We start from the raw sequence: 53013 nt of genomic DNA on the forward strand, positions 1-53013 counted from the left end.
AGGGCGGCGAGCGCGCGTCGGAGCGCGACCGCAGCGCCGGTTGACCCCCGCCCTCGGCCGAGGGATCTTTCGACCGGCACCGGACATAAATGACGGGTGTGCCGGGCACGGCGTTCGTGCCCGGCACACCCGTTGCGTCATGCCGCTGCCGGTCGAAAGATCCCTCGGCCGAGGGCGGGGGTCAACCGGCGCTGCGGTCGCGCTCCGACGCGCGCTCGCCGCCCTTGCCGGCGAGCGGCCAGCTCATGCGGACCACCGTGCCGTCGCCGTGCGGCTCGATGCTGACCTCGTCGGCCAGGCCGACGATCACGGCCAGGCCCACGTCCGGCGAGAGCCCCGACACCCCGCCGGGAGGCGTGGGGATGCCGAGGTACGCGCTGACGCCGCCCGGTACGTAGGGGTCCAGCATGGGGTCGGGCACGGACTCCTTGGCCGGCGCCCGGTCGGTGACGACGACCTCGAACCGGCCGCTGCCGCTGCCGTTGACCTGGGTCGGCACCGTGCCCTCGGGCCGGTCGGCCGAGCGCGCCCGGGGCCCGGCGTCGTCGATCAGTTCGAGCTGGATCGGCTGGTCAGGGCAGTGCGCGCGGTGGGCCTCCACCGCGCGCGAGCACGCCTCACCAACGGCCAGACGAACCTCGTCGAGGGCCTGTTCCGAGATGCCCGCCCGCCGGGCCACGGCCGTGGCCATGAGCCGCGCGGTGCGCACGTGCGCGGGCAGCGCGCTGATCGTCAGCTGGACGATTGCCATCGCTCGCTCGTTACGTAACTACTTCGACTTACGCTTGTCGATGGCGTCCTGCACCGACTCGTAGATCCCGAACACCTTGGTCAGGCCGGTGATCCGGAAGATCTTCAGGATCCGCTCCTGGGTGCAGACGAGGTCGAGCGTGCCGTCATGGGCGCGCACGCGCTTGAGGCCGCCGACGAGCACGCCGAGCCCCGTCGAGTCGAGGAACTCCACCTTCTCCATGTTGACGACAAGGTGGAAGTTCCCCTTGTTGACCAGGTCGATCAACAGTTCACGCAGCCGAGGCGCGGTATAGACATCGATCTCACCCTCAACGACGACGATCTCGGTGTCGTCTTCGCTGTAGTGATCAAGCTTCAGGTCCACTAGTCCTCCAGCGCCGAACCGCGATTGGAAACCGCGAGTGATCTCTGCCGGGCGTTACCCCACAGGGCGGCATTCAACCACGCCTGGTCGTTGCATCTGTCCGCTACACACAAGAAAACCACGACACCGCGCGTGTGTTCCCCGAGATGCCACACTGAAACCGGTGTCCGCGCAGCCGCCGGTCCGGAGTGGTCCGGCCGGGGAACCGCCGAGGGGGTGTCGGGATGAGCCGGTGGGAGACGACGCTCCAGCGGTTGTGGCGTGACGACACCCGCCCCTCCCGGCTGACACACGTGCACCGCGTGCCGGGCGGCCGCGGAGTGACCGAAGACTGGCCAGGCTGGACACCACCCTCCCTGGTGGAACGGCTCGCCGAAGCGGGAGTCACCGCGCCGTGGGCCCATCAGGTGGCCGCGGCCGATCTGGCCCACGCCGGCAGCAATGTGATCATAGCCACCGGTACCGCGTCCGGAAAGTCGCTGGCCTTCCTGCTGCCGGCGGCCGCCGCGGTCGAGGCCGGCGGCACCGTGCTCTACGTCTCCCCCACCAAGGCGCTCGCCGCCGACCAGCTGCGTTCGCTGGAGGAGCTGGCGCTCCCCGGCCTGCGCGCCGCCGGGTACGACGGCGACACCCCCGGAGAGGTGCGCGCGTGGGTGCGCGCGCACGCCGACTACGTGCTCACCAACCCCGACATGCTGCACCGGGCGATCCTCGGCCGGCACGCCGCCTGGGCGGGCTTCCTGCGGCGGCTGCGCTACGTCGTCGTCGACGAGGCGCACCGGTACCGCGGCGTGTTCGGCTCGCACGTCGCGCAGATCCTCCGCCGGCTGCGCAGGGTCTGCGCGCGCTACCGGAGCGAGCCCACGTTCATCCTGGCCTCCGCCACGGCCGCGGCGCCGGAGGAGAGCGCGCGGCGGCTCATCGGGCTCCCGGTGCGCGCGGTCGTCGAGGACGCCGCCCCGCGGGCGGCCCTCAGCTTCGCGCTGGTGGAGCCCGAACTCACGGGGCAGACGGGGGAGAACGGCGCGCCGGTCCGGCGGACCGCCACCGCCGAGGCGGCCGAGCTCATGGCGGACCTGGCGCGCGAGGGCGTGCGCACCCTGGCGTTCGTCCGCTCGCGGCAGGGGGCGGAGATGGTCGCGCTTTCGGCGCAGCGGGCCCTGAACGAGGCCAGGGCGCCCGATCTCGCCCGGCGGGTGGCCGCCTACCGCGCGGGCTACCTCGCCGCCGACCGCCGCGATCTGGAGGGCGCGCTGCGGTCCGGTGAGCTCCTCGGGCTGGCGAGTACCAACGCGCTGGAGCTCGGGGTGGACATCACCGGCCTGGACGCCGTGCTGCTCACCGGATGGCCGGGGACGCTGGCGTCGCTGTGGCAGCAGGCCGGGCGCGCCGGGCGGCGCGGAGATGACGCGCTGGCCGTGTTCATCGCGCGCGACGACCCGCTGGACACCTACCTCGTGCACCACCCGGAAGCCGTCTTCGGCCGGCCGGTGGAGTCCACCGTGCTCGATCCGGAGAACCCGTACGTGCTCGGACCGCACCTCTGCGCGGCGGCCGAGGAGATTCCGCTGACCGAGCCGGACCTGGAGGTCTTCGGGCCCGCCGCCGAGCCGGTCCTCGCCGACCTCGTGAAGCGCGGCATGCTGCGGCGGCGGCCGCGGGGCTGGTTCTGGACCCGCCGCGACCGGGCGTGCGACCTCGCTGACATCCGGGGCGCCGGCGGGCCGCCGGTGCAGATCGTCGACGCCGGCACCGGCCAGCTGCTGGGCACGGTCGACGAGGCGGCGGCGCACGCGGCGGTGCACGACGGCGCCGTCTACCTGCACCAGGGGCTGACGTACGTGGTGGACCGGCTCGACCTCGACGACCATGTGGCGCTGGTCCACGCGGAGGACCCCGAGTACAGCACGTGGGCGCGCGACGTCACCGAGATCGAGATCCTCTCGACCCTGCGGGAGCAGAGCTGGGGCGCCGCCGCGGTGTGCTTCGGCGATGTCCGGGTGGCCCGGCAGGTGGTGGGGTACCTCAAGCGCGACGTCCGGACCGGGACGGTGCTGGGGGAGCAGCCGCTCGACCTCCCGGAGCGGACCCTGCGCTCGCGGGCGGTGTGGTGGACGGTCTCACCGGAGGCCGAGCGCCGGCTGCGGGCGGAGGGCGTCGACCTGCGCGGCGCCGCCCACGCGGCCGAACACGCGTCGATCGGCCTGCTGCCGCTGTTCGCCACGTGCGACCGGTGGGACATCGGCGGGGTCTCCACCGCGCTGCACGCCGACACCGGGCTGCTCACCGTCTTCGTCTACGACGGGCACGAAGGCGGCGCGGGGTTCGCCGAGCGGGGCTTCGCCGCGGCCCGGGACTGGCTCGCCGCGACCCGCGCCGCCATCGCCACCTGCGAGTGCGCCGACGGGTGTCCTTCGTGCATCCAGTCGCCGAAGTGCGGGAACGGCAACGATCCGCTGAGCAAGGCCGGCGCCCTCCGGCTGCTGGACGAGGTGCTCGGAGGGGGCTGCGCGGAGCGCTGACGTGCCGGGGGCAGTGGCGCGGTGCAGCGGCGCGGTGCCCCGGATGCGCGGACCCGAATCGCGCCGGTGAGTGGCCCGACGGGATTTCCCGGGCCGCGCCGCCGGAGAAAGGCCGCGGGCTCGGCGGTGGCCGCCGATGACCGGGCAACCGGCTGCCGGGAACCGGGGCTCCGGTGCGGAGGGCGCTTTGAGCGGTAGGCGCATGCGGCGGAAATCGCCGTGCCGTGGAAAGCGGGACGCGCCGTTCTGCGCGCCGAATACCTGGTATTTCTCGTGGTCGGCGGCGGTGCGGTGCGGATACGGCACCCGGGGAATGCGGGCGGGGGCGGCAGGGTGCGGATCAATTCCGCGATCTTGGTGGACGCCTTAGCTGTAGCGGTTTTCCGCAAAGGGGTGGCGGCGGAAAAATTCGGTGCATGAATTTCTCCCTCGATGTGATTAGGAGTCGAGTGGGGTGGGAATAACCCTGCGACCACGGTAGGAAGGTGCCGATTCTCCCATTCGGCGCTCCGGGATCGAGGTGGAAGCACCTCGGCACCCGGCGCGGCCGGTGATCACCACCGGTCACCAATTCGCCGGTCCGGAGTTTCGGGGCCGGCGGCCGCGGCCGGCGCCCGCCCACCGGTCTTCGGACCGGCGGTGCCGAATCCCCGATCGACTCCACGAGTTCGGTCCGAGGTCGGCCATCGTGCGAAACGCCGCGCTGTCGGGCTCCCACCGTGCGCTTCTCCAACCGTATGTCCGGCGTCATCGGCTCCCGTCCGGCCGTCGTGGGCGTTTTCGCACCACGTCGACCGCGCGGGGCCGGCGCATCGAATCACCGCCTTTCCGAGATGCGGCCACATCTCCGAACGGCGCTGCTGCGGGCATTCCCCGTGAATGTCCACGGCCATCACCCATCCCTGCCGTGTTCCCGGATTCGTCGGACGGACACGGTGTTTCCCGCCGCGGGGCCGCTACCCCCGAAAACGCGACCCCGCGGCCGGCGTCGTCCCCGGAGGACCGGGCCGACAGTTCTCCGAGTGGCGGCGCCGCACGCTCGGTCGTATCCGCGGAGGGGCGGTGCGACCTCTCCCCCAAGGAAAACGAAATGGATGGCGCGATCCCGTGTCCGAACGGACCTGGTGGATGTCATGACTACATTCCTGATGGAAGGAGCTGCCCGAGGCAACGCGAGCGAACAGCGACCTGCCGCTTCTGCGGCGACGTGATCACGGCTCGCCGCTAGCGCGGGTGGCCGCCGCCGGCCGGGGTGCGGCCGGCGGCGGTGAATTCGTTCTTAAGTTCGTTTCCGTGGCCGCCGGTGCCATTGTCGGCGACCATTTCCCGCCGGGACGGAGATTTCGACGCGCCCGGACCCGATTCGGAGAATCGGGTCCGGGCGTTCTCCATGTCCGGGCCCGGGTCCGCGTGCACCGTCATGGGCAGCGTCCCCCCGCGAGGGGCCGCCGTGGGGCGGACCGGCCGGGCGGAGCCGCCCTGTCCGCGAGTAGCTCCCGCCACCGGTACCGCCGGAAGGCGGGGACGGCCGGGCCCGCCTCGGATGCGGTGTCATCTGCCTCGGACCCGCCGCCGCCCGCGGTACCTCGGCGGGAACCGGGGCCAGCCGATGGTCAGCCGGAGGGCCAGGGTGGCCACCGCCAGGAGCGAGAGCAGCCAGGTCGAGACCGCACCCGCGAAGCGGTGCCGGTCGGCGACCGGGGCGGACGGCGGCGCGTAGCCGTACCGCGCCTGCACCGGCTCGGGCGCCGGGGCCGACCGGGCCTCGCGTCCGGGCACGGCGGTGTTCGGCGAGCGGGCCGGTGCCGGTTCCGGCGTGGACCGGGCGGCGGCCGGCCGGTGCGCGGCCGGCGTGGCCGCCGCTGCGGGCGCCGTCGGCTCCCGGCCGAGTGGCCGCGCGGCGCCGTCTCCACCAGATCCGGAGCCGGCGGCCGGTCGGGGGGTGGGAGCCGCCCCGCCTGTGCCGCGCACCGCGGCATCCCTCGGCGGACCGGGCAGCCAGGGGGCTTCGAGCCGGGCGGAGTCGCGGCCGACCACCATCCGGGTGCCGTCGATCGAGCGGAGTTCGACACCCTCCGCGCCGAAGGAGACCCGTCCCTCGGGATGGGGGAGGGTGAAGGCCGAGCAGAGCAGCGCCGCGCCGACGGCCAGGGTGACGGGTACCGGTCCGCGGCGGCGGAGGGGAGGACATACGGGGGACGCTGTCATCGCGTTCTCCAACCTCGATCGGGCGTCGTTCGGACAGCGGGCACGGAACCCGGCTAGGCGTCGACACGGTGGGCGGCCGGCCCGGCCCGGGCGGCCCCCCTCCCCCGGCCGCCGCGCGTCTCGGTCCGGACGTCGATCACCAGACCGGTCAACCGGCACTCGGTGAGGACAGCACCGTTGGCGGCCGCGGCGGCGCTGGCGGCGGCACAGGCGCGCTCGCCGCCGTGGACGGCCTCGCGGGCGCCGGCCAGCGCCGCGAGGTCGGCGGCCGCCGCCGCCCGGTGCCGCTCGGCACGTGCTCCGCCGACCAGCACGACGGCGACCGTGCCGAACCACAGGAGGACGCACAGCACGAGCAGCCAGACCACTCCCGATCCCCGGTCCCGCCGCGCGCTCCCCGGCTCACAGCGGCGCCGCCTTCCGTTCCTCCAGCGGGGTCGCCGCCGTGGCGCGCACGGGGACGGCGACCGCGGCACCCGGGACGAGCGGCACGGCGACCCGGACGGTGACGCGGGCGAAGACGCCGTCGTCCACGATCTCCACGACGGCCCCGGCCGGTGCGACGTCACCGGCCAGCCGGCGCACGACGTCGACGGTGTCGCCGCGCGCCGCGGCACGGGCTCCCACCCGGGCGGCGTCCACGCACGCCACATGCGCTGCCGCGGCGCCGACCGCCCCGAGCGCCGCCCCGAGCAGCAGGCACAGCCCGGGCAGCGCGACGGCGATCTCGGCGGTGACCATGCCCCGCTCCCCGCGCCGGGCACGGGCCGGGCAGCTCCCGAGCACGCCACGCCTCAACCCCCGACCTGGAGGGCGTCAGTCAACATGCTGGTGAGGGTGTCGCGTACCTGCGAACTGGTCAGGATGACGTACAGAACAGCGGCGAACGCGCATGCGGCAACGGTTCCGAGTGCGTACTCGGCCGTCGACATGCCGATAGCGCACCGCCCGTGGGCTGACCGCCGGAGCCGGCCGAGAGTGGTGAAGAGGTACGACATCGGGGACAAGGCGGGCACAGTTCCTCCTTCGTGACGCGGCCGGACCAGGGGCAGGGCGTCCGACCTGCCCCCAGAGTGCGGTCCGGCCGCTATGCGGGGAAGTGGAATCTGCTGGCCTGTGGATAACTCGACGGGTTATGCACAGGCCAGTGTGGAAAATGGCGCGAAATGGGATGGCAAACGGGACGAGAGGCGACGGTCGGGCACGGCGTCCGTGCGGACCGGGACCGCGGCACCGACACGGACGGGCCGGGGCCAGCGCCCGGTGAGGGGCGCCGGCGGTCCCCGTGCCCGGCGAACAGGGGGGACCGGCGGAGATCACCCGCCTCCGATATCCCGGTCGCGAACGCGGTGCCCCGGCCGTCCGCCGCGATGGCGGCGATGCCCGAACCGCACCGGGCCCGGCCGGCCTGCGATCCACCGTGTTCCCGCCACCGGGAGAAGGCAGCGGGTCGCGCATACGCGCGGTTCCGGCAGCGCGTCCACCTGCGCCGTCGGGGCACCCGGGTTCCGACGGGACCGGGGCCGAGGGGGAGCGGCCGAGCGGGTACCGCCGCACGCGTCTGATGGGCGCACTCAGCAGGGCGCGTCTGATCCGGCCACCGAGGCCGTGCCCACCGCCGCGGCGCGAGGGTCCCGCTGCGGCCGTCGAGCGGTGTCCGGTCGCTACCTCGGGCGGACCTCGGGCACAACGAAACGCGGCCGTCGTGCGGGGCGTCTCGGGACCGTCCGGCCACTCGGGCATGCCCGGGCGATCCGCGCAAGCCGCGGAGAAGACCGGCCACCGGCACACCCGTCCGTCAACGGCTTCGATCTCGTCGAACCAGGTTGGCGAACGTACGGACCGCTTGAGCCGGGCGAAGCAGCGCTCAATCAGATTCCACCGCTGGGACGGCCATCGGGGAGGTCGACGTCTCGGGCGCTGCCAAGCACCGCCACCGGCGGGCCACCGCCCGCTCCACCCCGGTGCGTCCTGCCGATCAGCCCGCCCCGGGACCGGCCGAGCGTCTGCCAGATCCGCTCGGCCTGATGGCCGCCGGATCGTCCCGCGACCGGACCACCGCCCACCATAGGCCCCGTCGTCAGACCATCCCTCCGGGCCCACACCGCCGGAGTCCGCCCCGGGGTGCGGTCTCTGGTTTCCGTAGTGTGGCGCTCTCGGCGAGTGCATCACCGAGCCGCATCCGAGATCCGTCCTCGCGGGAGGCGGCACATGCCCGCGGCTCCGGAGGAACCTGACGGCCGGTGCTCGCGTCCGCGACCACGTGGTCATCGAACGGGCGCCGGTCGGGCTCCGGGTCGGCAGGCCGGAGGTGCTCCGCGCGGCGGCGGGCGTGTTCCGTGGTCACATGAGGGGGAGGCCGCCGAGGAGGCCCGCCGCCAGGGGGACGACACCGATCAGGACGAAGGCCGGCAGGAAGCACACACCGAGCGGGAGCACCGCCAGCACGCCGGCGCGCTGGGAGCGGCCGATCGCGTGGGCGCGGATGGCGCGACGGCACTCGGCGGAGTGGCGGTCGAGGACGGCGGCGACGGGGGCGCCGGTGCGTGCGGCGCGGGACAGGGTGCGAGCCAGTGCGGCCAGTGCCGGCGGCTCGCGGACGTCGCGCCAGGCGGCGGCCGGGTCGGCACCCAGGCGCAGGCGGTCGGCCACGGCGGCCAGTTCCGCGCCGAGCGGGCCGCCGACCGCCGGGGCCACGGCGTCCAGTGCGCCGGTCATGGTGCCCCCCGCGCGCAGTGCCGCGGTCAGCAGGTCCACCGCCACGGGCAGCGCGGCGGTGATCCGGGCCTGCCGCAGGCGGGCCGCGGCGGTGTCGCCGTGCCGCAGCCGCCACCACACGGCGGCGCCGGCGGTCAGGCCGACCAGCGGGCCGAGCACCGGACCGAGGACCAGGAGCGCCGTGCCCACCGGTGCGGCCGCAACCAGGACGGCCGCCGCCGGGCCGACCCGCCGCGGAGTGCGGGCGCGGAGCGGCCGCGGTACGGACCCCAGTGCGGACCCCAGTGCGGGCCGCAGCGCGGCGAGCCGACGGGCGGCCGGTGAGCGTTCGGCCCCGGCGAGCAGCCAGCCGGCCGCGCCGGCGCACACCACGGTGAGGGCCGCCAACGCGCCCATCACGGCAGGCACCCCGCGGACGGGAGTGCCGGGACCGCGCACAGCGGAAAGCGGGAGACCGAGGTGCTCCGTCCGGTCCGTCGGTGCCCCCCGCCCATTGCCGCCGCGGCCCTCACCCCGGCTCCAGGACCGCGTGCACGGTGCGGACCATGCGGTGCGTCCACCAGAGGCCGAGGAGGTCCAGCGCCACGCCGCCCGTGAGGCACAGCAGGCCGGCGGGGGTGCCCAGCAGGAAGGCGAGCGGCCGCCCGCCCAGGGCGGACGCCATGAGGAGGCCGACGACCGGCAGCACGGCGAGGACCAGTGACGTGGTGCGCGGCCCGGCCAGCTGGGCGGAGAGTTCGCTGCGCAGTGCGGCGTCCTCGGCCAGCGTGTCGGCCAGCCGGGCGACGACGGCGGCCAGCCCGCCGCCGGCGCCGGACGCCACGTGCCAGCAGGCCGCGAGGGGGCCGAGGCCGGCCGCGCCGGGCTGCCGGGCGGCCCGACGCAGCGCGGGCCCGGGATCGTCGCCGCCGCGTGCCGCCGCGACGGCGTCAGCCAGCTCGCCGCCGACCGCGGGCGGGAGTTCCGCCGCAGCCGCCGCCAGCGCGTCGCCGGGGGCGCGCCCGGCGTGCAGTTCGGCCGCGAGCACCCGGCAGAGCTCGATGACAGCGGCCCTCCGGCGCCGTTCGCTCCGGCCGGAGACGGCCGCGAGTCGGTGCGCGAGCCGCTCCCGTAGGGCGGAACGCCCGGGCGCCGGGCCGGCCGAGGCGCGCCGCAGCGCGCGCAGCCGTACCTCCGCCCGGCCGGGGAGCGCGCACAGCGCGGCCAGGCCGGTCAGACCGGCCAGCAGCGCGACGAGAGCGGGGAGCTCGATGCCGTGGACCGGCCCCGCGGCCGGTGTCACGCGGAGGTCCCGGAGCCCGGGTCGGCGGACCGCCACGCGCCACCCACCCGGTCCGTGAGCTCGCCGAGGCCCTCGTGGGCGGCGACGGATCCGTCACCGGGAAAGGCCACCGCCGGCACCGCGCGGACGAGTCCGGACGCGTCACGCCGCAGCACGCACACCTCGGCGACCCGGCGCGGCCCACCGGGGTCGCGCACGACGTGCACGACCAGCGCCCGAGTGGCGGCGAGTTGGCTGTGCACCGCCTCGCGGCTGAGGCCGGCCGCGCACCCGAGCGCCTCGATGCGCGCGGGGACGTCCACCGCCGCGTTGGCGTGGACGGTCCCGCAGCCTCCCTCGTGACCCGTGTTCATGGCGGCCAGCAGGGTGACGATCTCGGTTCCGCGGACCTCACCGACCACGAGCCGGTCTGGGCGCATCCGCAGCGCCTGCCGCACGAGCTGGTGCAGGGTGACTCCGCCGGTGCCCTCGATGTTGGGTGGGCGTGCCTGCAGCCGGACGACGTGCGGGTGGTCGGGGCGCAGTTCCGCGGAGTCTTCCACGAGGAGCAGCCGCTCGCGGCGGTCGGCGAGGGAGAGCAGCGCCGACAGCAGAGTGGTCTTGCCGGTACCGGTGCCGCCGCAGACGACGAACGGTGCCCGCGCCGCCAGCACGGCGCGCAGCAGCCGGGCTCCCTCGGCCGGCACACTGCCCGCCGCGACGAGTTCGTCGAGCGAGAACACCCGCCGGCGCGGCAGCCGCAGCGACAGGCAGGTGCCCTCGGGCGCCACGGGCGCGAGCACCGCGTGCAGCCGGACGCCGCCGGGCAGCGCGGCGTCCACCCAGGGGGCGGCGTCGTCGAGACGGCGGCCGGCCTGCGCGGCCAGCCGCTGGGCGAGCCGCCGGACCGCGGCGTCGTCCGGGAAGCGCACCCCCTCGGCCGGGTGCAGACCGCGCCCGTCGTCGACCCACACCTCCCCGGGCCCGTTGACCAGGACGTCGGTCACGGCTGGGTCGGCCAGCAGGGGCTCCAGCGGGCCCGCGCCGGTGAGGTCGGCACGCAGCAGCCGGGCGATGGCGAGGACTTCGGAGTCGCCGAGCACGCCGCCCTCGGCCCGCAGCGCCGCGGCAACCCGGGCGGGCGTGGGGCCGGCGCCCTCGCGGGCCAACCGGGCGCGCACGGCGTCGAGCAGGGCGGGGTCGGGGGCGGTCCGCCCCGCCGTGGCGGGCAGCGGGGTCATCGGTGGGCCCCCGAGACGGCACCCAGCTGGGCGACGAACGCGGTGCCGAACGCGGCGAGCGGTGAGCCCGGCCGGTCGGCAGGAACGTCGCCCCGGTCCAGGAGGCGCGCGAGGCCGGGCTCGTCGGTCAGCTCGCCGGCCACCGGCAGATCAAGTGTGGCGGCGACGGTGTCGGGCGCCAGCCGACCACGTCCGCCGCGCACCACCAGCCGCACATCGGCCGCGTGCTCCCGTACTGCCGGGACCAGCCGGGAGGCGGCGATCACCGCGTGCACGTCGGTGGGGAGCACGAGGAGGGCGACGGTGCTGCGCCGGAGCGCCTCCTCGGCGGGTGCCCCGAGGGCCCGGGGCAGGTCCACCACTACGAGACCGGAACCGCGCGCGGCCGACGCCAGCACGGCGCGCATGGCGTCGACCGGGACGTCGGCCGCCGGTCCGGGCGCCCAGGTGAGCAGGGTGAGCCCGCGCACGCTGGGCAGCGCTCCGTGCAGTGCGTGATGGCTCATGCGGCCGCGCCGGGCGAGGAACTCGGCCCAGCGCGCACCTTCGGCGTGCTCGTGGCCGAGCAGCAGGTCGAGCCCACCGCCGAGCGGATCGGCGTCGACCAGCAGGGTGCGGGTCCCGTGCCGCCGGCCGGCCAGCGCCAGCGCGACGGCGACCAGACTCGCACCCGCGCCGCCCCGGCCGCCGATGACCGCCACGACTGCCGCGCTTCCGGGGCCGCCGTCGGCTGCCTCGGCGAGCAGGTCCACCAGCCGGGTCTCCGCCTCCGGGAGCGCCAGCACCTCCCGGGCGCCGATCCGCAGCGCGCTCGGCCAGAGCCGGTCGGTACCGCCCGCGGCCGCGCCGGCACCGCCCTCCCCGGCGTGGTCCACGCCGGCCGAGGCTTCGGCGACCACGACGTTGGGGTGCCGCTCGGGCTCCAGCCGCGCGAGCGCCGGAGCGAGGTCGGCCCCGACGACCACCAGCGGCGCCCGGCCCCAGTCCCGCCGCGCGTGCGCGACGGCATGCGCCACGGTGACCTCGACATCGGCCGCCGCGGCGAGCCGCAGCAGCTCGTCGAGCAGGTGCGAATCGGCGGTGACCAGGAGGGGGCGTGCCGGCGCGGCCGGCGGAGCGTGGGCGTCCATGCGGGTGACCTTCCGACGGGGGACGGCTGACATCCCACGGTCACCCGGCGGAGCGGCGCGGTGATAATCCGGTCCACAGCCTGTGGATGACGGGTCCTCCGGCGGCCCGGACAGCGCGGGGTGCCAGGCGGCGTGCGGGCCCGCCGCTCCGGAGCGCCCGAAGGGGACCGGCGGCCAACCACGCCGGGACTGGCGACACCGGGCGGCTGACTGGCAGGTGGCACGCCCGGGGCGGGGCCCGGCCCGGTTCCACCGCCGACTCCTGGACGAGTGGTTCCGCTGTGGTGGGTGGTCGTCGGCGGTCAGGGGCCTGGTGACCGGTGCGCCGGTGTGGTGGTGCCGGATCGCCGCTGCCGTGGCCAGGATCCGCTGGCCGACTCCGACCGTGAGACTGTGAGGTCCTCGAAGGTCCGCCCACCGTGGTGTTCCAGGCCGGGTTGGCCTGTGAGGGGGTCATGGACTGACTCGACCAACTGCCGCACCCCCCCTTGGAGCAGGTGCTCGCCGGGGCGGGGCCGCTCGCGCGTGGAAGAGGGCCGCGGCAGCGTGCCCCCGCCCGTTCGGCGAGCCGGGCCTCCAACGCCTTGGAGGCGATGCCCCTGGTCGGCGGTCAGCAGCAGCCCGGGCCGGTCGGCGGCCAGGGCCGGATCCGCGGGGAGGAGCGCGGCCAGCACGTCGCACTCGTCGACCTTCGGGCTGGCCAGGGCCCAGGTGATGGCAATCCCGGTGGGGGTGCGGAGCAGGAGCAGGCGCCGTCCCCGGGAGAAGCGTGAGTGGGAGCGGCGGTAGCCGCAGGCGGCCCGTCGCGGCGAGGGCCGCACCCGCCGAGGGCTCCGGGGGGGTAGAGCCGGCGCCGTTATCCAGACAGGTCGATCGGGCGGGAGCATGGGCGGCGTCCTCGTCACCGACATGGCAGCATTCCGGCCGGGGGCGCCACCGCCGTCGCGGTGGTGGTGTCCGGCATATGCTGCCGTGTCGGGTCGCTCGGGTGCCGGTCGTGCGCGGTGGGGGCCGGGGCGCAATTCCTCCGGGCCACGCGCTCGACACGCTCGCGCGCAAGTAACAAATCTAATACGCAACGTTACCACGGCGATTTGCGCTCTCGGCCGGAAAATGCTTCTCCCGGGACTCTTTTCAACGCGGCCGATCCGGCGTAGAAAGGAAGAGTCAGGTGGGGACGCATCCCCACCGGGATACGGCGACCGGGTACCCACGCGTCACCAAGCCGCGAGAGGCCCGTCCAGGCCAGGTAGCCCCTGGTCGGACTAAGAACCGTACGCCTGCTAGCCCGGCGCGACGTATCCGCGGCGGCGCCTTGGCCCCGGACTCGCGTTCGGCGGGGCGCCGTTCGCTGTGCCGGCCGGCGTTCCTTCCGCCGTTCTCGGATTTGCGATGCTATATCGGTATCCCACCATCCGGACGACAATGGGATTTCCCCTGCCGCGCCGTACAGCGCCCGGGTTATCCCCGCCGCAGCGCCTCGCAGGCTGCCAGGGATTCCCTCGCGCCCGCCGTCACCGCCTGCGAGCAGTGCACCACCCACGCCGCCACTCCCTCGGGCGTTCCGCCGACGTAGCCGCGCACCGCCGCACCGTACTCCTCGCGCAGCTCGGCGTGGCCGAGCTCGGTCGGTACCAGCGACTTGGGGTCCAGACCGCGTTCGACGAGAGTGAGCCGCTCCGCCGCGCGCGCCGCGATCCCGTCCGCCCACCCGAACGGGCGCAGCGCCAGCAGCTCCCCGTGCACGAGGGCGCCCACCACCAGCGCGGGAACGGAGGCGGGGGCGGCCAGCAGCCAGGACAGGGCGTCCAGGCGCCGCGCGACCTCCGCCGCGCCGGGCGGCGTACCCAGCCCGAGCGGGTCCTCGGCGTCCTCCCCGTCCGCCCGCGGCCGGCCGAGGCGCTCGGCCGGCACGGCGTCGGCCGCGGCGAGGACGTGCAGCCGCGCCAGCGCCTGGCGCGGCGCCCTGCGCCACGTGGCGACCAGGGTGCCGAGCTCGGCCGACACCCGAAGCGCGCCCCTGACCCGGGCGTCGGCCCCGGCGCCGGCCCGCATCTCGTCCAGCGCGACCTCGGCGCCCTCCAGCCGGGCCGAGCCCCACGCGCCGCGCAGCGCGGCCTCCATGGAGACGTCGGCGCTGTGCCGCCGCAGCACCCGGTGGCCGAGCAGCCGGTCGACGACCGCGCGGGTCTCCCGTACGGCCGCGTCCACCTCGGGAAGCTCCGAGATCCGGCGCAGCGGGTCAGCTGATACCCCATTCACGCTATGCACCCTACGTGCGGGATGCGGCCACCCATTGCCGGCGTTCCCCTTGTGACCACCGCCACCCGGCTGATGGAGTGGCATCCACCACATGATTTATTGGGGATGGCACCCGCGAAGAGTAAGGAGCACCACAGTGGCTGAGACTCCACCTGCGCCGGGGCAGGAGAACCAGCAGACCCTCTCCAACCTGCTGCAGGAGTCCCGGCGGTTCCCGCCGCCCCCCGAACTGGCCGCCGAGGCGAACGTCCGCGCCGAGGCCTTCGCCGCCGCCGACGCCGACCGGCTCGGCTTCTGGGCGGAGCAGGCCGGCCGGCTGCGGTGGGAGCGCCCGTGGGACACCGTCCTGGACTGGCAGCCCCCGTTCGCCAAGTGGTTCGTCGGCGGGAAGCTCAACGCCGCGGTCAACTGCGTCGACCGGCACGTCGAGGCCGGCCGCGGTGACAAGGTCGCCTACCACTGGGAGGGCGAGCCCGGCGACACCCGCACCATCACCTACGCCCAGCTCAAGGACCTCGTCTGTCAGGCGGCGAATGCGCTGGAGGAGCTCGGGGTCACCAAGGGCGACCGCGTCGCCATCTACATGCCGATGATCCCCGAGACTGTCGTCGCCATGCTGGCGTGCGCCCGCATCGGCGCCCCGCACATGGTGGTCTTCGGCGGCTTCTCGGCCGACGCCCTGGGCAGCCGGCTCGACGACAGCGACGCCAAGCTGGTGATCACCGCCGACGGCGGCTACCGGCGCGGCAAGCCGAGCGGTCTCAAGCCGGCGGTGGACGAGGCACTGCGGAGCCGGCCCGGCGTCCGCAACGTCCTCGTCGTGCGCCGCACCGGGCAGGACGTGGAGTGGACCGAGGGCCGCGACGTGTGGTGGCACGACGTGGTGGAGCGCCAGGGCACGGAGCACGCGGCGCCCGCCCACGACGCCGAGGACCCGCTGTACATCATGTACACCAGCGGGACCACCGCGAAGCCCAAGGGCATCCTGCACACCACCGGCGGCTACCTCACCCAGGTCTCGTACACGCACTGGGCCGTCTTCGACCTCAAGCCCGAGACCGACGTGTTCTGGACCGCCGCCGACATCGGCTGGGTCACCGGCCACTCCTACATCGTGTACGGCCCCCTCTCCAACGGCGCGACCTCGGTGATGTACGAGGGCACGCCGGACACCCCGCACCGCGGCCGGTTCTGGGAGATCGTGCAGAAGTACGGGGTCACGATCGCCTACATGGCGCCCACGGCCATCCGCACGTTCATGAAGTGGGGCGAGGACATCCCCGCCCAGTACGACCTGTCCAGCCTCCGCGTGCTCGGCTCGGTGGGCGAGCCGATCAACCCCGAGGCCTACGTCTGGTACCGCAAGAACATCGGCGGCGACCGCGTGCCGGTCGTGGACACCTGGTGGCAGACCGAGACCGGGGCGATCATGGTCTCGCCGCTGCCCGGGGTGACCGAGGCCAAACCGGGCGCCGCGATGCGCCCGCTGCCGGGCATCAGCGTCGACGTGGTGGACGACGAGGCCAAGTCGGTGCCCGACGGCGGCGGCGGGTTCATCGTCGTCCGCGAGCCCTGGCCGTCGATGCTGCGCGGCATCTGGGGCGACCCCAAGCGCTACGAGGAGACCTACTGGTCCCGCTTCGAGGGCCTGTACTTCCCCGGCGACGGCGCCAAGCGGGACGAGGACGGCGACATCTGGCTGCTCGGCCGGGTCGACGACGTCATGCTGGTCTCCGGCCACAACATCTCCACCACGGAGGTGGAATCGGCCCTGGTGGCGCACGCCAAGGTCGCCGAGGCGGCCGTCGTGGGCGCCACCGACCCGGTCACCGGCCAGGCGATCGTCGCCTTCGTGATCCTGCGCGGCGAGGCCGGCGAGGGCGGCGAGGAGCTGGTCAGGGAGCTGCGGGACCACGTCGGTTCCTCCCTCGGCCCGATCGCCAAGCCGCGGCAGATCCTGGTGGTGCCGGAGCTGCCGAAGACCAGGTCGGGCAAGATCATGCGCCGGCTCCTCCGCGACGTCGCGGAGAACCGGACGCTCGGCGACGTCTCCACCCTCACCGACGCGAAGTCCATCGAGACGCTGCGCGACGTGTTCCAGGGCGCGAGCGGCTCCGACGACTGACCCGGGCCGCCCCCGGCCACGCTCCGGATCCGATGGCGCCCGCACCGCTGCCAGGTGCGGGCGCCATCGCCGTTCCCGCGCCGCGTCACCGGGCCGCGCGACCGCGGTGCGCCCGTGGTGGGTGAGGTGCCCGTGGCGGGATATGTGCGAGACTTCCAAGGACGTTCTCCGAATGAAGGGAGCCACCTCGATGTCCGAGACCCGGTCGGGTGGCCGCGAGCCGGCGGACGGCACCACCGACGATCGCTCGCTCCGCGAACTCGTCTCCGACGTCAGCGGCGACCTCTCCCAGCTCGTGCGCCTGGAGATGGAGCTCGCCCGGCTGGAGCTGGCCCAGGAGGCGCAGAAGGTCGCCAGGGGCACCGGGCTCTTCGTCGGCGCCGCGCTGCTCGGCCACCTCGTGCTCATCCTCGCCTCGGTCACCGTCGCCCTCGGCCTGTACGCGCTCGGCCTGGCGCCCTGGCTGGCCTTCCTGATCGTCACGGTCGTGTACGTGCTGCTCGCCGCCGGCCTCGTCCTGGTCGGTCAGCGCTACTTCAAGCGGCTGCAGGGCATGCCGCGCACGAACGCCACGATGACGTCCTCGATGGCCGTGCTGCGTCGGGAGCGGCCCGCCGGGTCCGCCGGCCCGGCCGAGTCCTGACGGCGGCGCGCCGCGGCGGACGGGCGGGCATGCGTGACGAATCAGCCGTCATGGTCGACGGGCCGTGGACGCACCGCACGGTCAGCGCCGCCGGTACCCGGTTCCACCTGGTCGAGGCGGGCGACGGTCCGCTGGTGCTGCTGCTGCACGGCTTCCCGCAGTTCTGGTGGTCCTGGCACCGGCAGCTGACCCCGCTCGCCGAGGCAGGCTACCGGGCGGTGGCGGTCGACCTGCGCGGATACGGGGCGAGTGACAAGCCGCCGCGCGGATACGACCTGGTGACGCTGGCCGCCGACGCCGCCGGTCTGGTCCGCGCACTCGGGGAGGCCGAGGCCGTCGTGGTCGGGCACTCCACCGGGGCCATGCTCGGATGGACGATGGGCCGCTACTTCCCGAAGATGGTGCGGCGCCTGGCGGTGCTGTCGATGCCGCACCCGCTGCGGCTACGCGCCGGCATGCTCTCGCTGGGGCAGGGGTGGTCGAGCCGGCACTTCTTCGGGTACCAACTCCCCATGCTGCCCGAGCGCCGACTGCTCGCCGACGACGCCGCACTGGTCGGCCGCATGCTGCGCGGCTGGTCGCGGCCGGGGTGGCCGGACGCGGCGACCGAGCGGCGGTTCCGCGACGCGTTCCAGATCCCCGGGGTGGCGCACTGCTCGCTGGAGTACTACCGCTGGTTGTTCCGCTCGCAGGTCCGGCCGGACGGGCAGCGCTACATGGCCCGGATGCGCCGGCCGGCGACCGTCCCGACCCTCCAGATGCACGGGTCGGCCGATCCGGTCCTGCTGCCCATGACCGCGCGCGGATCAGGGCGCTACGTCGAGGCGCCGTATCGGTGGCGGCTGATCGAGGGCGCGGGCCACTTCCCGCACCTGGAGCGGCCGGAGCGGGTGAACGCGCTGCTGACTGGCTGGCTCGGTGACACCGAGCCCGACGCCTGACCCGCCCCGCCTCCCGACCGGCCCGAACGGCCCGACCGCATCGGACGACACCATGAGCCCATCGCCCCGAGACCGCGACTCCGCCGGCCGTGCGCAGAACCAGCGCCCCCGCGACCGCTACGGACGCCCGCTGCCCTACGGGTCGCCGGGGGTGCCCCGCGTCCCCGACGACGCCGTGTTCACCCCGCGCGACGGCCTGCGCGAGGCGCAGCGGCTGCTGGACGGCGGATACGCCTTCCACGCCCACGAGGTTCTGGAGGCGGTGTGGAAGGCCGCTCCCCAGGACGAGCGCGAGCTCTGGCGCGGGCTGGCCCAGGTGGCCGTGGGGCTGACGCACGCCCAGCGGGGCAACACCACCGGCGCCGCGCGGCTGCTCCGCCGCGGCGCGGACCGGGTGGCCGGCCACACCGGCTCCGCGGCGGCCGGTCGGCACGGGGTGGACGCGGCCGGGGTCGCCGCGTACGCCCGCGAGGTCGCCCTCCGGATCGAGGCGGACCCCGGGAGCCGGGTCGACCCGGCCGGGCTGCGGCTGACCGGCTCCGGCGGCGTGGCGTAGTCCACATTCCGCCAGATCGGGTGGCCGGGTGCTTCCGGTCCTGGTTTGCTGGTGCGGCGGGGGCGCGCCGGTCGGCCGCGCCTCTCCCGAGTACCCGCCACGGCGTCCCCCAGCGACGCGCACGCGTGCCCTCCCCCGGGCCGACGCGTCCGACCGCGGCTCCGGAACGACGTCCGTGCCGCACGGCGGGGAGCGTCCGCCAGGGGCGCCGCCTCTGCCTCCGCCCGCCGGCGGGCGGCCTCGCGTCGTTGGCAGCGACTTATGCGATCTTTATCCTTAATGTGTGGTTAATATATGTTTTGCGAAAAATATTAACTGCCTGGCGTTATACGGGGCGATGTCGTAATTCTCAGATCACCGTGTGATCACAGGTCTCCCGTGTCGCAGGGAAAACCGGCCCCGCCCGTCTCTTTTCGCGACGCCGATGCGTAGAATCCCCGGCACGGCTTTGCCACCTACGTCGAATCCGGTCGGACGAAACGAGGGTGGTAAACCGGTTACGTCGGTGGTGGCACCGCGACCTGCTCAGCGTGCCGTCGGGCTACCGGTCCGGGGCCGTCCCGGACGGCGGCGCGCCACAGCGCGGGGCGCGGCGTGCCGCCCGTCGCAAGGAGGACGGTTTGTCTGGGCTCAACGTCGCCGCCGAAGGCGGAACGGCTCTGGCCCTCGACGGCATGAACCTCACGCTGGTCATCGTGGTCCTGGCGGTCGCGCTCCTCGCGCTCGCCGTGGCCGGTGCACTGGTCCGCGAGGTTCTGGCCGCAGGCCAGGGAACGGAGCGCATGCAGCACATCGCGCTCGCGGTTCAGGAGGGTGCGGCGGCGTATCTCAAACGCCAGTTCCGCACCTTGATCATTTTCGTTATCGCCATTCCCCTGCTGCTTCTGCTGCTTCCGGCGGATTCCGAAGCGGTGCGGATCGGCAGGTCGCTGTTCTTCGCGCTCGGCGCGGTGTTTTCCGCGCTGACCGGATTCATCGGAATGTGGCTTGCCGTCCGCGGAAATGTCCGCGTGGCCGCGGCCGCCCGCGAGGGCGGCGAGCACGCGGCCATGCGGATCGCGTTCCGCACCGGTGGAGTGGCCGGGATGTTCACCGTCGGCCTCGGCCTGCTGGGCGCGGCCATCGTGGTGCTGGTGTACCGCGGTGACGCCCCCATCGTGCTGGAGGGCTTCGGGTTCGGGGCGGCGCTGCTCGCCATGTTCATGCGTGTCGGCGGCGGCATCTTCACCAAGGCCGCCGACGTCGGCGCCGACCTGGTCGGCAAGGTGGAGCAGGGGATCCCCGAGGACGATCCGCGCAACGCGGCCACCATCGCCGACAACGTGGGCGACAACGTCGGCGACTGCGCGGGTATGGCGGCCGACCTGTTCGAGTCCTACGCGGTGGTGCTGGTCGCCTCGCTCGTCCTGGGCCGGGTGGCCTTCGGCGTCGAGGGCCTGGTGTTCCCGCTGCTCGTGCCCATGATCGGGGTCATCACCGCGGTCATCGGGATCTTCGTGGTCGCCCCGCGCGCCCGCGACAAGAACGCCATGGCCGCCATCAACCGCGGCTTCTTCGTCTCCGCGGTCGTCTCCGCCGTGCTCGTCGTCGGCACGGCGCTCGCCTACCTGCCGGGCAGCTTCGCCGAGCTCAGCGGGGTCGGTCCCGACATCGCCGCCCTCGACGGCGACCCGCGGCTCATCGCCATCGGCGCGGTGCTGATCGGCCTGGTCCTGGCGGCGGCGATCCAGTTGCTCACCGGCTACTTCACCGAGACGAACCGCCGCCCGGTCCGGGAGATCGGCGAGAGCTCGGAGACCGGCGCGGCCACCGTGATCCTCTCGGGCATCTCGGTCGGGCTGGAGTCCGCGGTGTACTCCGCGCTGCTCATCGCCGGAGCCGTCTACGGCGCCTTCCTGCTGGGCGCCGGCAACATCACCATCAGCCTGTTCGCGGTGGCGCTCGCCGGCACCGGGCTGCTGACCACGGTCGGCGTCATCGTCGCCATGGACACCTTCGGCCCGGTCGCCGACAACGCCCAGGGCATCGCCGAGATGTCCGGCGACGTGGAGGGCGCCGGCGCGGAGGTGCTGACGAGCCTGGACGCGGTGGGCAACACCACCAAGGCCATCACCAAGGGCATCGCCATCGCCACCGCGGTGCTCGCGGCGACCGCGCTGTTCGGGGCCTTCCGGACCTCGGTGGAGGGCGCGCTCGGTCCGGCGGCCGACACCTTCAGCCTCTCCATCGACCGGCCCAACGTGCTGGTCGGCGTGATCGTCGGCGCCGCGGTGGTCTTCCTGTTCTCCGGCCTGGCCGTCATGGCCGTGGGCCGGGCCGCCGGGCGGGTCGTGCAGGAGGTCCGCGAGCAGTTCCGCACCCGTCCCGGGATCATGGACGGCACCGAGCAGCCCGAGTACGGGCGGGTGGTCGACATCTGCACTCGCGACTCGCTGCGGGAGCTGATCACGCCCGGGCTGCTCGCGGTGCTCACCCCGATCGCGGTCGGGTTCGCCCTCGGCTACGCGTCCCTGGGCGCGTTCCTCGGCGGCGCCATCGCGGCCGGCGCGCTCATGGCGGTGTTCCTTGCCAACTCCGGCGGAGCCTGGGACAACGCCAAGAAGCTGGTCGAGGACGGCCACCACGGGGGCAAGGGCTCCGAGGCGCACGCCGCCACCGTCATCGGCGACACGGTCGGCGACCCGTTCAAGGACACCGCCGGCCCGGCGATCAACCCGCTGCTGAAGGTCATGAACCTGGTGGCGCTGATCATCGCGCCGAGCGTGGTGATCTACGCGGACCAGGTGGGGCTGCGCGTCGCCGTCACGGCGGTCGCGGTGCTGCTCATCGTGGGCGCCATCGTGTGGTCCAAGCGCCGTTCGAGCGGGGAGCGCCCGGCTCCCGAGGCCGCCGGTACGTCGGCGCGGACCCCGGAGGTGCAGGCGCCGGCCGCCCAGGCCGATCCGCTCACCACCGACGGTGCCGGCGTCAACGGCGCCAAGCCGGAGGAGCGCGTGCGCGGCGGCGACTGAGCGGCCGCCCGCCCGGCTGAGCCGGCGGCGGTACCGGGGCCCGCACAGGGCCCGGTACCGCCGCCGGTCATGTCCGGCGACGTGGCAGACTGACAGGCATGTCCGGAACGAAACAGTTGCTGCTCTCCCTCGCCGCCATGGCCGCGCTCTTCGTGGTCCTCGCGGTCGTCGCCACGGTGCTCTCGCCGTGAGCGGGCGGCTGGTCATCCTGCGGCACGCCGACGCCGAGCACATCGGGACCACCGCGGACATGGACCGGGAGCTGACCGACGAGGGACGCGCGCGGGCGGCGGCGGCCGGAGAGCTCCTGACGCGCGAGGGCGTGCTGCCGGACCACGTCATCTGCTCGCCGGCCCGGCGCACCCGCCAGACGCTGGACCTCGTCGCGGCGCGGCTGCCGACCCGGCCCACGGTCGAGTACGAGCCGGCCGCCTACACCGCGGACCCGGACGAGATGCTCGAACTCATCAGCAGGGTCGACACCGGCGTCCGCACGCTCCTGGTGGTCGGGCACAACCCGACGATGGCCCAGCTCGCGCTGGCCTTCACCGACTCGGCCGCCGCCGTCTCCTTCCCGCCGGCCAGCATCGCCGTGGTCGACCTGGAGGTCGGCTGGCTGTACGCCGCCCCGGGCACCGGCACCGGGCGGATCCTGCCCCGGCCCCCGATCGACTAGTCCGGCGACGACGCCTCCGGCGGCCGCCGCTCGTCCGCCGGACGGCCGCCGTCCGGGATCACTCGGCGGAGCCGGAATCCTCGTCGGCGGCCTCGACCTCCTCGCGGGAGACGCCGAGCAGGAACACGATGGTGTCCAGATAGGGCACGCTCACGGAGGTGTCGGCCTGCTGGCGGACCACCGGCTTGGCGTTGAACGCCACACCCAGGCCCGCGGTGCGCAGCATGTCGAGGTCGTTCGCGCCGTCGCCGATCGCCACCGTCTGGCTGAGCGGCACGCCGGCGTCCGCGGCGAACCGCCGGAGCGCGTCGGCCTTCCCGCGGCGGTCGATGACCGGGCCGACCAGGCCGCCGGTGAGCTTGCCGTCGACGATCTCCAGCGTGTTGGCGGCGGAGTGGTCGATGCCGAGCCGCTCCACCAGCGTGTCGGTGACCTGGGTGAAGCCGCCGCTGACGATGGCGCACTCGTATCCGAGCCGCTTCAGGGTGCGTACCAGCGTGCGCGCCCCGGGCGTGAGCACCAGGCGCTCGCGGACGGCGTCCAGGGCTCCGGCGTCCAAGCCCTTGAGCAGCGCCACCCGGCGCCGCAGCGACTCCTCGAAGTCCAGTTCGCCGCGCATGGCCTCCGCGGTGACCCGCGCGACCTCGTCGGCGCACCCCGCGTACTCCGCGAGCAGCTCGATGACCTCGCCCTGGATGAGGGTGGAGTCGACGTCCATCACCACGAGGTGCTTGGCCCGGCGGTGCAGGCCGGCCGGCTGCACCGCGACGTCGATCGCCTGGGTCGCGGCCTCCATGGCGAGGTCGGCGCGCAGGCGGTCGGGGTCGGCGCCCGAGACGACGAGCTCGATCGAGGTGACCGGGTAGCTCGCCAGCCGCTCGATCCGGTCGATGTTGGCCCCGGCGCGCGCCACGCACGAGGTGATGGCGCCCAGCGCTCCGGGGCGCAGCGGGTTCGCCAGGATGGTGACGTGCAGCCGGTCGGGCGCCGCCGCGCCGACCCGTCCGCCGCCGGGTGCGAACTCGACGTCCATGTCGAGGTCCACGGCGGTCTTCTCCACCGCACCGCGGACCTCCTCGAACACCCGCTCCCGGCTGACCCCGGGCGCGACGCGCTCGTCGACCGCCAGCAGCGCGCCGAGCACGAGGCGGCCGCCGATCACGACCTGTTCGAGATCGGCGATGGTGACGGGATAGACCGACAGCGTGCTCAGCAGCCGGGCGCTGACGCCGGGCCGGTCGCGTCCGGTCACGGTGACCAGGAGTGTGGTATGCGCGTGTGTCATGACGTGCTCCAAGGTACTCGGACACGTCTCGCGGCCCGGCAGCAGGTGGCGGATAACGCCTGATGTTCACCTGCCGGTCATCGACGGCCGCGCGGGCCGGCGGGCGGTCCTGTCAGGAACTCACCGGCCCTTGCGCTTCCTGCCCTTCTTGGGCCCCTTGGCCCGGACCTCGATGCCGCCGAACAGGCAGGTGCCGGTGAGCCGGATGGTCGGCGCGTTGGGGTCGGTCACCGCCTCGGTGCCGCGGGTGCTGGTCCCGCCGAAGATCGCGGTGGTGCCGTTCACCACCCGCACGCCGTGCGGCACGGTGATCTCCAGGCCGCCGAAGACGACCGCGCACTGCACGATCACCTCGCGCTGGGTCAGCACCGCCTCGCGGAAGTCGAGTTCGATGCCGCCGAACAGCACGGAGACGTTGGTGCGGGGCTCGACCAGCCAGCGGCCGCCGCGCTCGGCGCCGCCGAACACGGCCACGATGTTCTCCCGTCCCTGGCTGCTCTCGGCGAGCCGCCGGGCCTCCGCCGTGGCGACGGTCATGCCCACCGCCTGGTCCGGGCCGCCCGCCCCGGCGGAGTCCGGGGCGGGGAGGTCGCGGGTGATGGGAACGAGTTCGCCGAGCGTCTTCGCGCGGTAGACCGCGTCCAGGCGGTCCTCGTGCTCGTCCTGGGTGAGCCGGCCCTCGGCGAGTGCGTCGCGGAGCCGGTCCGCCACACGGTCGCGGTCCGCGTCCGAAGCGCGGACGTGGTCGGGCTCCATGGGCACCGCTCCTCCTTGCTCTCGACTCTCACCGCCGCGGCGGCGGCCAGACTACTTCTCCGCGCCGACCTCGCGGGTCCGCACATCGATCCCGCCGAGGAAGAGCAGTCCGCTGAGGACGACCGTCGGCGCGTCCGGCGACGTGGGCGCGGCGAACCCGCCGGCGTCCACCTTCACCCCGCCGAGTATCCCCGAGGTGCGGTTCAGCACCCGCACGCCGGGCGGCACGATGATCGTCAGACCGCTGAGCAGCATGGCGCACTGCAGCACGACCTCCCGCTGCGACAGGACGGCGTGGCGCAGGTCCAGCTCCACACCGCCCAGCACCCCCGAGACGTTGGTGCGCGGCTCGACCAGCCAGCGGTCGCGCCGCTCGGCGGCGCTGAGGACGGCGATGATGTTCTCGTGCCCGGTCCCCGTCCCGGCCGGTGCGACTTCGGGCCCCGGGGGCTCCGGATGCTCGACGGTGCCGGCGGGGGCGGTGGCCGGCACCGTGGCGGGCAGGTCGCGGGTGAGGGGTTCGAGCTCGCCCAGCGTCTTCGCGGCGTAAACCGCGTCGAGGCGCTCGGAGTGCTCGTCGTGGGTCAGCCGCCCCTCGGCCAGCGCGTCGGCGAGCCGCTGGGCGACGTGGTCGCGGTCGGCGTCGGAGGCGCGCACGGAGTCAGGCGGTCGGGTCTGCGCGGAATCGGCCATGGCCCCAAGTATCCTGGCGGGCCCACCGGGCCGGATCCGGAGCCGACCCTGGGGTTTCCCTGATACCGGCCCGGGCGGGGCTCCGGTGCCGGTGCACCGCGGAGCCGCCGGCCCCTGCGTGCTCAGCCGGGAACGGCGGCGGTGTAGGCGGCGACGCGGGCGCGGCGGACGGCCCGGTCCAGCAGCCGCACCGCCGCGCGGCGCGACTCCATCTGGCTCGCGCTGAGGCCGCGCCCGTCCGCCTCCTCGGCCAGCCGCACCACCACGGCGAGCCGGTCGGCCATGGCCGCCACCCGGTGGGCGCGCTGCGGGGAGCCCGGTGCCAGTCCGTCGGTGGGAGCCCGTCCGGCGTCCCGGAGGCCGGCCAGGGCGCGGGTGACCTCGGGGCCCCACGAGCCGATGTCGTCCACGCGGCCGAACAGCGCCGTGCACTCGCGGATAGCCAGGTTCAGCCGGTACTCGGCATCGTCGAGCGGGATGTACTCCGGCACCGTGTCGGCGGCGGGGTAGGGCGTCCAGGAGACTCCCACGTAGGATGAGCCACGCCGGTCCTCCCGGGGGACCAGCCCCAGCTGCCGGTCCGCCAGCCGCACCAGTACCGCCTCACGAGCCTCGATCGCCGCCATGTTGAGTTCCGCCGTCCCCACCAGCCCCAACGGATCACCCGGGACCGGAAGGCACAGCCGGAAGGCGCTGAGGCCCGCCGTACGCAGTCCGGCGAGCGCCGCGCGCAACGGGGCTCCGGGCTCGAACGGCAGGTCGGCGCCGGCCAGGGCGCCGACGACGTGGGGACCGGTGCGCCGCTCCACCGCGTCGACGGCGTCGTCCAGCCCGACCTGGCCGGACAGCCACGCGTTGCCCCACGCGGCCAGGGGGGCGGAAGACAGTTCTCGAAGCATCGATTCAGCGTAGATCGACCACCAGACCAGTGGGGGCGGCCGAGCGGCCGTCCCCGGCGCGACGAAGGAGAGCGATGAACGGGCATGTGCTGCGCATGAGCGGCGTGGGCGTACGCCGGGGCGACGCGGAGCTGCTGCACGGGATCGACTGGGCGGTCGAGGAGGACGACCGCTGGGTCGTCCTCGGGCCGAACGGCGCGGGCAAGACCACGCTGCTGCGGGTCGCCGCCACCCAGCTGTTCCCGACCGAGGGCGCGGTCGAGGTGCTGGACGAGCGGCTCGGCTCCGGTGACGTCTTCGAGCTGCGTCCGCTCATCGGGTTCGCCAGCGCGGCCGTGGCCGGCCAGGTTCCCGACGCCACCCGGGCGGTGGACCTGGTCATCAGCGCCGCCTACGGCTACCTGGGCACGTGGGGCGAGGAGTACGGGACCCCGGACCACCAGCGCGCCGGCGCGCTGCTCGACCAGTGGGGCGCCGCGCACCTCGCCGACCGCGAGTTCGGCACGCTGTCCGAAGGGGAGCGCAAGCGCGTGCAGATCGCCCGCGCGCTGATGGCCGACCCGGAGCTGCTGCTGCTGGACGAGCCGGCCGCCGGCCTGGACCTCGGCGGCAGGGAGGACCTGGTGCGCAGGCTCAGCGCGCTGGCCGGCGACATCGACGCCCCCGCGCTGGCCGTGGTGACCCACCACGTGGAGGAGATCCCGCCGGGGTTCACGCACGGACTGCTGCTGCGCGCCGGCCGGGTGGTGGCCGCCGGTCCGCTGGAGAGCGTCATGACCCCCGACACCCTCAGCGAGACCTTCGGGCTGCCGCTCAAGGTGGAGCGCGACGGCGACCGCTGGACCGCCCGGGCGGTGTGACGCGGCGGCGCGTCCGACGTCCGGGCCGCCGGGCCGCCTGGCCGCCTGGGCAGGGGGGCGGACGGCGGCACGGAGCGGGGGAAAGGGCCGCCGTAACCTGGGGATTCAGTCAGCCAGAACCAGGGATATTGTCCGCATTCGGCCAGCGTCGGGGAGTTTGTCGCGAGGTCGCGGGTCCCAGCCGGACAGAGCGCCCCGGCAGGCGCCTATGATCGCGGCGTGGACGTCTGGTCTCCGCACGCGGAGCCAGTCCCTCCACCCGCCGTTCCGGCCGTCCGCGCCGGCGCGGCGGGACGGCCCCACCCCCGATCGGAGAGCCGGAGCCGCCCCCGATGCTGACCGTCATCATCATCCTCGTCTTCGTGGCGATCCTGGTGGCCATCGCCGTGCGCAGTATCCGCATCGTGCCGCAGGCCGAGCAGGACGTCGTGGAGCGGTTCGGCCGTTACCACCGCACCCTCAAGTCGGGTCTGAACATCGTCATCCCGTTCGTCGACCAGATCCGCGAGCGCATCGACATGCGCGACCAGGTCGTCAGCTTCCCCCCGCAGTCCGCGATCACCCAGGACAACCTGTCGGTCGAGGTCGACACCGTCGTCTACTACCGCGTCACCAACGTCTACGACGCCACCTACAAGGTCGCGAACTTCATCACCGCGGTCGAGCAGCTCTCCTCGGCGACGCTGCGCAACGTCATCGGCGGCATGGACCTGGAGCAGACGCTCACCTCCCGCGACCAGATCAACCGGGAGCTGCGCTCGGTGCTCGACGAGGCCACGGAGGACTGGGGCATCCGGGTCAGCCGGGTCGAGCTGAAGGCCATCGACCCCTCGGAGTCCATCCGGGAGGCCATGGAGAAGCAGATGCGCGCCGACCGGGACAAGCGCGCGGAGATCCTGGAGGCCGAGGGCGAGAAGCAGTCGGCGATCCTGCGCGCCGAGGGTGAGCAGTCGTCGGCCGTGCTCCGCGCCCGCGGTGCCGCCGAGGCCGAGACCGTGCGGGCCCGGGCCGAGGCCGAGGCCATGAAGCTGCGCGCCCAGGGCGAGTCCGACGCCATCGCGAAGGTCTTCCGCGCGCTGCACGACGGCGGGATCAGCAACGAGCTGCTCGCCTACCAGTACCTCCAGAAGCTCCCGCAGATCGCCAAGGGCGACGCCAACAAGCTGTGGATCCTGCCGTCGGAGATGGGCAGCAACGCCCCGTGGTGGCCCACCGTCCAGGAGGGCATGCAGAACATCGCGGACGCCGTGAAGGAGACCCGCCCGGCTCCGGGCCCGGCCGTGGACGACGCCGACGACGAACGTGTCATCGACGCCGAGCACCTCGCCCGCCTGCGGCGCACCTCCCCCGACGACGCGGACCGCTGACCGCCCACCGCCGACGTCGGGGCCCTCGCTCGTGGGAGCGGGGGCCCTTCGGCTGTCCGCCGCCCGCGGATGTGGCCCCTCTAACAGGGGCCGCACGCGTCACAGCAGCACCAGGTTCGTACACTGTATGCATACGTCGGCCCAGGTGAGTGGCCGAGTCGTGGGCGGGCGGTGCCCAGAGCGGCGCGCCGGTTGGGCAAGGGTTGCGGATGAATGTGTGGGAGGCGCTCGCCGTGCTGGCGGCGGGAGTCGGGGCGGGCGCCATCAACGCGGTGGTCGGGTCCGGGACGCTGTTCACGTTCCCGGTGCTGCTGGCGCTGGGGTTCGCACCGATCACCGCCACGGTCTCCAACAGCATCGGCCTGGCCCCCGGCTCGCTCACCGGGGCGATCGGCTACCGGCGGGAACTGAGGGGGCAGCGCTCCCGGGTGCTCCGGTTCGGCTTCATGTCGCTTCTCGGCGCGGTGACCGGCGGCGTGCTGCTGCTGAACCTGCCGGAGGACGTCTTCCGGCTCGTCGTCCCGGTGCTCATCCTGCTCGCCTGCACGCTCATCGTGGTCCAGCCGCGGCTCAACGCCTGGCTGCGCCGGCGGCGGCCAGCCCGGCCGAACGGCGGGCCGCTGCTGCCGGTGGGGGTGTACGGCGCGGGCGTCTACGGCGGCTACTTCGCCGCGGCGCAGGGCATCATCCTCGTCGGCCTCATGGGCCTCTCACTCGACGAGGAGCTGCAGCGCCTCAACGCGCTCAAGAACGCGCTGACCTTCATCGTCAACGCGACGGCGGCGGTGTTCTACATCGCCTTCGCCACTCCCGACTGGCGGGTGGTCGGCCTCATCGCCGGTGGATCGGTGGTCGGCGGATACCTCGGGGCGCGGTTCGGCCGCAGGCTCAGGCCCGCGGCGCTGCGCGTCCTGGTCGTGGTGATCGGCCTGACCGCCGCCGTCCAGCTGCTCTCCGACGCGTTCACCGGCTGACCACCGGCGTCCGCCGCGGCCGGTGCCGCCGCTCGGACGCGGACCCGAGCGGCGTGGACACCGGCGGCCCGGGCGTACGCGCCCGGACGCGCGCTCAGCCCGCGAAGTAGCCGCGCCGGTCGGCGTCCTCGATCAGCGCCGCCGCGTAGGAGCCCAGCGCCTCAGAGCCCTCCGCGATGATGCGCACCTTCTCCATCACCTGCTCCTTGGAGACGCCGTACTGGACCCAGGTGCCGCCGTCGGTGTGCCAGTTGGCCAGCATGGGCGAGAGCCGGTCCACGGCCTTGGCGAAGCGGGCCTCCGGGGTCTTGGCGGCCTCGAACTCCTCCCACAGCTCCCGGAGGCGCGCGCCCTGCTCCTCGGGCAGCAGGGCGTAGATGCGGTCCGCCGCGACGCACTCCCGCTCCCGCTGCGAGCGCGATGCGTGCGCGTCGTAGACGAAGGTGTCGCCGGCGTCGATCTCGACGATGTCGTGGATGAGCAGCAGCTCCACGACCCGGTCGATGTCGGTCCCGGCCGGCGCGTACTCGGCGAACACCCGGGCGGTCAGGGCGAGGTGCCAGGAGTGCTCGGCGTCGTTCTCCCGCCGGGAGCCGTCGACGAGCAGGTTGCGGCGCAGGATGCGCTTGAGCTTGTCGACTTCGAGGATGAACCGGAGCTGGGCCGTGAGTCGTTCGTGATCAACCCCACTGGCGTAGACCGGTGCCGGTTCCGTCACGTAGGTCGCCCTCCTAGAGAAACTAGTCGCACGCGAGGCCCGCCGGAGGGGCACCTGTCCTCGGGAGCGGCGGAAGCGGGAGGCGCTCCGGCCGCCGGGAAGCGAGGAGACACGCGTGATCCGTCATCACGTTAACCAAAAGCGGGGAGAGATGCTCGGCTCGCCATGGGGATGATCCCATGCAACGTGGGCAGTCTGACAGGGGAGCGTCCACCAGGGGAGGCGGTATGGAGCGGCGCGTGAACGACCGGCCACGACTGGTCGTGGTCGGTGGTGACGCGGGCGGCATGAGCGCGGCGTCTCAGGCGCGCCGCCGGCTCGGGCCCGAGGATCTGCGGATCCTCTCCCTGGAACGTGGACCCTACACCTCCTACTCGGCGTGCGGCATCCCGTACCTTGTCGGAAGAACCGTATCGAGTCCGGAGGAGTTGATCGTCCGGGACCCCGCCACGTTCGAACGTGAGCACGGGATCGAGGTGCGCACCCGCACCGAGGCCACCGACATCGATCTGGACCGCCGGGTCGTGCGGGCGGTCGGGCCGGACGGGCGCGTCGAGGAGCCCTACGACCTCCTGGTGATCGCGACCGGAGCGGTGCCCCAGCGGCCGGATCTCCCCGGGGCGACCTCCACCGGGATCTTCGGCGTGCAGACCCTCGGCGACGGCGTGGCGGTGCGCCGCTACGTCGACGAGCGGTCGCCGTCGGCCGCCGTGGTCGTGGGCGCCGGCTACATCGGGCTGGAGATGGCCGAGGCGCTGCTGCGGCGGGGGATCCACGTGACCGTCCTGGAGGCGGGCCCCGAGCCCATGGGGACGCTGGACCCGGACATGGGGCGCCTGGTCGCCGACGCGCTGCGGGAGGCGGGGGCGGAGTTCCATCCGTCCCGGCGGGTCACCGGGTTCGAGAGCGCGGAGGGCCGGGTGACCGCGGTGGTCACCGACGAGAAGACGCACCCCTGCGACATGGTCGTCCTCGGCCTCGGCGTCCGGCCGAACAGCGACCTCGCCCGGCGGGCGGGGCTGGAGATCGGCCCCACCGGTGGGATCGCGGTCGACCGCCGGATGCGCACGTCCGCGGAGAACGTCTGGGCGGCCGGCGACTGCGTCGAGGTGTTCCACCGCGTCTCGCGCGCCCCCGCCGCGATCGCCCTGGGGACGCACGCCAACAAGCAGGGCCGGGTGGCCGGCACCAACCTCAGCGGCGGCTACGCCGCGTTCGGGGGCGTGGTCGGCACCGCCCTCACCCGTGTCTGCGACGTGGAGGTCGCGCGCACCGGACTGAACGAGGAGGAGGCGACGCGGGCCGGCTTCGAGTTCGCGACCGCGACCACGGAGTCGACCACCCGGGCCGGCTACTTCCCCGGTGCCGCCGCGCTGACCATCAAGCTGCTGGCGGAGCGGCGCACCGGGCGGCTGCTCGGCGGCCAGATCGTCGGGCGGGAGAACGCCGGCAAGCGGGTGGACGTCCTCGCCACCGCGCTGTGGAACGGGATGGCCGTGGACGAGATGGCCGAGATGGACCTCGGCTACGCTCCGCCGTTCTCCCCGGTCTGGGACCCGGTGCTGATCGCGGCCCGGCGGCTGGCCGAGCGCGTCTGACCCCCGCGCCCCCGGCCGGGCGGCGGCGCTCAGCCGAAGCGGAACGTGGTCTCGGCGCCCGAGGTCAGGTGCAGGTGGAACCACTCGGTCAGCGCGCGGTCCGCGAGCACGCCGCCCGGGGTGGGCGGTCCCGGCTCCAGCCCGGGCTCCGGGCCCATGGTGTGCGCCAGATCCGGGATGACGATGTGGCGCAGCGTGTGCGGATGGTAGTGGGGAGCCAGCGCCCGGTACAGCGCCTCGCCGCGGTCGGGCCGGATCACCTCGTCCTGCCCACCGGTGACGATGAGCAGCGGCGGGCTCGGTGTCTGCCGGGTGAGATCGCCCGAGCGTGCCGTGAAGTCCAGCCACGTGGCGATGTCGCGCGACTGCGCGGTCCAGCGGTAGGACACCCCGAGCCGGCGCTCCCGTGCCGCGAGCACCGGCGCGGGGTCGACGATGGGGTTGACCACGCCCATGGCTCCGATCGGCAGCCGGTTCTCGGCCAGGGCGAGCAGGGCGGCCGCGCCGCCGGCGCCCACCCCCATCAGTCCGATCGGGCCGTCGGCCACCGGGAACGCGGCGCGGAGCTCCGCCACCGCGCGTGCCAGTTCCGCCGCGGCCTGCTCGATCACCGGCCCGTACAGTTCGATGAGGTAGTCGTTCTGGCCGAGCTGGTTGACCTCGGCCACCCCGCCCTGGGGCAGCCGGGCGCCGAACAGCGGGAGTCCGAGGTAGAACCGCCAGGCCGGCAGCGCCGCCATGGAGAGTGTTCCGGCGAGCGCGGCCTCGCTGCGCGGTGGTTCGAAGGCGTGCAGCCCGACGATCATCGGTGCCGACTCCGCGCGGTGGGCCGGCGGGACCGCCAGGTACGGGACTCCGGCGGCCGTGCCGGCGAGCGGCCGGGTGAGTGTGCTGTCTGCTACCACTGAGGGTTTCCTCCCGTGTCGGCACGCGCCGAGCCGGATGCTCTTCGGCGTCCGGCTGCGTGCTGTGTACCTCGTGGTGTGGAGCGGGCGAGAAATGTGCGGAGGACCGGGGGCCGGCGGCGAGCCGGGCGGATCGCCGAGTCGTTGAGAGGTCCGGGGACACGTCGCAGGCCGCCGGCACGTCACTCCCCCGTGGCGCGCGTGCGTCGACCTGCAGAAACCGCGCGCCCCGAGCCGGGGCGCCGGGCCCGCGTCTCCATACTGCCAGCATGGACGGCGGCGTCCACACGGCGCGGTGAAGATACCCTATCGTCCCGGTTTTCGAGTGTCGCGGAGCCTCAAGGCCGTCTGGTGGGGCTCGTCCGTGCCTGACGCGCGAAGCGCCGAATGCGCCGCCCGCCGGGGCGACGCGGTGCGGGCTCGCGGGCCGGGCGCCGCTGTCACTCCGCGGCGAAGTGCCGCCCCAGGTAGCTGCGTACCAGCAGCTTGGCCTCCGCGATGAGGTCGGCGTCCCCGTCGGCGTCGTGGCGGAAGGCCAGCTTCAGCACCGCGTCGGCGGCCTCCACCGCGACCGCGGCCGCGCGGTCCAGTTGTCCGCCGTCGGGTGCACCGGGGACCCCGGCGACGATGTCGCGCAGGCGGTCGGCGATCACCCGGTTGTTGTCGGCGCCGCCGTCGAGGAGCTGGACGTCGACCACGTCGCCGAAGTGCAGGCTGCGGAAGCCGGGCACCGTGCGGTGCATGTCGATGTACTCGTCGATGATGGCGTCCACGCCGTCGGTCCAGTGGTCGAACGCCTCCCCGGACAGGCGGGCGCTCACCCGGGCGCTGAAGATGTCCAGGTAGCGCAGACCGAGTGCCTGGGTGATGGCCTTCTTGTCGGGGAAGAACTGGTAGACCGAACCGATCGCGACCCCGGCGCGCTCGGCGATGCGCGTGGTGGACAGCGCGGCGTAGCCCCCCTCGTCGAGGAGTTCGGCGCAGGCGTCGAGCATCCGCCGCACCCGCGCCATGCTGCGCTGCTGGGCGGGAAGCCGGCGCAGCGGGGCACGCGCGAGCGCGGGCGTGGCGACACTGCCGGCGACGCCGGAGCCCTCCGTACGGCCGGCGCCGGCGGCGTCGGGACGCGGATCCGGGGTGGCGGACGCGGAGCTACGGGAAGTCGTCGTCACGTCTCTATGATGCCTTTCCGAATTCAAATGGTTCCCGTACTATTCCGGTTTTGGGCTCGTGATCCGGTTCGGGCGTTGAATTGGCCACTTCTGGCCGTCCTGGGCGGCTCGCTGGACGGCGGATGCGCCGGAAAGGCCGCCGGGGCCGCCGCGCCGCGGCTCCGCCCGCAGGGCCCCACCCCCGCCCGTTCGCCGGGTGTGCCGTCGGCCCAGGCGCGGTCCCGGCGCCGCTGCCGGCTTGTGGCCATGATGGCGGACCGGGCCGCGTCACAACGGCGTTTCACCAGATGACGGCGGTGTCCGAGGGGCCGTGGACGCCGACCGGGCCCCGCCCGCCTCGCCGATGGCGGGATCGCGGAGGAGTGGCAAACGCTTTCCGTGGCAGGCTGCGCAATGGTTGGCTGGAGAGAACGGATCCACCGATGCTGGGAGACCCGGACGTGACCGACAGTACCGCCATTCCCGACACCACCGAGGCCGAGCTCGACCGCGTGCTCACCGCCGCGGCCGCGGCCGCTCCCGCCTTCGGCGCCCTGCGACCGGGGGAGCGGGGGGCCATGTTGCGCGCGGTCGCCGACGCGCTGGACGCCGCGGCCGACGACCTCGTGCCGATCGCCCGCGCGGAGAGCCGGCTGCCCGAGGCGAGGTGTCGCGGCGAGCTGGCCCGCACCACCTTCCAGCTGCGGCTGTTCGCCGACGTGCTCGACGAGGGGAGCTACCTGGAGGTCGCGGTGGACACCGCCGACCCCGGCTGGGGCATGGGGCCCCGGCCGGACGTGCGCCGCATGCTGGTGCCGCTCGGCCCCGTCGTGGTGTTCGGAGCGAGCAACTTCCCGTTCGCCTTCAGCACGGCCGGCGGCGACACCGCGTCGGCGCTCGCGGCGGGCTGCCCGGTGGTCGTCAAGGGGCACCCGGGGCACCCGCGGCTGGCCGAGCGGACCGGTGCCGTCGTGGCCCGGGCGCTGCGGGCGGCCGGCGCGCCGGACGGGGTGTTCGCGGTGGTGTTCGGCGAGGAGACCGGCCGGCGCGCGGTGCTGCACCCGCGTACGGCGGCGGTCGGCTTCACCGGCTCCATCCCCGGTGGGCGCGCGCTGCACGACCTCGCCGCCTCCCGGGCGGAGCCGATCCCGTTCTACGGCGAACTGGGCAGTGTGAACCCGGTCTTCGTGACGCGTGCCGCCGCGGCGGCACGGGCCGCGGAGATCCTCGGCGGCTACCTGGACTCCTTCACCCTGGGGGCCGGCCAGTTCTGCACCAAGCCGGGCGTGCTGCTGGTCCCCGAGGGCACCCGGCTGGACGGCCTCGTGGCGCAGACCGCGGAGCGCGCCGCCGCGCCCCTGCTCAACGACCGGGTGACCACCGGCCACGCCGCCCGGCTGGCCGAGCTGGCGGACCACCCGGCGACGGAGGTGCTGGTGCGCGGCGGCGCGGGAGCCGACGGCTGGACGCCCGCGCTGCTGCGGACCGACGCCGCGGCGCTGCTGGCCCACGGCGAGGCGCTGCTGGGGGAGTGCTTCGGCCCGACCTCGCTCGTGGCCGGGTACTCCGACGAGGAGCAGCTGGTGGCGGTCGCGCAGCGCCTCCAGGGGCAATTGACGGCGACGGTGCACGCCGAGCCGGGGGATCCGGTCGCGGCGCGGCTGCTGGCGGTGCTGACCGAGCGGGCCGGCCGGGTCCTGTGGAACGGATGGCCGACCGGGGTCTCGGTGACCCACGCGATGACGCACGGCGGGCCCTACCCGGCTACCACCTCGGTGCTGCACACCTCGGTCGGGACCACGGCGATCCGGCGCTTCCTGCGCCCGGTGAGCTACCAGTCCGTGCCCCAGGAGCTGCTGCCGGAGGCGGTGCGGGACGGCAACCCGCTCAACCTGCCGCGCCGCGTGAACGGAGTCCTGGACCCGCCGCGCTCCTGACCCGCCGCGCTCCTGACGCGCAGCCCCGCCGCGTCCGGCGCGTGTGATCCGGCGGCAGAGAGCTGCATTTGACAATTCAGTGTCAGAAACGTCCAGGAACTCTTGGCGTCCCCGGCCCGTGGTCACTAGCGTCGCCGCATGACCCAAGCCACTACCAGAGGGGAGGCGGCGGACGGCTCCGCCGCCTCCCCCGTCGAGAGCCTGATCCGCGACCTGCCCAAGGTGGAACTTCACGTCCACCTGGAAGGTTCGCTGCCCCCGGAGACGCTCTTGGAGCTCGCTGCCAAGCACCGCGTCGCCGACATCCCCGGCACGCTGGCCGAGATCCGCGACTGGTACGCGTTCCGCGACTTCCCGCACTTCATCGACGTCTACCTGACCTCCGTCCGCGCCCTGCGGGACGAGGAGGACTTCGCCCGGCTGGCCCGCGACGTCGCGCGCCGGCTCGCCGAGCAGAACGTGCGCTACGCCGAGGTGCACGTGAGTTTGTACGCCCACCTGATGCGCGGGGTTCCGGCGCACGTGGTCTTCGCGGGGATCGAGGAGGCGCGCCGCGAGGCCGAGCGGCTGCACGGCCTCCAGCTGCGCTGGATTCCCGACTTCCCGGGCGACTTCGGCGTGGAGGCGGCCGAGCAGACCCTCGACGCGGTGCTGCGCGACGGCCCCGGCAGCGTCGTCGGCTTCGGGGTCGGCGGGATCGAGGTGGACCGCGCGCCGTTCGCCGACGTGTTCGGGCGGGCGGTGGCGGCCGGGCTGCACAGCCTGCCGCACGCGGGCGAGAACGGCGGGCCGGAACGCGTGTGGTCGGCGCTGCGGGACCTGCGGGCCGAGCGGATCGGCCACGGGATCGACAGCATGCGCGATCCGCGGCTGGTCGAGCACCTGGCGCAGACCCGGATCCCGGTGGACGTCTCGCCCACCTCCAACGTCTGCACGGGCGCGGTCGCGACCCTGGAGGAGCACCCGCTGCCCGCCATGCTGGCCGCCGGCCTCCTGGTCACCCTCAACACCGACGACCCGCCGATGTTCGGGACCGACCTCCTCGGCGAGTACCGCGCGGCGCACCGGCTCGGCCTCTCGGGCGCCGACCTGGCCGGGCTCGCCCGCAACGGAGTGTCCGCGTCCTTCCTGCCGCCCGAGGAGAAGCGGGCGCTCGCCGCGGAGATCGACGCGGTGCTCGCGGCATGGTCCGCGGGCCGGGCGGACTGACGCACCGGAGCCGGTGACCGGGCCGCCGCGCCCCGCGCGGCACCCGGGGCCGGGCGGCCGGAACCGCGCCGGTCCGGGAGGATTGCCGGGCCGCTCACCAGGGGATTCATCCGTCGACACCCGTCCGTCGCCGAACAGACTGGACTTGTTCATTTTCTTGAACGAGTCCAGTCTGTGCTCTAGGGTGGAGGGCATGGACGACGCCGCGAACCTCCGTTCGGCCGGGCTGCGGGTCACCGCCGCGCGGCTGGCGATCCTGGAGGCCGTCCGAGCGGGCGACCACCTGGACACCGAGCACATCACCCGCGACGTGCGGGCCAGGGTCGGCCACGTCTCCACGCAGGCCGTGTACGACGCCCTGCACGCGCTCACGGACGCCGGGCTGGTGCGCCGCATCGAGCCCGCCGGATCACCGGCGCGCTACGAGGCCCGGGTGGGGGACAACCACCACCACCTCGCCTGCCGGCGCTGCGACGCCATCATCGACGTTGACTGCGTCGTGGGGCGGGCGCCGTGCCTGGAGCCGTCGGACCGGCACGGGTTCGTCATCGACGAGGCCGAAGTGGTGTTCTGGGGCGTCTGTCCAGCCTGCCAGGCGAGGGGTGCGGGGCCGTCGGCGTCCGACGGATCCGCCGCGCCAGCGGCCGACCGGGCCTGACGAGGGCCTGGCCCCGCCCACCCGCCGGGCGCACCGGGCCGACCGGTGACCCGCGGTTCTTCCAGAGGCCGGCTTCACGCCGATTGCGAAAGGTACGAGCAGTTGACTGAACGCGTTCCCCAGACCACCGACGACGCCGGTATCCCGGCGCCGAGTGACCAGTTCTCCCAGTCAGTGGGCCCCAACGGCCCCCTGCTGCTGCAGGACCACTACCTGATCCAGAAGATGGCGCACTTCAACCGCGAGCGGGTGCCCGAGCGCGTGGTGCACGCCAAGGGCGGCGGCGCCTACGGTGTCCTGGAGATCACGGAGGACGTCAGCCAGTACACGAAGGCGGACCTGTTCCAGAAGGGCAAGCGGACCGACCTGCTGCTGCGCTTCTCCACGGTGGCCGGCGAGCTGGGCAGCGCCGACACCGCGCGCGACCCGCGCGGGTTCGCGCTGAAGTTCTACACCGAGCAGGGCAACTACGACATCGTCGGCAACAACACGCCGATCTTCTTCATCCGGGACCCCTCGAAGTTCTCCGACTTCATCCACTCCCAGAAGCGCCGCGCCGACAACCAGCTGCGCGACCACAACATGCAGTGGGACTTCTGGACGCTGCAGCCGGAGTCCGCGCACCAGGTCTCGTTCCTCATGACCGACCGCGGGACCCCGAAGAGCTGGCGGCACATGCACGGCTTCGGCAGTCACACCTTCCTGTGGTACAACGCGGCCGGCGAGAAGTTCTGGGTGAAGTACCACTTCAAGACCGAGCAGGGGGTGGAGAACTTCACCGCCGCCGAGGCCAAGGCGCTGGAGGCGCAGGACCCGGACCTGCACCGCCGGGACCTGTGGAACGCCATCAAGAACGGCGACCACCCCTCCTGGACGGTGAACGTGCAGATCATGCCGTTCGAGGACGCCGCCGACTACCGGTTCAACCCGTTCGACCTCACCAAGGTGTGGCCGCACGCGGACTACCCGGAGATCACCATCGGCCGGTTCACGCTCAACCGCAACCCGGAGAACTACTTCGCCGAGATCGAGCAGGCGGGCTTCGAGCCGTCCAACCTGGTGCCCGGCATCGGCATGAGCCCGGACAAGATGCTCCAGGGCCGGCTGTTCTCCTACCCGGACGCGCACCGCTACCGGATCGGGCCGAACTACCTGCAGCTGCCGGTGAACAGGCCCAAGTCGCCGGTGCACAGCTACAACCGCGACGGCGCCATGGCCTACGTCAACGGCGGCGACCCGGTGTACGCCCCGAACACCGTCGGCGGCCCGGCCGCCGACCCGGACCTGTACAAGGGGTCCGGTTACCACGTGGCCGGTGAGATCGTGCGCTCCGCCTACCAGCTGCACAAGGAGGACGACGACTTCTCGCAGCCGCGCGCGCTGTGGGAGAAGGTGCTGTCCCACACCGACCGCGCCAACATGGTGAGCAACATCGTCGGGCACGCCTCCGCGCCCGAGGTCACCGACGACATGAAGAAGCGCGTGGTGGAGTACTGGACGAACATCCACCCGGACCTCGGCGGCGGCGTCGCCAAGGGCCTGGGCGTCCAGAGCTAGCGTGCGGGCGGCGGCCGACGGCCGCCGCCGAACCACTCCGCGTGCTCGCCGCGGAGGACCACCGGGCCGGCCCCCTGGCATGACTTCGCCCAGTTGAGGGGCGCAAACAACGCCTATTCGGGCGTTTCGGGTGGCATTCTGTGGTTGACGTGAAAACTGTCGCTGAAAATCAGGCGCGAGATCGGAAAGCTGCTAACGTAGCGGTCCGTCGGCAGCCGATGCGATTCGCCGCCCGTTTCCCCGGGCGTGCTGTGCCCTGCATCGGCTGAGGCGGTCTTCGCTGCCAGTGGAAGGCTGCAATTCCCCCGCTCTCGACATGGCCCGCGAATCACTGAACCCGCTCGTGGTGGCGCTACGGCCTCAAGTTGTTACATCGCGTCATGCAGTCAGCGAAAGGTCATGCCTGAACATGCGTAAGAAGCTCTACTCCTCCGCCTCTGTCACCCTGCTCGCGGCGGGGCTCGTCGGCGGCTTCACCCCCTTCGCCTTCGCCGACCAGGACACGAGCGGCAACGGCAGCGTGCTGGGCGGCAACCAGATCAACGTCCCGGTGGACATCGAGGCCGACCTCTGCGGGAACGCCCTGGGCGTCCTCGGGATCTCCGGCGCCCAGTGCAGCGAGATCGCGAAGGTGCTCTACGCCGCGAGCGACGAGGGCCAGGCGAGCCAGTCCACGAGCGGGAACGGCTCGATCGCGGGCGGCAACCAGATCAACGTGCCGGTGAACGTCGCGCTCGACCTGTGCGGCAACTCCGTGGGGATCGCCGGACTCGCCGGGGCCGACTGCTCCAAGGTGGTCGAGGAGATCGCCGAGAGCGAGGAGAACCAGCAGTCCACGAGCGGGAACGGCTCGATCGCCGGCGGCAACCAGATCAACATCCCCGTCAACGTCGCGCTCGACGTGTGCGGAAACGCGATCTCGGTCCTCGGTAACAGCGGCGCGGACTGCGACAAGATCATCGAGGCCCTCCAGAGCGCCGGCGGCGGCGAGGGCGGCGAGCAGTCCACGAGCGGGAACGGCTCGATCGCCGGCGGCAACCAGATCTCGGTGCCGGCCGACGTGGCCGCCGACATCTGCGGCAACGCCGTCTCCGTCCTCGGCCTGTCCGCCGCCGAGTGCATGGAGAAGATCTCCGAGACCCGTCCCGAGGACCCGGAGCAGCCCGGTGAGCGCGAGGAGGAGCCGCCGCAGAACCCGCGTGAGCCCGAGCGGGACCCCGCGCCCTCGCCCACCCCGGGTGGCGAGCAGGACGAGGACACCCCCGGTGAGGACGAGCGGGCGGGCGGAGCGCCCGCCGACGAGCGGCCTGGAGGCGCCCTGCCGGTGACCGGTGCGGCGCTGGGCGGCCTGGTCGCCGCCGCGGTCGCGGCCCTGGGCGGTGGCGCCGCCGCGATGTACTTCGCCCGCCGGAAGAAGGCCGCGGCCGCGGTCGGCGACGGCGAGTCCTGACGAGGCGCCTACGTCCCGGCGACGACGGCCGGCCGGCGGTTCCGACCGGCTGATCCCACCGGCTGATCCGGCCCCCGGCGAACCCCGCCGGGGGCCGGTCGCGCGTCCGGCCCGGACAGCGCACGGAGCCGGTGACCAGGGGGCCCGCTAACCGCGGGCCGGTGCCGGGAGCGCGTCGGCATCTCGTAGCCTCGAAGACGTGCTTCGGGTCCTGCTCTCCCGCCGGATGCTGGCGTTCCACGCGCTGGTGCTCGTCGTCGTGCCCTCGTTCGTCTGGCTGGGCTTCTGGCAGTACGGGCGGTGGGAGGACAAGGCGGCCGCCGCGGCGCTGCAGGAGGCGAACATCGAGGCCGACCCCGTCCCGATCGGCGAGCTGGCCTCGGTGGGAACCGACGTCCCGCGCGCCGACCGCTGGCGGACGGTCACCGCGACCGGGCGCTACGACACCGCCCACGAGCTTCTGGTGCGCAACCGCGGCGGTTCCGCCGGGGTCGGCTTCCACGTCCTCACCCCCCTGGTCACCGACGACGGCGCCGCCGTCCTGGTCAACCGGGGCTGGGTCGGCCTGCCGCCCACCGCCCGTGAGCAGCCGGACGTCCCGCCGCCGCCCGAGGGGCGGATCACGGTCACCGGGCGGCTGCAGTACAGCGAGACCCCCGAGAACACCGGGATCCGGGACCGGGACGGTCTGCCCGAGCGGCAGATCATGATCATCGAGGTGGCCGACATCGCCGCCGGACTGCCGTACCCGGTCTACGGCGGCTTCGTCGAGCTCGCCGGGCAGGACCCCGCCGCCGACCCGGCGCCCGAGCCGGTCCCGGTACCCGACACCAACATGGGGATGAACCTCTCCTACGCCGTGCAGTGGTGGGTGTTCGCGGTCATCGCCGTCGGCGGATGGTTCTTCCTGGTCCGCCGCGAGGTGCGCGACGCCGCGGCCGAGGCCGGCGGTGGCTCCGCCGGGGAGGCGGGGCCGCCGGCCCCCGCGGAGTCCGCCGGCCGCCCGGCTCCCGGGGCCGGGCCGGCGTGAGACCGCCCGCTGCCTGCGGCGGCGCGGTGGTGCACCGGCGTCAGGCGGCCGTCCCGAACGGGTTGTCGACCGCGTAGCGCCAGTACCCGTCGCCGCCGCGGCGGACCACGTCGGTGGCGGTGCCCGCGAGTTCCACCGGGCTCCCGTCGGCGGCCTCGCCCCGGATCCGCCAGTCGACGACCAGCAGGGCCACGTCGCCGGCCCGGTAGACGTGCCGGGGCCGCACGTCGATGGGCAGCCCCAGCGCCAGATGCCGCAGCAGGCCGGTGCGCAGCTCCTCCCCGGTCGCCGCGGTTCCGGGCTCGGGAACGAGCACCGCGCCCGGCTCGTACACTTCCAGCACGTCGGCGATGCCACCCCGGTTGAACCGCTCGGCGAACGCGGCGGGCACGTCGTCCGGTCGGCTCGGCAGTTCCCCTGGTCCGTGCGGCATGGCGCTGCTCCTCGTCGTCTCCGACTCACTGATCACCGCCCCGACGCTAGGAGGCGACCTCGTGGCTCACCAAACGGTTGGTCACCTGCCGCGGCCCGGCCTTCCGGACGATCCGTTGACCAGTGCCGCCCGGCCGGACCCGCGCTGCCCGGTGGAGGTGGCGCTCGCCGCGCTGCGCGGCAGATGGACCACCCTGGTGCTCCGGGAGCTGCTGCGCGGCCGGGAGAGCTTCTCGGACCTCGCCGCCGCGCTGCCGGACCTCTCCGCCAAGGTGCTCGCGGACCGGCTGGCGCAGTTGACCGCGGCCGGCGTGCTGGAGCGGCACCGCGAGCCCGGCTGGCCGCCGCGGGTGCGCTACCGGCTCACCGAGCGCGGGCGCGAGCTCGGTCCGGTGCTCCAAGCCCTCTGGGACTGGGGCGAGCGCGCCGTCCGCTGACCGGTGCGGGCCGTCCCCGGGCGCTGCGAGGATGAGGGGATGAGCGATGATCTTCCGTCTGCCGAGGTCGCACGGGTCGCGCGGCGCGCCGCCGGACCCGACGAGAGCGCGCGGGCGAGCCGGACCTGGTGGGAGGGCCAGGCCGACGAGTACCAGCGCGAGCACGGCGCGTTCCTGCGGGACGCCGGATTCGTCTGGGGCCCCGAGGGGCTGGACGAGGCGGCGGCCCGGCTGCTGGGCGATCCGGCCGCCCTGGCCGGCGGGCGCGTCCTGGAGGTCGGCTGCGGAGCCGGCCAGTGCGGCCGCTGGCTGCGGTCCCAGGGGGTGGCCGAGGTCGTGGGCATCGACGTCTCGCACCGCCAGCTGCTGCACTCGCTGCGGATCGACGACGCCGCCGGCGCCCGGCCGCTCGACGTCGTGCAGGCCGACGCGCAGCGGCTCCCCTTCGCCGACGCGGCGTTCGACGCCGTCTGCTCCGCCTACGGAGCCCTTCCCTTCGTGCCGGACGCGGCCGCCGCGCTGCGCGAGATCGCGCGCGTGCTGCGACCGGGCGGCCGGCTGGCCTTCTCGGTCTCCCATCCCATCCGCTGGTGCTTCCCGGACGATCCAGGCGAGGCGGGGCTGACGGCCCGCGACTCCTACTTCGACCGGCGCGGCTACGTGGAGGAGGACGCCGGCGGGGCCGCGGTGTACGTCGAGCACCACCACACCGTGGGCGACTGGGTGCGCGCCGTCGCCGGCGCCGGGCTGCGCCTCGTGGACCTGGTCGAACCGGAGTGGCCGCCCGGCCACGACCGCACCTGGGGCGGCTGGAGCCCGCTGCGCGGCCGGATCATCCCGGGGACGGCGGTGTTCGTGGCGGACCGGCCGTCAGCTGGCTGAGTCCGGTCGAAGCGCCGCCTCGGGGCGGTCCGGCCGCTGCGGCAACGCCGGGTGGGGCGTGTCCGCCGCACTCTCCGGGACGGAGGTCAGAGCTCCAGCCACCGGTGCTGTGGCCGAGTCGGGTTTCCGGCTGCGGGACCCGGTCCAGGCCCGCCTCCGCAGCCGGGACGCACGTACCGCGGACCCCCGGGCGGAGCGCGTCGTCCGGAGGCGGTGCCAGCCGGTTCGGGTGCCGGCCGGCGCGTGTGCCACCGGGCACCGCGGCGCTGCCGCCCGTTCGGTCCCCGGTCGGGGCTGCTCCGGTCGGTCGGCGAGCACGCCATGCCGCCCTCCAACGGAGTGTGGGCCGTGCGGTCCCGTCCTGCGCCGGTACCGCACGGCGAGCGGCGGCGAGCGCCCGCGCTAGCGCGCTGTGCCGAGTCGGCCCTCAGCCGCCGTTCGCAGCGCCTGCACGTCCACCCCCGCGTCGGCGAGGACGCGCCGGGCCCCGCCGTCCTCGGTGTCCAGCAGGGCGACCAGCACGTGGCAGCCGCCGATCGACCGGTCGCGGCGGCGGGCCGCGGCGCGCAGGGCGCCCTCAAGCGAGCGCTTGGCGGCCCGGGTGAACGGGCGGTGGTCGGAGCGGCGCGGCAGCCGGAGGACGCCCCGGCGCGGCGGTGCCGCGGCCGGAACGGAAAGGCCGTGGACCCGGGTGCGCAGGTCGTCGAGGGAGGCGCCGTGGTCGTGCAGCACCTTGGCGGCCGGGCCGGCCGCCTCGGTCAGCAGGCCGAGCAGCAGGTGCACGTCGTCGACGACACCGTGCGCCGCGCGTTCGGACTCCCCGGAGGCGTTGATGACGGCCTGGCGGGCGTCGGAGTTGAAGCGTTCGAACATGGGGTCCCACCTCGTGTGAGTGCGAAGAACCGATGTCGTCAACTTATGTTGACCCCCCGCGCTTATCAATAAAGGTTGACAGCACTGTCCGTGAGGGGCTCCCGGCCGGTCGCGATGGACCGGCCCGCGAGCACACCCGCCCGCGGTAGTCCGCGGTGGCGGTGGTGGGCGTCCGCGGTCGCCTGCGCAGTAGCAGAAGCCCCGCCGTCCGGGCGGACGGCGGGGCCGGCGGGCGACAGGCGGGCCGGATCAGGACCCGCCGCCGTCCTCCAGGGGCTTGCGCAAGTGGAAGATCCACGCCGGCGGGACGTTGGCGAACACGCGCTCCCGGCCGACCCCGTAGCGCTTCACCCAGTCGTCGACCACCCAGCCGGACCGCACCTGCCGCAGGTAGTCGGCCCGGGGGGCGATGATCGCCTTGACCTGCTTGGTGTACAGGTAGCCGAAGAACGAGAGGTGCCCGCCCGGCCGGAGCACGGTGAAGTAGTAGTCCAGGATCTCCTGGACCTCCTCGGCCGTGAAGTTCGCGAACGGCAGGCCGGAGATGATGACGTCGAAGCGCCGGTCGACGCCGAGGTCGGTGACGAGGCTCTCGTGCACCGTGACCCGGTCGGCGACCGCGGAGAGGCCGGGGTCCGTCGTGAGCAGACCGCGCAGGTGCTCCGCGAAGCGCGGGTTGGGGTCCACCAGGTCCAGGGTGTCGCCGGGGCGCATGTGCGCCGCGATGGCGCGGGACACCGGGCCGGTGCCGGACCCCGACTCCAGGATGCTGAGCGGCGCGGCGGGGTCCGGGCGCTCGTCGACGTACCGGTTGAGCGCGTGCGCGAGCGCCGGGCTGCTCGGCACGACCGAGCCCGTGGCACGGAAGGTCTGGAGGGCCTGCGTGAGGAAGAGCCGCGCGTCCCGCAGACGGCTGTCCGGACCCGCGGGGTTGTCAGGGGACTGTGTGACTGCCATGCCGCGACGTTACTCGGTATCGGGCTAAGGCCGCTGTCAAGCGAGGTGGCGCCCGGTGGTGCCACCGGGCGGCGGCCCGGAACCGCCCCTGGGGCGGCCAGCTCCCGGGGGGTAGCCTTCTGGCCATGAGCGGTAGCCAGCGTCACCCCCGAACGGCCATGGTCACCGGCGCCTCCGTCGGCATCGGCGCGGAGTACGCCCGCCGGCTCGCCGAGCGCGGGTTCGCGCTCGTCCTCGTGGCCCGCCGGGCCGACCTCATCGAGGAACTCGCGGCCGAACTGCGCGCCTCCCACGGCGTCGACGTCGCCGTCCTGCCGGCCGACCTCGCCGACGCTTCCGCCCTCGCCGCGGTCGAGGAGCGGCTGCGGGACGACACGTCCCCGGTCGACCTACTGGTCAACAACGCCGGCGTCGGCCACGGCGGTGAGCTGGCCCGCCAGGACCCGGACCTGCTCGACGCGATGGTCGACCTCAACGTGCGCGCACTGGTCCGGCTGACCCGGGCGGTGCTGCCCGGCCAGATCCGGCGCCGCGCGGCCGGCGGAACCGGCCCGGTCGGAGTGCTCAACGTCGCCTCGGTGGCCGGGCTGCTCCCGGCGTCGCCCGGAGGCGCCGTCTACGCCGCCAGCAAGGCGTTCGTCCGCAGCTTCACCCACAGCGTCGCGGTCGAGGCCGCGCCGCACGGGGTGGCCGTCACCGTCGTGCTGCCGGGCTACGTGCGTACCGACATGACCCGCGACGTCCAGGAGGCGGGCCTCCCGGACGTCGTCTTCGTCGCCAAGGAGCGCGTCGTCGTGGAGTCACTGCGGGCGTGGGCCGCCGGGGCCGCCGAGGTCATCCCGGGCGTCCAGTACAAGGCCGCCAGCGGGCTGCTGCGGATCGTCCCCGGCGGGCTGTTCCGGGGGGCCGCCCGCCGCCTCGGCAGCCGGCGGCCGGCGGGGGAGTAACCGCAGGCGGCCGGCGGCGCGGCGGCGTGGCGACCCCGTGTCCCGGGCGTACTCTGGTCCGGGGTGCGCCTACCCTAGGAGGGCACCTCGTCAAGGAAAGTGATCATGAAGACCTTCGAAGAGCTGTTCGTCGAGCTGTCCGAGAAGGCCCGAACGCGCCCCGAGGGATCGGGGACCGTCGTGGCCCTCGACGCCGGTGTGCACGCGATCGGTAAGAAGGTCGTCGAGGAGGCCGCCGAGGTCTGGATGGCCGCCGAGTACGAGTCCGACGAGCGCGCGGCGGAAGAGATCTCGCAGCTCCTCTACCACCTCCAGGTTCTGATGCTGGCCCGCGGCCTGCGTCTGGAGGACGTCTACCAGCATCTGTAGGTCGATCCCGGCTGCAGCCCGGGACCGACCGCGCCGTGGACGTCCGACCAGCGCAAGCCGACGAGTGGGGGAACCGCCTCCGATGCCTGACCAACTCCGTATCGCCGTGCCCAACAAGGGCCAGCTCGCCGAACCCGCCAGCGCCATGCTGCGCGAGGCCGGCTACCGCCAGCGCAAGGACTCCCGGGACCTGGTCCTGGTGGATCCGGAGAACCAGACCGAGTTCTTCTTCCTGCGTCCCCGCGACATCGCCGTCTACGTCGGCGAGGGGATCCTGCAGGCCGGTATCACCGGCCGCGACATGCTGCTCGACTCCGGGGCGCCGGCCGACGAGGTGCTGCCGCTCGGGTTCGGCGGCTCCACCTTCCGGTTCGCCGCGCGCGGGGGCGCCGGCCTCAAGGTCGAGGACCTCGCCGGGAAGCGGGTGGCCACGTCGTTCGCCGGCCTGCTGACCGCCTACCTGGAGGAGCGCGGGGTCGACGCCCGGGTCATCCACCTCGACGGCGCCGTGGAGAGCGCCATCCAGCTCGGGGTCGCCGACGCCGTGGCCGACGTCGTCTCCACGGGGACCACGCTGCGCAACGCCGGGCTGGAGGTCTTCGGGGACCCGATCCTGGAGTCCGAGGCCGTGGTCATCCGGCAGCGGGGCGCGGACGACGACCCCAAGATCGAGCAGCTGCTCCGCCGGCTGCGCGGCGTCCTCGTCGCGCGGGACTACGTGATGATGGACTACGACGTGCACGCCGAACGGCTGGACGAGGCGGTCGCGCTGACGCCCGGCATGGAGGGGCCGACCGTCTCGCCGCTGCACCGCGAGGGCTGGGTGGCGGTGCGCGCGATGGTCCCGCGGCGCTCGGCGCAGCAGATCATGGACGACCTCTGGGACCTGGGGGCGCGGGCCATCCTGGTCACCGACATATACGCCTGCCGCCTGTAGCGGCGGTACCGCGGCCCGAACGGCCCGGTGGCGGGGTACCCCGCCACCGGGCCGTTCGCGTGCGGGCCGCCACGCCGGTGGGCGCGAGCCCGGGCCGCCGGTGCGTCCGGCCCGTCCCGCAGGCCGCGAGTGACGGGCCGGTCAGCGGGAGGCCGGCGAGGCCGCGAGAATCGGCCGTGTGAACCTGTGTCAAGTGGAGGGAAGATCTTGACAATATTGCGCAACTTGATCCACTCTCTTGGTGTGGCGGCGATCACTTCCGCCGCACGTGTGGCTGCGGCGAGGGAGGAGGCGAGGTGACGGTCACGCTCACCGACGTGGCGAAATCCGCCGGCGTCGCCCTCTCGACCGCATCCCGTGCCTTCACGGAACCGGAGCGCCTGGCGCCGACAACTTTGCGCAAGGTCCTGGCGGCGGCGCAGGAGCTCGGGTACCACTCCCCGGCGGGCGCCCCGGGGGGCGGCCGCCCGGCCGACACCGGCGGCATCACCGTGGCGGTGGTGGTACCCGACATCGCCAACCCGGTCTTCGGGGCGTTCGTCAAGGCGGCGCAGGGCCAGGGCTGGCACCGCCGGCAGACCGTGGTGGTCGCCGACACCGACGGCGGCGTGGAGCGCGAGCACGACGTCATCGAGCACCTCCGGACGCGGGTCGACGGCATCGTCGTGTGCTCGCCCCGGCAGCGGGCCGACCAGGTCGTGGAGCTGTGCGGCCCGGTCCCCGTGGTGCTGGTCAACCGCGAGCTCGCGGGCGGCGACTGCGTGCTGAACGACGCCTCGGACGGCCTGCGCCAGACGCTGGACCACCTGGAGGCGCTCGGGCACCGCCGGCTCGCCTACATCCAGGGCTCGCCGCACTCCTGGTCGAACCAGCACCGCGTGGAGATCATGCGCGCCCTGACCGGCGAGCGGGGGCTCGAACTCGCGGTCCTCGGGTCGCAGGCGGAGACGGTCGACGGCGGGGTCGCCGCGGCGGCGAGCGTCGCGGCCAGCGGCGCCACCGCGGTGGTCGCCCACAACGACCTGGTGGCCCTCGGTGTCATCCGCGGGGCACGCGCCCTCGGGCTGGAGGTGCCCGCCGACCTCAGTGTCGTCGGCATCGACGACGTCCCGGTGGCGGGCATCGGCTCCCCGCCGCTCACCAGCATCCGCACGCAGATGGCGCGGGCCGGTGCGCTCAGCCTCGACCTCGTGCACCGGGCGCTGGCCGGCGAGCGCCGGACACCGCGCACCGTGCGCCTCGCCACCCAACTCGTCGTGCGCGGTTCCACTGGCCGCGTCCGCGCGCCCGAGGGCGCCCGACCCGCGATCCCGACCCACTGAGGACCCGATGAAGATCGTCATAGCCGACCCCAACCTGCTCGCGGTGCGTCCCGAGCTCGAACGGGCCCTGCCGAGCGGGGCACGGGCCTCCTGGCACGTCCCCGCCGACCCGGCCGCCGTCACCGCGGACCTCGCCGACGCGGAGGTGTTCGTGGGCTCCCGGTTCACCGCCGCCATGGCCGGCGCCGCCCCGCGGCTGCGGCTCGTGCAGGTGGCCGGGGCCGGTGTGGACGGTGTCGACACGGCGGCGCTGCCCGCCGGCGTGCGGGTGGCCAACACCTTCCACCACGAGGACTCGATCGCCGAGTACGTGGTCGCGACGGCGGTCACCCTGCGCCGCGGGCTGGCCCGCCAGGACGCCGCGCTGCGCACCGGGCGCTGGGCGTCCCCGGTGTACGACCGCTCGCTGCCGCAGCCGCGGGCCCTCGTCGGAGCCCGGGTCGGCTTCCTCGGATTCGGGCACATCGGTGCCCGGACGTGGGAACTGCTGCGGGCGTTCCGCGCCGCCGGGGCCGCCGTCACCCGCACCGGCTCGGTGGACGCCGCCGCGTGCGGACTCGACTGGGCCGGCGGCCTGGACGACCTGGACCGGCTGCTCGCCGAGTCCGAGCTGCTGGTCGTCTCGGTGCCGCTGGGCGAGCGCACCCGCGGGATGATCTCGGCGCGGGAGCTGGCGCTGCTCGGTCCGGAGGCCGTGCTGGTGAACGTCGGCCGGGGCCCGGTCGTCGACGAGCAGGCCCTCTACGCCGCGCTGCGCGACCGGCGGCTGGCCGGAGCCGCCCTCGACGTCTGGTACCGCTATCCGGGGCCGGACGGGGGCGCGGACGCGGTCCCGCCCGCCTCCGCGCCGTTCCACGAACTGGACACCGTCGTGATGACCCCGCACGTCTCCGGCGTCACCCGCGACACCTTCCTCGGGCGCGCCGCCGACGTCGCCGCCAACATCGCCCGCCTCGCGGCGGGCCAGCCGCTCAGCAACGTCGTGGAGGCCCGATGAGCGACCGCATCGTGGGCGCCGAGGTCATCGTCACCAGCCCCACCCGCAACTTCGTCACCCTGAAGGTCACCACCGACGACGGTGTCGTCGGATACGGCGACGCCACCCTGAACGGGCGCGAGCTCGCCGTCGCCTCGTACCTGCGCGACCACGTCGCGCCGCTGCTCCTCGGCCGCGACGCCCGCCGTGTCGAGGACACCTGGCAGTACCTCTACCGGGGCGCCTACTGGCGGCGCGGACCCGTGACCATGGCCGCGATCGGCGCGGTCGACGTCGCACTGTGGGACATCAAGGGCAAGACCCTCGGCCAGCCCGTCTACCAGCTGCTCGGCGGCCCGGTCCGGGACCGGGTCCTCGGCTACACGCACGCGACCGGCTGGGAGCTGCCCGAGCTGCTCGACTCGGTGCGGGAGAAGACGGAGCAGGGGTTCCAGGCGGTCCGCGCCCAGATGGGCGTGCCCGGGCTGGACACCGTCTACGGGGTGGACCGCGAGGCGCGGGCGTACGAGCCCGCCGGCCGGGGCGCCGCTCCCGTGGAGGAGGTCTGGGACACCGACGCCTACCTGCGTAGCGCCCCGGACGTCCTCAGCGGGCTGCGCGCGGAGGTCGGTCCCGAGCTCAGACTGCTGCACGACGCCCACCACCGGCTCACCCCGCAGCAGGCCGCCCGCCTCGGCCGGGCCCTGGAGCCGGCCGACCTGTTCTGGCTGGAGGACGTCACGCCCGCCGAGAACCAGGAGGCCCTGCGGCTGGTGCGCCGGCACACCACCGTGCCGCTCGCCGTCGGCGAGGTGTTCAACACGGTCTGGGACTGCCAGCAGCTGATCACCGAGCAGCTCATCGACTTCGTGCGCACCTGCGTCTCGCACGCGGGCGGCATCAGCCACGTGCGGCGTATCTTCCAGCTCGCCGAGCTCTACCAGGTCCGGGGCGCCCCGCACGGACCCTCCGACGTCTCGCCCGTGGCGCTCGGCGCCTCCCTGCACGTGGGCCTGTCCACCCCGAACTTCGCCATCCAGGAGTACATGGGCTACGACCCCCTGGTGCACGAGGTGTTCCCGCACGCGTGGTCCTACGCCGACGGCCACCTGACCCCCGGGGACGCTCCCGGGATCGGCGTCGGGCTCGACGAGGCGCTCGCCGCCCGCTTCCCGTACGAGGGCGCCTACCTGCCCGTCGCGCGCCGCCGCGACGGTTCGATGACGGATTGGTGACGACCGTGCAGCAGCCGATCAGCGCCGCGACCCTGCCGCCGGGTGTCCGCGGCCACCACCGCACCGGCCTCGGTACCGGCCAGGTCCACCTCGGGCTGGGCAACTTCCACCGCGCCCACCAGGCCGTGTACACGGCGGCGGCGCTGGCGGAGGAGGACGGGCCATGGGGTGTGCACGCCTTCGCCAGCCGCTCGCGCGCGGTCGTGGCCGCACTGCGGGAGCAGGACCTGCTCAGCGCCGTCCTGGAGATCTCCCCGGGCGGCACCGCCGTCACCGTCCCCGCGGTGCACACCCGCGCGGACGTCGCCGCCGACGACCCCGCGGCGGTCGTCGCGGCGATCGGGGCGGAGGCCACCCGCGTCGTCACGCTGACCGTGACCGAGAACGGCTACACCTACTCGCCCGCCACGCAGCGGCTCGACCTCGACGACCCGGGGGTGCGCCACGACCTCCGGGACGGCCGCGCGCCGACCACGGTGGTCGGGCAGCTGGTGCGCGGACTCCAGCACCGGCTCCGCAGCCACGCCGCGCCGGTCACCATCCTGAGCTGCGACAACCTGTCCGCCAACGGCGAGCGTACCGCGAGCCTCGTGCGCGAGTTCGCCGCGGAGCTCCCCGCGGCGGAGCAGGCGGAGCTGCTGCCCTGGCTCGACCGGGCGGTGGCCTTCCCGTCGTCCATGGTGGACCGCATCGTCCCCGCCACCACCGGCGCCCACCGCGAGGCGGTCGGCCGCCGACTCGGCCTGCGCGACCTCGTGCCGGTGCCGGCCGAACCCTTCAGCATGTGGGTGCTGGAGGACGCGTTCGCGGCCGGCCGGCCCCGCTGGGAGGCGGGCGGCGCGCTCTTCACCGACCACGTCGAACCGTACGAACTGCTGAAACTCCGGCTGCTGAACGGGACGCACTCCCTCATCGCCTACCTCGGGGCCCTGGCCGGCGCGGCCACGATCCCCGACGCTGTCGCCCGCCCGTTCGTGGAGCAGGCGGCCCGCGCCGTCCTCCTCGACGAGTACGCACCCACGCTCACCGTTCCGGACGGCGTGGACCTCGACTCCTACGTCGCCCAGCTGTTCGGCCGCTGGGCCAACACCGCCCTCGGGCACCGGACCAGCCAGGTGGGCGGCGACGGCTCGGTGAAACTCGCCCAGCGGGTCCCCGAACCGGCCCTCTTCCACCTCGCGAACGGCGGGGTGCCGCAGCACCTCGCGCTGACCGTCGCCGCCTACCTCTGCTGCGTCGCACCGCGGCCCGGAGCCGACCCGGGCCCGCACGCCGCCGCCATGCGCGACCCGGCCCGCGAGCGGCTCGCCGAACGCTCCGCCCGCACCGGATCCACCCGCGCTTTCGTCGAGGGCGTCCTCGCCGAGGACCATCTGCTCACCCCGGACGTGGGCGCCGAACGCGCCTTCGTCGAGCGCGTCGCCGAACTCGTCGACGTCATCACCGCACACGGCCCCGAAGCCGCCGCCGCCGAGGCGTCCGCGGCCACCGCCACCGCTACCGGCGCCTGAGCGCCACCGCCGGGGCCCCTCCCGGGCCCCGGCCCCCTCCGGCCGGCCTCACACCGGCCGTCCCACCAGGAAGAACGAGGACGAACGCCATGTCCTTGGCACCCCATGCCCGAAACCAGACCCGCGCGGCCGTCCTGCACGCCGCCGGCGACATCCGCGTCGAGGACGTGGAGCTGCCGCCGCTGACCGGGGACGCGGTCCGCGTGGCCGTCGACGCGGTCGGCGTCTGCGGCTCCGACCTGCACTACTTCGCCTCCGGCCGCAACGGCGCGAACGTCCTGCGCCGGCCCACCGTCCTCGGCCACGAGGCCGCGGGCACCGTGGTGGCGGCCGGCCCGCAGGCGGCCACCCCGGTCGGTACCCGGGTGGCCGTCGAGCCCGCGGTCGGCTGCGGCGGATGCGCCTACTGCCGGGCGGGCGACTACAACGTCTGCCCGGACGGCACCTGCCTGGGGTCGCCGCCCACCCACGGCGCCTTCGCCGAGCACGTGGTCGTCCCCGACCGGGCCGTCCATCCGCTGCCCGACAGCATCGACACCGAGCTCGGGGCCCTGGTCGAACCGCTCGCCGTCGCCGTGTGGGCGGTCCGCCGGGCGGACGTGCGCCCGGGGCACCGGGTGCTCGTCACCGGAGCCGGCCCCATCGGCCTGCTGGTCGCCCAGGTCGCCGCCGCGGCG

Annotated in this window: 50 protein-coding genes; 28 read left to right on the top strand and 22 right to left on the bottom strand. The window is 74.1% G+C overall.

Features of this window, described 5'->3' with window-relative positions:
• Positions 1–181: 181 nt before the first annotated feature.
• On the bottom strand, positions 182–751 hold the full coding sequence (locus tag DEF28_RS09915; RefSeq protein WP_114398034.1) for an ATP-binding protein: 570 nt from the start codon (positions 749–751) through the stop codon (positions 182–184).
• A gap of 18 nt (positions 752–769) precedes the next feature.
• Entirely contained in the window at positions 770–1117 is a 348-nt protein-coding gene (locus tag DEF28_RS09920; protein WP_114398033.1) for an STAS domain-containing protein, read from the bottom strand.
• A 224-nt stretch (positions 1118–1341) separates the two neighbouring features.
• Between DEF28_RS09920 and DEF28_RS09925 the strand changes: the two genes are divergently transcribed.
• A complete protein-coding gene (locus tag DEF28_RS09925; protein WP_114398032.1) occupies positions 1342–3639 on the top strand; it encodes a DEAD/DEAH box helicase in 2298 nt (765 codons plus the stop codon).
• Between the two features lie 219 nt (positions 3640–3858).
• On the top strand, positions 3859–4059 hold the full coding sequence (locus DEF28_RS27265; RefSeq protein ID WP_147280127.1) for a hypothetical protein: 201 nt from the start codon (positions 3859–3861) through the stop codon (positions 4057–4059).
• A gap of 804 nt (positions 4060–4863) precedes the next feature.
• Here the strand turns inward: DEF28_RS27265 and DEF28_RS27270 are convergent.
• The 10 genes from DEF28_RS27270 to DEF28_RS09965 form a co-directional block, all read right to left on the bottom strand.
• Positions 4864–5061 carry a hypothetical protein gene (locus DEF28_RS27270; RefSeq protein WP_147280126.1) on the bottom strand — a complete coding sequence of 66 codons (198 nt, stop codon included), beginning with the start codon at positions 5059–5061 and terminating at the stop codon, positions 4864–4866.
• Between the two features lie 129 nt (positions 5062–5190).
• Positions 5191–5847 carry a hypothetical protein gene (locus tag DEF28_RS09930; protein ID WP_114398031.1) on the bottom strand — a complete coding sequence of 219 codons (657 nt, stop codon included), beginning with the start codon at positions 5845–5847 and terminating at the stop codon, positions 5191–5193.
• A 53-nt stretch (positions 5848–5900) separates the two neighbouring features.
• Entirely contained in the window at positions 5901–6323 is a 423-nt protein-coding gene (locus tag DEF28_RS09935; RefSeq protein ID WP_199493196.1) for an Rv3654c family TadE-like protein, read from the bottom strand.
• Positions 6250–6588 carry a TadE family type IV pilus minor pilin gene (locus DEF28_RS28035; protein WP_199493197.1) on the bottom strand — a complete coding sequence of 113 codons (339 nt, stop codon included), beginning with the start codon at positions 6586–6588 and terminating at the stop codon, positions 6250–6252. The genes DEF28_RS09935 and DEF28_RS28035 overlap by 74 nt, the downstream gene beginning before the upstream one ends.
• A 53-nt stretch (positions 6589–6641) precedes the next feature.
• A complete protein-coding gene (locus tag DEF28_RS28380; RefSeq protein ID WP_233515211.1) occupies positions 6642–6863 on the bottom strand; it encodes a DUF4244 domain-containing protein in 222 nt (73 codons plus the stop codon).
• 1327 nt (positions 6864–8190) lie between these two features.
• Positions 8191–8961, bottom strand: a complete 771-nt coding sequence (locus DEF28_RS09945; protein ID WP_114398029.1) for a type II secretion system F family protein — start codon at positions 8959–8961, stop codon at positions 8191–8193.
• Between the two features lie 112 nt (positions 8962–9073).
• Positions 9074–9847, bottom strand: a complete 774-nt coding sequence (locus DEF28_RS09950) for a type II secretion system F family protein (protein WP_233515212.1) — start codon at positions 9845–9847, stop codon at positions 9074–9076.
• Entirely contained in the window at positions 9844–11067 is a 1224-nt protein-coding gene (locus DEF28_RS09955; protein WP_114398028.1) for a TadA family conjugal transfer-associated ATPase, read from the bottom strand. Before DEF28_RS09955 ends, DEF28_RS09950 begins: the two co-directional genes overlap by 4 nt.
• On the bottom strand, positions 11064–12197 hold the full coding sequence (ssd, locus tag DEF28_RS09960) for a septum site-determining protein Ssd (RefSeq protein WP_114398027.1): 1134 nt from the start codon (positions 12195–12197) through the stop codon (positions 11064–11066). Before ssd ends, DEF28_RS09955 begins: the two co-directional genes overlap by 4 nt.
• Before the next feature lie 1461 nt (positions 12198–13658).
• Positions 13659–14459 (bottom strand): Fic family protein, encoded by an 801-nt coding sequence (locus DEF28_RS09965; RefSeq protein ID WP_114398026.1) that lies wholly within the window; start codon positions 14457–14459, stop codon positions 13659–13661.
• 136 nt (positions 14460–14595) lie between these two features.
• Here DEF28_RS09965 and acs point away from each other — a divergent pair, with 136 nt between their 5' ends.
• The 6 genes from acs (at position 14596) to DEF28_RS09995 (ending at position 22411) form a co-directional block, all read left to right on the top strand.
• Entirely contained in the window at positions 14596–16584 is a 1989-nt protein-coding gene (acs, locus tag DEF28_RS09970) for an acetate--CoA ligase (RefSeq protein WP_114398025.1), read from the top strand.
• Positions 16585–16774: 190 nt separating this feature from the next.
• On the top strand, positions 16775–17227 hold the full coding sequence (locus tag DEF28_RS09975; RefSeq protein ID WP_233515213.1) for a phage holin family protein: 453 nt from the start codon (positions 16775–16777) through the stop codon (positions 17225–17227).
• 29 nt (positions 17228–17256) lie between these two features.
• A complete protein-coding gene (locus DEF28_RS09980) occupies positions 17257–18168 on the top strand; it encodes an alpha/beta fold hydrolase (RefSeq protein ID WP_114398023.1) in 912 nt (303 codons plus the stop codon).
• A gap of 52 nt (positions 18169–18220) precedes the next feature.
• On the top strand, positions 18221–18724 hold the full coding sequence (locus DEF28_RS09985; RefSeq protein ID WP_114398022.1) for a DUF309 domain-containing protein: 504 nt from the start codon (positions 18221–18223) through the stop codon (positions 18722–18724).
• A 674-nt stretch (positions 18725–19398) separates the two neighbouring features.
• Positions 19399–21735, top strand: a complete 2337-nt coding sequence (locus tag DEF28_RS09990) for a sodium-translocating pyrophosphatase (protein ID WP_374058138.1) — start codon at positions 19399–19401, stop codon at positions 21733–21735.
• A 187-nt stretch (positions 21736–21922) separates the two neighbouring features.
• Positions 21923–22411, top strand: coding sequence for a SixA phosphatase family protein (locus tag DEF28_RS09995; RefSeq protein ID WP_114398021.1), 489 nt, complete (start codon positions 21923–21925; stop codon positions 22409–22411).
• A 58-nt stretch (positions 22412–22469) separates the two neighbouring features.
• Here DEF28_RS09995 and serB read toward each other — a convergent pair whose 3' ends face one another.
• From serB to DEF28_RS10015, 4 genes are all read right to left on the bottom strand, one after another.
• Positions 22470–23696: a phosphoserine phosphatase SerB gene (gene serB, locus DEF28_RS10000; RefSeq protein WP_158562789.1), complete on the bottom strand. Its 1227-nt coding sequence runs from the start codon at positions 23694–23696 to the stop codon at positions 22470–22472.
• A gap of 120 nt (positions 23697–23816) precedes the next feature.
• Entirely contained in the window at positions 23817–24452 is a 636-nt protein-coding gene (locus DEF28_RS10005) for a DUF1707 SHOCT-like domain-containing protein (protein WP_114398020.1), read from the bottom strand.
• Between the two features lie 51 nt (positions 24453–24503).
• Positions 24504–25145: a DUF1707 SHOCT-like domain-containing protein gene (locus DEF28_RS10010; protein ID WP_114398019.1), complete on the bottom strand. Its 642-nt coding sequence runs from the start codon at positions 25143–25145 to the stop codon at positions 24504–24506.
• 122 nt (positions 25146–25267) lie between these two features.
• Positions 25268–26044, bottom strand: coding sequence for a hypothetical protein (locus DEF28_RS10015; RefSeq protein WP_114398018.1), 777 nt, complete (start codon positions 26042–26044; stop codon positions 25268–25270).
• Positions 26045–26118: 74 nt separating this feature from the next.
• On the opposite strand from DEF28_RS10015, the gene DEF28_RS10020 reads away from it, so the two are divergent.
• From DEF28_RS10020 to DEF28_RS10030, 3 genes are all read left to right on the top strand, one after another.
• Positions 26119–26904: an ABC transporter ATP-binding protein gene (locus DEF28_RS10020; RefSeq protein WP_114398017.1), complete on the top strand. Its 786-nt coding sequence runs from the start codon at positions 26119–26121 to the stop codon at positions 26902–26904.
• 332 nt (positions 26905–27236) lie between these two features.
• The gene (locus DEF28_RS10025) at positions 27237–28271 is read left to right on the top strand and encodes an SPFH domain-containing protein (protein ID WP_114398016.1); all 1035 of its coding nucleotides are present in this window, start codon (positions 27237–27239) and stop codon (positions 28269–28271) included.
• A gap of 209 nt (positions 28272–28480) precedes the next feature.
• Positions 28481–29245, top strand: a complete 765-nt coding sequence (locus DEF28_RS10030) for a sulfite exporter TauE/SafE family protein (RefSeq protein WP_114398015.1) — start codon at positions 28481–28483, stop codon at positions 29243–29245.
• Between the two features lie 94 nt (positions 29246–29339).
• Here the strand turns inward: DEF28_RS10030 and DEF28_RS10035 are convergent, their stop codons facing one another.
• Positions 29340–29963, bottom strand: coding sequence for an HD domain-containing protein (locus DEF28_RS10035; protein WP_114398014.1), 624 nt, complete (start codon positions 29961–29963; stop codon positions 29340–29342).
• Positions 29964–30190: 227 nt separating this feature from the next.
• Here DEF28_RS10035 and DEF28_RS10040 point away from each other — a divergent pair, with 227 nt between their 5' ends.
• On the top strand, positions 30191–31561 hold the full coding sequence (locus DEF28_RS10040; protein ID WP_114398013.1) for an FAD-dependent oxidoreductase: 1371 nt from the start codon (positions 30191–30193) through the stop codon (positions 31559–31561).
• Positions 31562–31590: 29 nt separating this feature from the next.
• Here DEF28_RS10040 and DEF28_RS10045 read toward each other — a convergent pair whose 3' ends face one another.
• Positions 31591–32466 (bottom strand): alpha/beta hydrolase, encoded by an 876-nt coding sequence (locus DEF28_RS10045; protein WP_114398012.1) that lies wholly within the window; start codon positions 32464–32466, stop codon positions 31591–31593.
• Positions 32467–32906: 440 nt separating this feature from the next.
• Positions 32907–33479, bottom strand: a complete 573-nt coding sequence (locus DEF28_RS10050) for a TetR/AcrR family transcriptional regulator (protein ID WP_114398038.1) — start codon at positions 33477–33479, stop codon at positions 32907–32909.
• 599 nt (positions 33480–34078) lie between these two features.
• Between DEF28_RS10050 and DEF28_RS10060 the strand changes: the two genes are divergently transcribed.
• The 6 genes from DEF28_RS10060 (at position 34079) to DEF28_RS10085 (ending at position 41458) form a co-directional block, all read left to right on the top strand.
• Positions 34079–35554: an aldehyde dehydrogenase (NADP(+)) gene (locus DEF28_RS10060; protein ID WP_233515215.1), complete on the top strand. Its 1476-nt coding sequence runs from the start codon at positions 34079–34081 to the stop codon at positions 35552–35554.
• A 138-nt stretch (positions 35555–35692) separates the two neighbouring features.
• Positions 35693–36763 (top strand): adenosine deaminase, encoded by a 1071-nt coding sequence (gene add / locus DEF28_RS10065; RefSeq protein WP_114398010.1) that lies wholly within the window; start codon positions 35693–35695, stop codon positions 36761–36763.
• 193 nt (positions 36764–36956) lie between these two features.
• On the top strand, positions 36957–37421 hold the full coding sequence (locus tag DEF28_RS10070; protein WP_114398037.1) for a Fur family transcriptional regulator: 465 nt from the start codon (positions 36957–36959) through the stop codon (positions 37419–37421).
• Positions 37422–37523: 102 nt separating this feature from the next.
• Positions 37524–38978 (top strand): catalase, encoded by a 1455-nt coding sequence (locus tag DEF28_RS10075; protein ID WP_114433167.1) that lies wholly within the window; start codon positions 37524–37526, stop codon positions 38976–38978.
• Between the two features lie 409 nt (positions 38979–39387).
• Positions 39388–40428, top strand: coding sequence for a chaplin family protein (locus DEF28_RS10080; RefSeq protein WP_114398008.1), 1041 nt, complete (start codon positions 39388–39390; stop codon positions 40426–40428).
• A gap of 199 nt (positions 40429–40627) precedes the next feature.
• On the top strand, positions 40628–41458 hold the full coding sequence (locus DEF28_RS10085) for an SURF1 family cytochrome oxidase biogenesis protein (protein ID WP_309485811.1): 831 nt from the start codon (positions 40628–40630) through the stop codon (positions 41456–41458).
• A gap of 40 nt (positions 41459–41498) precedes the next feature.
• Here the strand turns inward: DEF28_RS10085 and DEF28_RS10090 are convergent, their stop codons facing one another.
• Positions 41499–41927: a YybH family protein gene (locus tag DEF28_RS10090; protein ID WP_233515216.1), complete on the bottom strand. Its 429-nt coding sequence runs from the start codon at positions 41925–41927 to the stop codon at positions 41499–41501.
• Between the two features lie 25 nt (positions 41928–41952).
• On the opposite strand from DEF28_RS10090, the gene DEF28_RS10095 reads away from it, so the two are divergent.
• Together DEF28_RS10095 and DEF28_RS10100 are read left to right on the top strand one after the other, a co-directional pair.
• A complete protein-coding gene (locus DEF28_RS10095) occupies positions 41953–42327 on the top strand; it encodes a winged helix-turn-helix transcriptional regulator (protein ID WP_199493198.1) in 375 nt (124 codons plus the stop codon).
• 39 nt (positions 42328–42366) lie between these two features.
• On the top strand, positions 42367–43209 hold the full coding sequence (locus DEF28_RS10100; RefSeq protein WP_114398005.1) for a class I SAM-dependent methyltransferase: 843 nt from the start codon (positions 42367–42369) through the stop codon (positions 43207–43209).
• Between the two features lie 402 nt (positions 43210–43611).
• On the opposite strand, the gene DEF28_RS10105 is transcribed toward DEF28_RS10100, so the two are convergent.
• On the bottom strand, positions 43612–44082 hold the full coding sequence (locus tag DEF28_RS10105) for a Clp protease N-terminal domain-containing protein (protein WP_114398004.1): 471 nt from the start codon (positions 44080–44082) through the stop codon (positions 43612–43614).
• A 249-nt stretch (positions 44083–44331) separates the two neighbouring features.
• Complete coding sequence (locus DEF28_RS10110) at positions 44332–45039, bottom strand: class I SAM-dependent methyltransferase (protein WP_114398003.1); 708 nt, start codon at positions 45037–45039, stop codon at positions 44332–44334.
• 125 nt (positions 45040–45164) lie between these two features.
• Between DEF28_RS10110 and DEF28_RS10115 the strand changes: the two genes are divergently transcribed.
• The 8 genes from DEF28_RS10115 to DEF28_RS10150 all read left to right on the top strand — a co-directional run.
• Positions 45165–45986 (top strand): SDR family NAD(P)-dependent oxidoreductase, encoded by an 822-nt coding sequence (locus DEF28_RS10115; RefSeq protein ID WP_233515217.1) that lies wholly within the window; start codon positions 45165–45167, stop codon positions 45984–45986.
• 105 nt (positions 45987–46091) lie between these two features.
• Complete coding sequence (locus tag DEF28_RS10120; RefSeq protein ID WP_114398001.1) at positions 46092–46355, top strand: phosphoribosyl-ATP diphosphatase; 264 nt, start codon at positions 46092–46094, stop codon at positions 46353–46355.
• Positions 46356–46437: 82 nt separating this feature from the next.
• Complete coding sequence (gene hisG, locus DEF28_RS10125; protein WP_114398000.1) at positions 46438–47292, top strand: ATP phosphoribosyltransferase; 855 nt, start codon at positions 46438–46440, stop codon at positions 47290–47292.
• Positions 47293–47588: 296 nt separating this feature from the next.
• Positions 47589–48614: a LacI family DNA-binding transcriptional regulator gene (locus DEF28_RS10130; RefSeq protein ID WP_114397999.1), complete on the top strand. Its 1026-nt coding sequence runs from the start codon at positions 47589–47591 to the stop codon at positions 48612–48614.
• A 7-nt stretch (positions 48615–48621) separates the two neighbouring features.
• Positions 48622–49611, top strand: a complete 990-nt coding sequence (locus tag DEF28_RS10135) for a 2-hydroxyacid dehydrogenase (protein ID WP_114397998.1) — start codon at positions 48622–48624, stop codon at positions 49609–49611.
• Positions 49608–50825, top strand: a complete 1218-nt coding sequence (gene manD / locus DEF28_RS10140) for a D-mannonate dehydratase ManD (protein WP_114397997.1) — start codon at positions 49608–49610, stop codon at positions 50823–50825. Before DEF28_RS10135 ends, manD begins: the two co-directional genes overlap by 4 nt.
• Positions 50822–52336 (top strand): mannitol dehydrogenase family protein, encoded by a 1515-nt coding sequence (locus DEF28_RS10145; RefSeq protein ID WP_199493199.1) that lies wholly within the window; start codon positions 50822–50824, stop codon positions 52334–52336. The genes manD and DEF28_RS10145 overlap by 4 nt, the downstream gene beginning before the upstream one ends.
• 89 nt (positions 52337–52425) lie before the next feature.
• A partial coding sequence (locus tag DEF28_RS10150; RefSeq protein ID WP_158562791.1) for an alcohol dehydrogenase catalytic domain-containing protein occupies positions 52426–53013 on the top strand: 588 nt, incomplete at its 3' end.

This window comes from Marinitenerispora sediminis (assembly GCF_003336425.1).
Taxonomy (GTDB): Bacteria; Actinomycetota; Actinomycetes; order Streptosporangiales; family Streptosporangiaceae; genus Marinitenerispora; species Marinitenerispora sediminis.

Coding starts and splice junctions, on each gene's coding strand:
- DEF28_RS10030 (WP_114398015.1), top strand. CDS start 28,481: ATGAATGTGTGGGAGGCGCTCGCCGTGCTGGCGGCGGGAGTCGGGGCG.
- DEF28_RS10050 (WP_114398038.1), bottom strand. CDS start 33,479: ATGGCGCGGGTGCGGCGGATGCTCGACGCCTGCGCCGAACTCCTCGAC.
- DEF28_RS10040 (WP_114398013.1), top strand. CDS start 30,191: ATGGAGCGGCGCGTGAACGACCGGCCACGACTGGTCGTGGTCGGTGGT.
- DEF28_RS09980 (WP_114398023.1), top strand. CDS start 17,257: ATGCGTGACGAATCAGCCGTCATGGTCGACGGGCCGTGGACGCACCGC.
- DEF28_RS10110 (WP_114398003.1), bottom strand. CDS start 45,039: ATGGCAGTCACACAGTCCCCTGACAACCCCGCGGGTCCGGACAGCCGT.
- DEF28_RS09985 (WP_114398022.1), top strand. CDS start 18,221: ATGAGCCCATCGCCCCGAGACCGCGACTCCGCCGGCCGTGCGCAGAAC.
- DEF28_RS28035 (WP_199493197.1), bottom strand. CDS start 6,588: ATGGTCACCGCCGAGATCGCCGTCGCGCTGCCCGGGCTGTGCCTGCTG.
- DEF28_RS09915 (WP_114398034.1), bottom strand. CDS start 751: ATGGCAATCGTCCAGCTGACGATCAGCGCGCTGCCCGCGCACGTGCGC.
- DEF28_RS10015 (WP_114398018.1), bottom strand. CDS start 26,044: ATGCTTCGAGAACTGTCTTCCGCCCCCCTGGCCGCGTGGGGCAACGCG.
- ssd (WP_114398027.1), bottom strand. CDS start 12,197: ATGGACGCCCACGCTCCGCCGGCCGCGCCGGCACGCCCCCTCCTGGTC.
- DEF28_RS10105 (WP_114398004.1), bottom strand. CDS start 44,082: ATGTTCGAACGCTTCAACTCCGACGCCCGCCAGGCCGTCATCAACGCC.
- DEF28_RS10120 (WP_114398001.1), top strand. CDS start 46,092: ATGAAGACCTTCGAAGAGCTGTTCGTCGAGCTGTCCGAGAAGGCCCGA.
- DEF28_RS10080 (WP_114398008.1), top strand. CDS start 39,388: ATGCGTAAGAAGCTCTACTCCTCCGCCTCTGTCACCCTGCTCGCGGCG.
- DEF28_RS10020 (WP_114398017.1), top strand. CDS start 26,119: ATGAACGGGCATGTGCTGCGCATGAGCGGCGTGGGCGTACGCCGGGGC.
- add (WP_114398010.1), top strand. CDS start 35,693: ATGACCCAAGCCACTACCAGAGGGGAGGCGGCGGACGGCTCCGCCGCC.
- DEF28_RS10135 (WP_114397998.1), top strand. CDS start 48,622: ATGAAGATCGTCATAGCCGACCCCAACCTGCTCGCGGTGCGTCCCGAG.
- DEF28_RS09975 (WP_233515213.1), top strand. CDS start 16,775: ATGTCCGAGACCCGGTCGGGTGGCCGCGAGCCGGCGGACGGCACCACC.
- DEF28_RS27270 (WP_147280126.1), bottom strand. CDS start 5,061: ATGACGGTGCACGCGGACCCGGGCCCGGACATGGAGAACGCCCGGACC.
- DEF28_RS10100 (WP_114398005.1), top strand. CDS start 42,367: ATGAGCGATGATCTTCCGTCTGCCGAGGTCGCACGGGTCGCGCGGCGC.
- DEF28_RS09990 (WP_374058138.1), top strand. CDS start 19,399: ATGAACCTCACGCTGGTCATCGTGGTCCTGGCGGTCGCGCTCCTCGCG.
- DEF28_RS09925 (WP_114398032.1), top strand. CDS start 1,342: ATGAGCCGGTGGGAGACGACGCTCCAGCGGTTGTGGCGTGACGACACC.
- DEF28_RS09955 (WP_114398028.1), bottom strand. CDS start 11,067: ATGACCCCGCTGCCCGCCACGGCGGGGCGGACCGCCCCCGACCCCGCC.
- DEF28_RS10025 (WP_114398016.1), top strand. CDS start 27,237: ATGCTGACCGTCATCATCATCCTCGTCTTCGTGGCGATCCTGGTGGCC.
- DEF28_RS10010 (WP_114398019.1), bottom strand. CDS start 25,145: ATGGCCGATTCCGCGCAGACCCGACCGCCTGACTCCGTGCGCGCCTCC.
- DEF28_RS10005 (WP_114398020.1), bottom strand. CDS start 24,452: ATGGAGCCCGACCACGTCCGCGCTTCGGACGCGGACCGCGACCGTGTG.
- hisG (WP_114398000.1), top strand. CDS start 46,438: ATGCCTGACCAACTCCGTATCGCCGTGCCCAACAAGGGCCAGCTCGCC.
- serB (WP_158562789.1), bottom strand. CDS start 23,696: ATGACACACGCGCATACCACACTCCTGGTCACCGTGACCGGACGCGAC.
- DEF28_RS09945 (WP_114398029.1), bottom strand. CDS start 8,961: ATGGGCGCGTTGGCGGCCCTCACCGTGGTGTGCGCCGGCGCGGCCGGC.
- manD (WP_114397997.1), top strand. CDS start 49,608: ATGAGCGACCGCATCGTGGGCGCCGAGGTCATCGTCACCAGCCCCACC.
- DEF28_RS10070 (WP_114398037.1), top strand. CDS start 36,957: ATGGACGACGCCGCGAACCTCCGTTCGGCCGGGCTGCGGGTCACCGCC.
- DEF28_RS09930 (WP_114398031.1), bottom strand. CDS start 5,847: ATGACAGCGTCCCCCGTATGTCCTCCCCTCCGCCGCCGCGGACCGGTA.
- DEF28_RS10115 (WP_233515217.1), top strand. CDS start 45,165: ATGAGCGGTAGCCAGCGTCACCCCCGAACGGCCATGGTCACCGGCGCC.